The following is a 57,671-nucleotide window of genomic DNA, read 5'->3' on the forward strand; positions in this document are numbered from 1 at the left end:
GACACGCTGGTGGGGGATGCGCGCAACAACTCGCTCAACGGCGGCGGTGGTCAGGACACGATGAAGGGTGGCCTGGGCGACGATACCTACGTGGTCGACCGGCCCAAAGACGTTGTCATCGAGTACGCCAACGAGGGCATCGACACAGTTGAGAGCTGGGCACCGACCTACACGCTCTCGGCTCATGTCGAGAACCTGAAGCTGCTCGGCACAGGTCAGACCGGCATCGGGAACGAGCTCGCCAACGGCATCACCGGCGGAGCGGGCAACGACATCCTCAACGGCAAGGGCGGCAACGACTGGCTCACGGGTGCGGCAGGCGCTGACACCTTCGTGTTCGAGATCGGTTCTGGCCACGATGTGGTGCGAGATTTTGCCACCAGCGGCACGCAGCAGGACGTGGTCAAGCTCTCGGGCTACGACTTCGCCTCCTTCGCCCAGGTCCGGGCGGCGCTAACCCAGGTGGGCGCGGACACGCTGCTCACGCTCTCCGACGAGGGCAGCGTCACCTTCCTCAACCACAAGATCAGCGACTTCACGGCCAGGCATTTTGGCTTTTCCACGTCCGGGCCAAACTCACCAACTTCTCCAGAACAGCCAGTCGCGTACCCGACCCAGCCTGCATCCTCCGGCACTTCTGAGACGTGGACGATGGGAACCAACAGCAATGATACGCTGCTGGGCGATAGCCGCAACAACGTGCTGAAAGGTGGCGGTGGCCAAGACATTATGAAGGGAGGATTAGGCGACGATATCTACGAGGTCGATGATGCAGGTGACAGCGTAGTGGAACTTGCAGGCGAGGGCATCGACACCGTCGAGAGCTGGGTTTCGTATACGCTCTCAGCCAACGTCGAGAACCTGAAGCTGCTGGGCACGAATCTGACCGGCACCGGCAACGGATTGGCCAACCTGCTCGTTGGCGGGAAGGGCAACGACATCCTCAACGGTAAGGCCGGGAACGACTATCTCACCGGCGGGGCAGGGGCAGACACCTTTGTGTTCGAGCGCGGCACTGGTCATGACGTCATCACAGACTTCGTAACCAGCGGAGCCACGCACGATGTGGTCGATCTAACCAGCTTTAGCTATGCGAATTTTAGAGAGGTCCGTGCAGCACTCACGCAGGAAGGGTCTGACACGCTGCTGAGCCTCGCGGACGGCAGTCAGGTCACGTTCCTCAACCACAAGGTCGGCGACTTTCATGCCAATGACTTTTTGATATAGTCACTCGTCACGTGGTCTCAGATAGGATGCCCTGAAAGGATTGTCGCAAGCCGTGCCATAGGCCGCAAGAAAGACCGGAGCTGAACTGTCCCAGTATTTGTGTGTTTACGCAGAGATAGATTGAGCGATTTTGGTCGCGCAGCTACATCGGGCTTGATTATAGTAGTGATGATAGAGTGACCCTAACCCAGCAAACTGGTCCGCGCTGAGCGCAAGTTTTTCGGGCATCCTGAACCCTGAAGGAGGGTGGATGCCATGCCTCGCAAACGCTTCACGAATGAACAAATCGCCTTCGCCCTGCGGCAGGCGGAGAACGGCGCCTCGGTGGACGAAGTTTGCCGGAAGATGGGCGTATCTGAGCCGACCTTCTACCGCTGGAAGAAGCAGTTCGTCGGCATGGGCGTGCCGGAGATCCGACGGCTCAAGCAGCTGGAGGACGAGAATGGTAAGCTCAAGCGGCTGGTCGCTGACCTGACGCTGGACCGCTCGATGCTGCAGGACGTGCTCAAACGAAAGTGGTGAGGCCCGCCGTTCGCCGTGAAGTCGCCGGTCACTTGCAGGTGACCTACGACATCAGTGAGCGTCGGGCCTGCCAGGCCACCGGCTTCGGCCGTTCGTCCCAGCGTTACAGGAAGCGAGCCGACCCGCAAGTCGCTCTGCGGATGCGGTTGAAGGAGCTGGCCGCCGCACGGGTCCGTTACGGCTATCGACGGCTGCACATCTTGCTGCGACGGGAGGGCTGGGAGGTGAACCACAAGCGCACCTACCGGAACAACCCGCGACGAGGGGCTATCGATCCGGTCAAAGCTGCCTAAGCGCAAGCGGGCTTGGCGGTATCGTCAGGGTAGGCCAGGGATCGGTGGGCCCAACGAGGTCTGGGCGATGGACTTCGTATCCGACCGCATCTTCGACGGACGTCCATTCCGGATCTTGACCATCGTCGATTGCCACACGCGAGAGGCGCTCTCGCTCACACCGAGAGCCAACTTCCGCGCCTACCAAGTGACCGAGGCGCTCGACGCCTTGGTCAAGCTGAGGGGACGGCCCAAGAGCTTGCGGGTCGACAATGGGCCGCAGTTCGCCGGTCGCATGCTCGACCAGTGGGCCTACCTGAACGGGGTCGAGATCGACTTCTCCCGACCGGGCAAGCCCACCGACAACGCCTACGTCGAGTCGTTCAACGGCCGCCTACGAGAGGAATGCCTGAACGCCTCTTGGTTCCTGTCTCTGGCTGATGCCCGCGACCGCATCGAGGAATGGAGGTGCCACTACAACGAAGATCGACCCCACACGGCCCTGGGCGGCTTGACGCCCCGAGCCTTCGCCAACCAAGCTGTCACAGCCCGAGAACTTGCATAGGCCGTGGACCACAAACGGGGTCAACTCCAACATGGCTCGAAGCCATACCTCCGGGAGGACCACTTTTCAGGAGGCAGGCCAAAAGACGTATACCATTAATTAATCATAGAAGCGGACTTTGGCATCCCGTGAGAGAGCCGCCATGAGATCTGCACTCGCTGCCTCCGTTCTTATCTTCAGCCTTGCGGGGTATGCATCGGCTCGGCCTCTTGGTGTCCGTATTCAGCCGGGCGCCGCAAGTATCACATCTATGGAGGAGATTAAAACCCATAGTTCATCAAGTGATATGGATGTGATGGCTCTGCGGGATGCAAACAGCGCAAGCCGCGTGCGTCAGGATGAGTTTGACGCAAGATTATCTAATCTTGGAAAACGCGCGCTGTCATCCGTGTGTGACGCTTGTGGAGCGGAAATACTTCCCCCGAAGATGGGGAGAGATCCTGTAACTCGCCCCGTCCTGAGTTTGCGCTTAGCCGATGCTGAGTCGATTTACTCCCGCCGGAGCGGTTTCGACCCTGCTCAAGCACCTGTCGATTAGATACTGAAGCCCATGCGCGTTCCCGTCTGAGCGTGGTTCCACTGACAACCCGCTGAGCGCACCCTTGAAGTCCTGCGATGGCGCCATCCGAGCCGGGGCGGTACTGGCTGAGGCTACGCTCCCGCTCCCCCGCCCCGGCTTCGTGACGAATTCCCTGGATTGATCTCTGCTGGATTGGCCGCCGCCTGACGATTTGTCATTCAATGCATTCCCCGCCTCACACGGGCGGCCCTTCGTCCTGGGTTTCCGGGTGTTCTCAGCGGCTCCGCGCATGGTGGCTAACTCGGCGACCCGATACAGCCACTTAGATTAAGTGCTCTCGCCCTCTTCTTTTTCCGCCAAGGCACGATGTTCGGCCAACAGGCGTCGCATCGTGCGATCAGCATCCGAGCAGTCAGCTGGCTCATCGCTATCCGTGCTGCAGCCTTCGATCGTTTCCGTGGTCTGCTGTTCGACTATCGCGCGATCGGCATCACTCAGGCGGGCAAGCTCTCCAAGACCCAGTTCGAGCGCGACGTGAGTGGCTATCTCCTTCCGCTTAGCGGCGAGAGCGAACACCTTACCCTTCATCGGATCATCGTCGCTTCGCCCGACCTGCTGAGTGAGTGCCCGGCGCCATCCAACGGGAAGCGAAGCGCCGCGAAGGCGCATGCGATCCGTGACGCTGGCCAGCACCATCTGCCAGTGCTCCGGGCTCAGGGCAGACAGATCCTTCGCGAAGCCGAGGTTGTGAGCGGCCTGTTCAGCTGCCTCTCACCACTCGAAGCCTAGCTCCTGCGGCTTTGTCGAGACTGCGATAATCGATGCGTCATGCATGCTGAACCCCTACGAGTGGACTCCTGCGGTACTAACGCCTCATAGTTCGACGTCATCGGCATCGCAGCCCTTCCCTGCCCCGAGGGCTTCCGCGAATAGCGCGCCCATCTGCACGTCGCCGCAATCAGGCAACCGCATGTAGCGGCCCGGCCAGCGGATCATGTCGTACACAAACCAGCGGGTTTCGAACTCCATCGCCAAGCGCGGCCCCTCCTCCGGGTAATCGGAGATGAACTGGAGTGCGAGCCTGCACGGGCTCAAAGAGCTTCACCTTATTTTGTCTGACCGGGCTCACGGCCGGCAACCGCTACTCGGTTTCCCATCAGGGAGAGCAAAGGAGCGCTCCGCGGCAGCACGGCATACGATCACAATGCGACGAGTGCTTCTTTACAACGGGATGGGGGATCTGATCAATGTCTCTTCCCGCCGTGCGCCTTGATGTGATGAAACCGCGGGATCATTCGATGATAAGGATCTGACGTGCTCGATACACCCGAAGAGAACACGCCTAAAGAAACCGGCCTCGACCATGTCGACCTGACGGCTACCATCGTGTCAGCCTACGTCACCAACAATTCCGTCCGGCCTGCGGATCTGAACGAGTTGATCGCAAGCGTGCATCAAACCCTTAAAGGTCTGAGCGGGCCTGCTACGCCAGCCGCGGACCAGATCAAGAAGCCCACGCCGGCTGAGGTCAAGAAGTCGATCACGCCGGAGGCGCTGATCAGCTTCGAGGATGGTAAGCCCTACAAGACCCTGCGGCGGCACCTTACGATGCGAGGTCTCTCCCCAGAGGCTTATCGGGCTAAGTACGGTCTGCCGGCCGACTACCCAATGACTGCGGCCAGCTACTCAGAACACCGCGCCGAGCTGGCGCGTGCTGCTGGGCTTGGGAGCTATCGGAAGGCTGCTTCAAAGGCCGCTGAGCCGGATGAGACAGCATCGGACGCTCCGAAGCGCCGCGGTCGGTCAGCTAAGGCCTCCTGAGGCCAACGAGGCTGGAGCTCGCTCCAGCCTTCGGAGGCGCCCGGCTCGGTACTCAGAGCCGGCCAGTTTCTCTAAGCGCTGCAAGTCTCTGGAGCGCGATGCGTCCAGCTGGCGACATTGGCATTGACTGCATCTCGATAGCATCGAACTGACGACGTGGGTCTGCATCTCGCCACAGGGGCGCCTTAGCTCTGTAAATAACATTTGTCGATTGTCAAGCAGGTTTAGTCTATGCAATCCTACGCCTCAGACTAGATGTTCCATATCCACGCAACTTATTTATGCAAATATTTTCATTATTTATTAACCCGCAAGTTCGGATATTGGTGCGCATTCGATGTAATATTGCAACAGGTTGGAGGTGCACAATGTACGATCGGCGACGCGTTCAGAGACAACAGTGCAGCCTCGAAGCGAGGATCTTCATTCCGCGTTCTAGCAACCCGATTCCTTGCGTGATCACGGATATCTCGTCTCACGGAAGCTTCTTGCGCACGCCGAAGAACATCTCGATCCCCGCGAACTTCGATCTTTCTATTGGTAGGAGCAGCTTACCACGGGCATGTCGCCTTGCTCGCCGAGAAGCTGATGGCTTTGGTGTCGAGTTCCTCGATCCTGTCCGTCACGAAGTCGAGGAGATCCTCATCGAGACCGCGTTCAAGGAGGAGTTGCTGTTTGAGGCTCTCAGCCCAGCCTTAGACGGTGAAGTCACAATGACCCAGGTTCGGCTCCGTCGAGCGGTGAACGCAGTCATGGACCTGATCGAGCGCCGCAACGCCATGGGCTGGGACCACATCGCGCCTTTGTCAGATCCGTTCGAGCAGGCGCACCAGACGCTTCGCGATGCTGGTAAGTCTCTGAGACACGCCTCACTTGCAAGGCTCCCAGCGCCTGCTTCAGGCAACGGACAAGGCCGACGCTCAGCGGCTATGTGACCGCCAAACGACACCTGACGTTTTCCCTTTGTTCCGCATGCCGGCGGCCCCGCATTTAGCGGAGCGCATGAGCCAGATGGAGGGAGCACACCCGCTTCTGGTCCCATCCCATGTTGCTCGCTTCCCGCTCCGTCATCCAGCAACACCGCGAAGTCGCCGCCGTGATGGCCACCTACGGGATGTTCCTCGGCGGCGTCCTGACGCTCGCCTGGGCTATCTCCTGACGCACAAAGCCCCGACCGCTAGGCGGCCGGGGTTTTATGCGTCGCTAACCGCCTGATGCTGGGCAAACTTGTTGCATCCGGACAGCCAACATCATCTGCAGAGACACTCAGTTGTGATGGTACTCTTGTAAGTGCAGGCACCTGGGTTCGGCACTGACTGAGTGTCCGACGTCAGCACCTGTGGGACAGAATGAGGGTCTTCCCGAACGGAGGATGGCTGGTTCATCGTAGCCCCTGAGGAGCGAAGATGAAGCAGACATCCGGACCGGCCAAGAAGCCGGCAGAAGCGGTGATCAAGGACATCCGTCGGGCCACGCGTCGACAGTTCTCGTCCGAGGAGAAGATCCGCGTGGTGCTGGAAGGCTTGCGTGGCGAGGACAGCATCGCCGAGTTGTGCCGACGCGAGGGGATCGCCGCCTCGATGTACTACGGCTGGTCCAAGGAGTTCCTGGAGGCGGGCAAGAAGCGCCTGTCCGGCGACACGGCGCGCGCGGCCACCACGGACGAGGTGCGGGATCTGCGCCGCGAGACGGGGGCACTGAAGGAGGTCGTGGCTGATCTCGTCCTGGAGAATCGTCTGCTTAAAAAAAGCATGAGCGGGGCTGGGGGCGACGAGGCATGAGGTATCCGGCCCCCGAGAAGCTGGAGATCATCCGGCTGGTCGAGCAATCCCACCTGCCGGTGCGCGCGACCCTGCACAAGCTCGGCATCACGCGCTCGACGTTTTACCGCTGGTACGACGCCTACCAGCGCGGCGGCCCCGAGGCGTTGAGGGACCATCCTTCGCAGCCGAGCCGGGTCTGGAACCGTCTACCTGCGGAAATCCGCGAGCAGATCGTTGCCCTGGCTCTGGAGAAGCCTGAACTCAGCCCGCGTGAGCTGGCGGTGCGCTTCACCGACGAGCGGCGTTACTTCGTCTCGGAAGCCACCGTCTACCGGCTGCTCAAGGCTCAGGACCTGATCACCAGCCCGGCCTATATCGTCATCAAGGCCGCCGACGCGTTCCGCGATAAGACCACCGCGCCCAACCAGCTTTGGCAGACGGACTTCACCTACCTGAAGGTCGTTGGTTGGGGCTGGTACTACCTGTCGACGGTACTCGACGACTTCTCACGCTACATCGTGGCGTGGAAGCTTTGCACCACGATGCAGGCCAGTGACGTCACCGCCACGCTCGACCGGGCGCTGGGTGTGGCTGGGCTCGATCAGGCGCGGGTGATGCAGCGGCCCCGCCTGCTCTCCGACAACGGCCCGAGTTATGTCGCCAGCGACCTGGCCGACTGGCTCGGCAGCCGGGGCATGACCCACATCCGCGGTGCGCCTTGTCATCCTCAAACGCAGGGCAAGATCGAGCGTTGGCACCAGACGCTCAAGAACCGCATCCTGCTCGAACACGCCTACTTGCCCGGCGAGCTGGAGACGCGGGTCGAAGCCTTCGTTGAACACTACAACCATGCCCGAGCCCATGAGAGCCTGGGCAACCTCACGCCCGCTGACGTCTACTTCGGACGCGGCGAAGGGATCCTGGCCGAGCGGGAACGCATCAAGCGCCAGACCCTGATGGATCGCCGCTTGCGCCATCACGCGCAGGCTGCCTAACCTCTTACCCCAGATGGACCAGAGCCTCCGCTCCTGAACACCGCTGAATGTCCCAAATCACCTGACGACGGACATTTGGATGTCCTGTCGAAGGCCACTCGGGGGTACAGCTTGCCTTCGCCGGTGCGAACTTCCGCGATGTCGATGTGGAAGAAGCCAATCGGATAAGCCTTGAAGGCTTGCTTGCCGGGCTTGTCGCCGCCGACCTGCGGTAACCGGCTGATCCCGTGGCGCTGTAGACAGCGATGCAGCGACGAGCGGGTCAGGTGCGAGATGGTGGCCTGGAGCGCGTACAGGCAGTCGTCGAGCGGCAACAGGGTGTGCCGGCGGAAGGCAACGATGATCGCCTCCTCTTCAGTCGTGAGCACGGTCGAGCGCGGCGTCTTCGGTCCCATCGCTGCGTCATGCACGAAGGCACGCTTGCGCCACTTCGCGACCGTCTTGAGGTTCAGTCCATGCTGGGCCGCAAGATCTTTGAGCGGAGCTTTCGATCGCTGTAGCGCTGCTCTGACCGCGTGTGTGGCCGTGGCGCAGCCGTGAAGAACCTGTCCCATAACGCCTCCCGGTGTGCGGCAGCCTCAGCGAGACCGATGCCACCACACTGCGGGACTGCACACCTAAGCTAAACTAATGCCACCACACCGCAGGACTGACCACTTAACCACCGTTACAAACCCCGCTCGGAGCTGTTCTGTTAGGATTCTCAATTCGATACTGACCCATTGCTGAAAGGGTTCATAGCTTTACGGCCAAATCTCAGGCATGTTAAGAAACCAATCGCCCAGCTCATGTGCATGACAACAGCGGCTAATCCGCTGCCAGCAGCGCACAGTGATCTTTGCTGCACTCCAATCATAGCACCGAGAGCTAAGCAAGCTACTACGTAGAGAACCGGGACGAGTATAAAATACGGCAGAAACGCTGACATTATCAAGCTAGCCGCACAAATAAGCATAACGATTACGGGCAACAATTGACGAAAGTTAAGTCGCTGCCGATGCTTGCAATAATTCTTAGCACGTCCAGTTCCATATTTAAAATACTGCTTAGCGAGTTGGGTAAAGCTTCCTCTTGGAAAATACTTCAGGCAAGCCTTCGATTCCATCCAAATTTTTCCGCCAGCTCTAAGATGACGTACGTCAAATTCCGCATCCTCGTTGTGGGTGAAACTTTCGTCGTACCCACCTACAGCCACGAAAACTTCCCGCCTGAAGGCTGCGTGATGACCGTGCTCTACCCATAGGGATTTGTGCCCGAGACGATGTAGTGATCCCCCGTTGCCAAGTCGACTGTTCTGAGCTGCAGCGATAGCGATCTGGCGACAGCCGGCCCCAATAGTTGTCATAGGCACGACAACCGACGAAGCGCCGGTTTCCAATAGGGCATCGTAAACCACCTCGACAAAGTTTTTGGGGTACTCGGCATGACAGTCTGCTCGAATAAACACCTCACTACGTGGATTTGCTAGCTTGACGGCAAGGTTAACAGCGGCAGATTGCACCCGCTTTTCGTTATGAATGAGCCTGATGCGTGGATTTCCTTTAGCGATATCGCGAACGATAGCTACCGTGCGATCGCGACTGCCACCATCTACTACCAAGATTTCATAATCGAACCGATTCATATCTGAGGAGAGACATATAAGAGTTCGTGCAACATAACGCTCCTCGTTTAACGTTGGTACAATGATTGTTAAATGTGTCCTGCTGGTCATGCCTTTTCCCATTGCAAGTTGATGAAACCACAGCGCTAAGCAACGCTCCTGGCAGCTTTTTGTTAAACTAACACCGACGAGGTCTCTACCGTATACGTAGTAAAATGAATTATTATAAGTGATTTTTGTATCATTGTCAGTGAAAGCAAATGATATTTCTGATGAGCTAGGTATCTCTGCGCTAAATGTATGCTGAAATACTAGAACGCGGCCCCACAATACATAATTGCATTAAGTGATTTAAGGGTGGCACTACATACAGTATGAATCTGGCCGACATAGTGTTCAAAAGATTATCTTAGTTTTCCGGTCTAAGCAACTCAATTCCCATAACCTCGAGACATTAAGCCGCCTGAGGTCATGTAAGATCATATTTTGTTGTAATAAAATGTACGGTGAATCGCTGAGTACTTATCTCAAAGGCAATTGAAAGAGGGCTTGATATAGCTGTCGTCGGTTAGGTCTCTCGATCGGCCGACGTCGATCTCTACCTGATTCCAGTGGACTTACTGGTCCAGTATGCGCTCGGCAAGATCCGGCACGTTGTCGGAATACAGCTTCCGAAGAAGTGCCTTTGAGAGAACGGAGGTGTTCCGCAAATCTGTCATCCACAAGGCTCAGAAGTTCGCTTTTGGCGTAAGCGAGAAGGCATCCAACTTGTGGCAATCAGGCTATCGGAATCCTTAACGGACGTCCGTCGAACAGGCAGTCAGAACACCCGCCAAGGGCGGCCCAACAGCGCCAACCCGTTTAATAAGGAAAACCGTCAATTCCGATAATGTTGTACTTCTTCACACGGAAACTTCGACTCTGGTATCCTCCAGCTAATTATACAGATCGCCGCGATCGTATGGAGCGCCCTCGTGCGCGCACTCCCCGCAAGAAGAACCGAACGTCGTGGATCCAACGGAACTGGCTGGCAGCTGGCCATCGCATTTGCCCAGAGCATCAAGGAGGCTTGCCACCACTCGGTAGAGGGCTTCGTTTCTAACGGAGATTGCCTGCTCAAGAACATTCCTATATTCGCCCTTTCGGCCTCAAACTTCGGAAAAGAGTTCTTTATCTCTGAACCTCTGATAAGCAAACCTACTTGGAATCGAGCTGAAAATTTTCATACAGCACAATAGCCTCCCCCCATTTGTTCTGAGGAAAAGTTCAAGTTTCTTGTTGCAGCATCAGAACCGAGAATTTTTTAGGAACCGGGTTCACTGATTCATTTCATTTAGTGCTTTCAAGAACAATTGCCCATTTCGATTCCAATCGAACAGGTGGTCGGCAGCGGCAAAGGCGTTCCTCTGCATCGCGCTCAGTGTCGCGTGATCGTCCGATACAGCTACAATCTTCCTAGCAAGATCTTGACTTTCATTGGCAATGATGAAATGGTCTGTTAAAGTCTTAGGTAGTCCGTGCAACGTGCCCTGTAAAGCAGCCACTGGCACACCGTTGAAGATATAGTCCAGCGTCTTCAGCTTGAAACCGCCGCCTATTGCGTCAATGGTTAAGGCGCAAAAAGCCCCGTTTAGTGCGTCCGGAAGGTTCGGGACAAAGCCGAGGAAATTAACATCAGGGAAGCTAGCCGACCACTTTGCTAGGACGTCAGCAGGTATCGAGCCAGCTACGTTGAGAGTGATACCCGCGTGAGAAAGGATCGGGATCGCATCATGCATGAAGGCTTCAAGGTTCAGTTGCTTCGCAATCCAGTGAAACGAGCCCACAATTACTACACGCTTCGTACCGCCAACGGAAAGAAGTTGGCGCTTTGGCGAACGTGGGCCAGCATATCCGGGAGGAAGCGCTAAACTAAGGTGCCGTGCGTCGAGCAGACGAAAAGCCTTCGCATCGTCTTCTGTAAGAGTTACTATGAGGTTCGAAGCACGAGTAAGAGCTTTTTCCGCCGCTTTGGTCTTGAAGTGGTTTAGCCAAAGTGCAAATTTCTTTACCGGATTGCCTTTGTAGCCACTTGCGATCAAGGCAGTTAGTTCGGTCTCGTAGTCGTGCGCAACGTGAATAATTCTAGGGACATTTTTGCCCAAACGCTTCAACTCCGGCAAGGCCCAGACTAATGCGTACTGATCCAGGACCACGGCATCGAACCTGCTTCCAGAGAGGGTCTTGCGTAGAGTACTCCTGTAGGAGGCAGTCGCAAAACGCGCGGCAACCAGCGGCATAAGGCTGAACAGTGCCAAAACCTTCCAGCGCGGTCTTCCAGGTATTCTTATCCACCGAACCCTTGACTCCAACACTCTGACGTCGCCAGGCTCATCATCAGGATTCGATAGACCCAAAAAATCAACGATCGCACCCGAGCGCGCAACAGCCCCGATAAGTTCAGCTGAATAGATTCGGTCGCCACTATTGAGCGGTAGCGGAACGATACGGCCGAGCCAGAGGATTTTCACTGATCGACGCTCCTGGTGTCGGTCTCGCGCTTAGGTAGCGTTCGTTTGAGGTGATCCGCCAGGCGCAGTGTTAACGCCAACGCGGTAAGCGTAGGATTGGCGTGGCTGCAAGTAGGGAAGATCGCACTACCAACCGCATATACATTGTCAACTTCGAAGACTCTGCAATCAGAATCAACTACGCCGGTTCTTTCGTCGCAGCCCATTCGAACTGTACCAATATGGTGCCCGCCTACCGGCCCGCAATTCGACAGTAGCTCCCTTAGGTTACGCTGACCAAAATCGATGCATCCTACACCGGCATGCCGTAAGGCCGCATCAACCTCCAGATAGCTTTCTTCAATCGAGGCAACATCTTGCTCGGTTGCCTTCCATGACACATTCAATTTCAGTTGACCGAAGTGGTCGCGCTGATCGCTTACAGTAACTCGACTATCTGGATTAGGCTCCTGTTCTGCATTGAAGTCGACCGGATAGGCCCCGTTGGCGTCTTGCAGCGCAACGTAGGGAAGGCGGCGATACTTCAAATGGCGTCCTAAAATCCATTTTGGGATGAACGCCGCAAGCGTTGGCATTCCTGTAATAACGTTTAGTACATGGCGGCGCCAGAAGTCGACACCCTTCGGCATCTCTTCCAACGCGACTAGTTCGGTGCTGGTAATTTTACGGCGGTACTCGGGTAAGATAAACTGCTTTGCAAAATACATCAGAGAAAGAACTGCATTCCTATGACTCGGATCCACAGGATTCGCGTGATGAAGCCGAAAAATCGTATTGCGCAAGTTTCGTTCGTTCTGGGCTTTGTCGGAAAGCCGCAAACGACGGCGCGCAAATACGCCATCAATCGTTCGCTCAAAGTTCCATGCAACACGCCGCGACCCTGGCGTTAGACGCAATTTACCCACTGTTCCTTCGATGTGGCACATGTAGAAGCGCCCTAATAAGTCATGGCTGTTGCCTAGCCCAGCGGAATGATCGCGTGTGGAAGCAGCGAACAGTCGAACCGTCTCTAGACCTCCACTCGCCACCACAAAAACTTTAGCCGCCACTGTAAACCGATTTCCGGAGGAGGTCGCAAACTTTCCGACGTCCACATGCCCACCACCGTTTCTGGTCTCTAGCTCAATGCAAGTGGACTCGATGACGATGCGCAGGTTGTGCTGGCTGAGCAAAACTTTGCTGTAACGTCGCGCGAAGTTTGTCGGTGGGCTGTAACGCTCAATTCCCCCTTCCAAGGTAAGGTTTACCCCGCCACTGATTTCAAGGCCTTCGATGAATGGCTCACTCGAACAAAGAGCGTTCTCGCCGAACTTGAAAGCACCAGCTTCACACTCATGCAATGCGTCGTCATAGAACCGGGCAACGTCTCCATATCTTATCGGCCATCCGCTATAAGGAACGTAGTTGCGTACTTCAAAATCGATCGGATCGAACGGGATGCAACGACCGCCCCAAATAGTTGAAGAGCCGCCAAATCGGCGTTCTCGATACATATCAATTGGTGGGTGATTGCTATCTGGATCAATCTCACCTGTATTTAGTTTTTGGGCATCAGCCGTAGCTTTTAGGCCGCCACTTTCCATGAGCAAGACATCGATGCCGTCTGCAGCCAGGATTCTTGCTAGAGTGATACCCACCGGCCCAGCGCCAACAATGCAAACATCGGCGCCTAGACGAGTGTTATTAGGAACACTTCGACCATCAATCATCGTTTGAAGGATTCCATTTTAGGAGGATATTTGATCCCATCGACAACCTCCTGGAGATGACTCAGCTTCGTCGTCCCGAGTAGGACCCACGATATTTCAGGTTTCGCAAGCAAGGATCGCGTCAGCGCAGTTATTTCACCACCTCTACTAGCCTGTGAGACATTCGAATTGGGCGTGATTATTGAATTATTCCGTCTGGCTATTAATATCTTACCTTTTTCTGTTGCCTGCTCAAGAAATGCAACTGTTTCAGGCTCCAAACCGACGGGAAATTGAATGATTTCGATTCTTTCGTCATATAATGCGTCAAAAGCTGTAGTTAATTCCTCACACGATACCCCAATTTTACGAACCTTGCCTGCTACTTTAAGTTCTGCGAGCGTCCCGATCGCTTCGCGTTCACGCAAAATGTCCGAAGAAGGACTATGAAGCAGGTAGGCGTCAAGCGAATCAGTTCTAAGGCGTCTTAAACTGCGTTCAGCGGCTTTAGTAAGATAGGCCGGCGAAAAGTCTTGCGGTAGCATTCCGGAACGGGCATTCCTCAAACCGTTCCGCGTAAAGCTGAGAGAGCGCACGATAGGCGCAAGCGCTTTCTTAAATGGATTGATCGTACGCCACGGCTGCGGAAAAAACTGCCCCCCCTTGGTCACGATCAACACCTCACTGCGGTGTCTTCCTAACTTGTTTCCAAGAATCTGCTCGCTTTCGCCTTGTCCGTATACATCTGCGGTGTCAAACAGACGAACGCCCAGGTCTACCGCCCCACGAATGAGCATCTCCGCCTCTCGAGAGCTCGCACCAAGCAAAGATCCCAGCCGGTTACAACCAAGCCCCAACTGGGCCGGCGTTGGGGAAAATTCTGTCACAATTCCTCCTTCGCTCTTTTTGCATCAATCGATTCGTCTTCGCCTTTTGGGAGTCGTTGCTTTCGTTCACTCTTCACGTCATAGCGCTGGTCGGTGTAGGAAGCAAACGCTCGAAACGGGATCATCGGCCAGGTACCTGCTAACATTCAACATCTTAAGAAAGAAGGTTGCGTTGATGAACTCTGAGCTTAAAATTCTTGTATGTCAGGATAGCTTAATGTTCGGTGGGCATGAAAGAATGTTCCTTTCGCTTGTCCCCGTTTTGCTCGAGCTAGATTGGCTGGATAGTTTGGTGATTTGTGTTCCCTCTGCCAACTTTGCCTTCCTGCAAGCTCTCGATCAGGCCAAATTGCCGCGCTTACGTGTCCGACAACTCCGCTATTCGAAGGTGCGTGGCGAGCCCTACCGCGCGCCGCTGCGTTGGATGTACCGCCGGGAGATGGACACAGTGCTCTCGGAGGAGATGCCCGCGCTTGTCTTGCTCTTGCAGGGACGCATTGAGAATGCCTTGGTTCCCATGCTTGCAGCTCGCAAGGCGCGGATTCCTATATTTTCTTATCTACCTATGGCGCACGGAACGTCCGAACTAGGGTACCGTAATTTTACGCCGGCTATCACTCGGACGCTCGACTGGATTCGGAGCTACTATTATCGTTTACCTGATGGCTACGCGGTGCCGTCATCGGCCGTTGAGCGCCAGTTGCGCTCCCGCGGTGTCACAGCGCGTATCGACGTGGTACCCAATGTCGTCCCGCTAATTCCCGCCTCATCATCCCGCGCGGATGTCCGCGTGAAGCTCGGTATCGCACTTGACGAAAGGCTGGCACTTTTTATTGGTCGCATCGATCGGCATCAGAAGGGGCTTGACCTCCTTATAGAAGTAATCGCCAGGTCCGTTCCAGTTGACCAGAGGTGGCGGTTCGCCTTTGTCGGCGATGGACCTGATGCATCTTGGCTGGATGACGCATTAGAGACAGCGGGCCTTCTTCCCCAATGCCGGCGGATTAATTGGACTGATAACCCCAGCGATTGGTATACGGCTTCCGACGCGATTGTGATGCCCTCGCGCTTTGAAGGAGTGCCGCTAACCATGATCGAGGCGCTCCTCCACGACCGACCTGTCCTCGCCTCCGAAATTGACGTGTTCCTCGACTACTTACCGCGCGAAGGACTTGTGCGATTTGATGAAACTTTGAATATCTTCGACGCCCTTAATTTTATCTGCAGCGCTTCACTTAAGGAAAAATACGCTATCGCCACGACGAAGATACGCGCTGAGTGTGATCTGGATCTTTCTCGACGGCTCTTCGCAGAAGCAGTTAATCAAGTACTGAAGTTCTAAACTCATAGCCCTCTCACTCGGGGCTTCAGGCTCAAGGGACTTAGGGCCGATGTTTCCTGATCCCGATGAGTCACTTGCGCAGGTCACGCTCCTATCTTCGCGTTCAGCGCTGAGCCGGTGCATAATAGGCTCGACGCATGTTGAGTGAGCGTGTGACATAATCGGAAGTTCGAGAGAAGCCGATTGAAATGCTATTTTAGATCTGCTCGGAGGGGTTGCCTCAAAGCCACATCTGACAAAGCGACAAGCGGGATAGGTGCGGGTTGCCGGTGGCCCACAGACGAATGCGGTCAAACGCGGTCATAGGTGTTCTGCTAGATTTTTTGTCCCGCTGTGTGGTTTTACGACTGATGCCGCATGCAGGGACGCGCTATGGGACAGGTTCTCCACGGCAGCGCCGCGACGACTGCGACGGTCCGTCGAGCAATGCAAGCTCGTCAGGTAAGCGTGAGGGCTGCGGCCAAGCGCTATGGTATTAGCCCCACGACGGTGCAGAAGTGGCGCTCGCGCCAGACCAGCTCGGATGCGCGGAATGGGCTGAAGGAGCCCCGCTCCAGCGTGCTCAGCCTGGAGGACGAGGCGGTCATCGTCGCCTTCCAGCGGCACACCCTGCTGCCGCGCGACGACTGCCTTTAAGCGCTGCAGCCGAGCCTGCCGCATCTGACCCGCTTGTCGCTGCGTCTCTGCGTGCAGCGTCACGGCATCAGCTGCCTGCCGGATGTCAACGGCGACAAGCCCAAGCGCTCGCGCTTCAAGGCCTACCTGTTCGGACACCTCGAAGAACCGTGCAATGGCGGGGTTTGACCGTCTGATTGACCCCGCCCGGAGCTTCGGCGTCCTCGGACTGGCGTTCTGGCAGTCTGGCAGTGGTGGTGAGGGGGCATAGGGTCCGCCCCGACCATCCCTCGGGCCGCCACCGGCCGGGCTTCGAGCCAGAGGAAGCGCTTGAGGTTGTAGGCGAGGTTGGTGAGCCCAATCTTGGTCCGGGCTCGAGCCAGGCCGATGGTGCGCACGAACAGGCCAAAGCGGTGCTTGTGGCCGGCAAATACCGTCTCGACCGCCGAGCGGACCTTGGAGCGGGCGCGGTTGGCCTCGCGCTGCGCCGGCGTCAGGTCGTGGCCGGGCTGTCGCCGGAAGTGGATCTTCGAGCGCCGGCCATGCTTGGCCAGCTGAGCCTCGTTGGTCTTCGAGCGGTAGGCGGTATCGGCGAGAGACCTCGCTCGCCGTGCTGGCCGCGTCGAGGACGTTGGCCAGTTGCGTCCCGTCGTGAGCGGCCGCGCTGGTGACGGTGAAGCGGCGGACAAACCCGTGCTTGCGGTCGATCGAGACATGCGTCTTGTACCCGAACACCGGGATCGCGATCTCAACCTTGGCCTTGGTGCCGTCCGCCTTTGCGGGCCGCGCCTTGGCCCGCTTTAGGGTCCAGCGGGCATCGCGGTCCTTCTGCGCGAGCTTCTTCGGTTTGGCCGCCCACGCGTCAGGGATCCTGCCCTCCCTGAGAGCCGCCTTCTCCGCATCGGTGTTGTGCTGACGTGGGCGCGATGGTCGCGATGGTCGTGTCCCAGGCGGTGGTGTAGCTGACGGGTGGTCATCGGCGATTGCCGGGTAGGGTCGGGTTGCGACGACCAACCCCGAACCCGAGAGACCCCCGATGACCGACGAGATGATGACCCTGCGCGGCCTCATGGAGAAGAGCGCCGATGCGGATTTGCTGCGCGAGATGATCGGCTTTGCGGCCGAGCGCCTGATGGAGCTGGAGGTGGGCGGCCTGACCGGGGCGGCCCAGGGCGAGAAGAGCGTCGAGCGCCTGGTCCAGCGTAACGGGTATCGCGACCGGGACTGGCAGACGCGCGCCGGCACGGTGGAGTTACGTATCCCCAAGCTGCGCAAGGGCTCGTACTTCCCTGGCTTCCTTGGAGCCACGACGCATGGCCGAGAAGGCGCTCACGGCGGTGATCCAGGAGGCCTACATCCAGGGGATCTCGACCCGCTCGGTCGACGATCTCGTCCAGGCCATGGGTGGTACCGGCGTGTCGAAGAGCCAGGTGTCGCGCCTGTGCCAGGAGATCGACGAGCGTGTGGGCGCGTTCCTCGACCGCTCCATCGAGGGCGAGTGGCCGTATCTTTGGATCGAGCGACCTACGTGAAGGTTCGCCAGGACGGGCGCATCGTCTCGGTGGCGGTGATCGTGGCGGTCGGCGTGAACACCGACGGCCGCCGCGAAGTCCTCGGCATGGACGTCGGCCCGTCGGAGGCCGAGACGTTCTGGACGGCGTTCCTCCGGAAGCTGGCGCGCCGGGGCTTGCGTGGTGTGAAACTGGTAATCTCGGACGCTCACGAGGGCATCAAGGCCTCGGTCGCCAAGGTGATGAACGCCACCTGGCAACGGTGCCGCGTCCACTTCATGAGGAACGTGCTCGCCCATGCCGGCCGCTCGGGCCGCCGCGTCGTCTCAGCCTTCATCGCCACCGCGTTCGCTCAGGATGACGCGGAGGCGGCCCGTCAGCAATGGCGGCGGGTCGCCGATCAACTCCGCCCCAAGGTGCCCAAGCTCGCGACCCTGATGGACACGGCCGAGCCCGACGTGCTCGCCTACATGGGCTTCCCGGCCGCTCATCGGGTTAAGCTCCACAGCACGAACCCCCTCGAACGACTGAACGGCGAGATCAAGCGCCGGACCGAGGTCGTGGGTATCTTCCCCAACGAGGCTGCCATCAAACGTCTCGTCGGCGCAATCCTGCTCGAACAGAACGACGAATGGGCCGTCCAGCGCGGCCGCTACATGACGCTGGAAAGCATCGCCCCGATCGGCGATGATCCTCTCGTCAGGGAGCAGCTATCCTATCCTTCTCAGACTTGGGAGCCCAAAGAGAGAATCAGACTTTGACGGCTGCGCCACCCCACATCAGTCACGCTCAAAGAGGTCTGGTATGACCGCCGCAATTCTCCAAGCCGCGCTCCATCCAGTTGGCGCTAGTGGTGCTCACTACATCTCTATAGCATTGCGCCGACGCCGTAAGTTTGTATCGCCTCTGAGGAGGTCCTCAGTACTGCAGATAACGGTTGGCACTGATAGACCGGGCTGCAACCACGTCGTTCTACCCCTCAGAGTAAATGTTCCACATCCATGCAAAATTATTTATACGAACATTTTAATTTTTAATTTACCCGCCCGTTCGGATATTGGTAGGCAGACGATGCAATATGGCAACAGTTTAGAGGTGCACAATGTACGATCGGCGACGCGTTCAAAGACAACAGTGCAGCCTCGAAGCAAGGATCTTCATTCCGCGTTCCAGCAGCCCGATTCCTTGCGTGATCACGGACATCTCGTCTCACGGAAGCTTCTTGCGTACGCCGAAGAACATCTCGATCCCCGCGAACTTCGATCTTTCTATTGGTAGGAGCAGCTTACCACGGGCATGTCGCCTTGCTCGCCGAGAAGCTGATGGCTTTGGTGTCGAGTTCCTCGATCCTGTCCGTCACGAAGTCGAGGAGATCCTCATCGAGACTGCGTTCAAGGAGGAGTTGCTGTTTGAGGCTCTCAGCCCAGCCTTAGACGGTGAAGTCACAATGACCCAGGTTCGGCTCCGTCGAGCGGTGAACGCAGTCATGGACCTGATCGAGCGCCGCAGCGCCCTGGGCTGGGACCACATCGCGCATCTGTCAGACCCGTTGGAGCGGAGGCACCAGACGCTTCGCGATGCTGGTAAGGCTCTGGGACACGCCTCACCCGCAAGGCTTCCCGCACCCGTTTCGGGTGAGGGCAAGGGTCGCCATTAAGCGGCTATGTGACCGCGGCGCCACGACCGATGGTTCTTGTTTGTTCAACAGGCTAAAGGCCTCTCGTCTTGAAAATTGATGGGTCAGATAGAGGGTGCAAACCCGCCTCTGGTACCGTCCCATGCTGATCGCCTCCCGCTCCGTCAACCTCCAATATCTCGAGGTTGCCGCTGTGCTAGGTTGGGGACTCATTCAGGTCCATGCGACGACACAGGAAACGAGCGCGACGGCGGCCATATAGTTGCAGGACAATCGGTCATAGCGAGTGGCGACGCGGCGCCAATTCTTGAGGTGGCCGAACAGGCGCTCGATCCGATTGCGCCGCCGGTAGGCGATCCGGCTGTGCTTGTAGGGGACCGTCCGAGTGGACGTCGACGGGATGGTGGCAGTCACCTTGCGGCTCTTCAGCCAATCTCTCAGGCTCTGCGCATCATAGGCCTTGTCGGCGATCAGGCGTTTGGGCGGCACAACGGCCTGCAGCAGCGGCAGCGCCATCGTGATGTCGGCCACGTTGCCGGGCGTCAGGGCGAACGCAACCGGTCGGCCACGACCATCGGCCAAGCAATGGATTTTACTCGTGAAGCCGCCGCGCGAGCGGCCGATGGCCTGGCTCCAGGCCCCCCCTTTATGGATGGCCCGCCCCTCACTGGGCTTCACTGCTAGGTTTGCAGTGTGGCTCACACGAGGGATGGAGCGGACCGATGGCCATTGCGATACTCGGGATCGATCTGGGCAAGAACAGCTGCAGTGTGGTCGGGCAGGATGCGACCGGTCGGGTCGTCCTGCGACGCCGGATGCGACGCGAGACGGTGATGACCTTTGGCGCGACGCTTCCACCTTGCATCATCGCCATGGAGGCGTGCTGTGGCGCGCATCACATGGGCCGGGCGCTCGCCGCTCAAGGCCACACCATCCGGCTGATGTCGCCGGAATACGTGCGCCCCTACGTCAAGGCCCAGAAGAACGACGACCGTGACGCTGAACCGCCCCGGGATTTTCGGAGGCTCCAACACTTGAGAGACTGGAGCCATGACGAAGCATATCCCACCCTTCTCCCCTGAGGTCCGCGAGCGGGCGGTCAGGATGGTCCAGGAGCATCAGGGCGAGTACGGCTCGCCCTGGGCCGCGATGCAATCGATCGCTGCCAAGATCGGCTGCTCGGGCGAGACGCTGAGGAACTGGGTTCGGCAAGCCGAGCGGGACCAAGGTCAGCGGGCTGGCCCGACGACGGACGAGCGCGAGCGGATCAAGGCGCTGGAGCGGGAGGTTCGCGAACTCCGGCAGGCGAACGAGATCCTGAGGAAGGCGAGCGCGTATTTTGCGATGGCGGAGCTCGACCGCCCGTTCAAACGATGAAGGCGTTCATCGACGAGTACCGCGATGCCTACGGGGTCGAGCCGATCTGCAAGGTGCTGCCGATCGCCCCGTCGACATACCATGCTCATGCCGCACGGCGCGCCGATCCCAGCAGGCTCCCGGCACGGGCCCGGAGCGACGCGGCGCTGATGGTCGAGATCCAGCGCGTGTTCGAGGCGAACTTCCACGTCTACGGCGTACGCAAGGTCTGGCGGCAACTCGGCCGGGATGGGATCAGGGTGGCCCGGTGCACCGTCGCCCGACTGATGCGGGCGATGGGCCTGAAGGGTGTCGTGCGGGGCAAGACGGTGCGGACGACGATCCCCGATCCGGCAGCGAAGTGCCCGCTCGACCGGGTCAACCGCCAATTCAAGGCCCCGCGCCCGAACGCCCTGTGGGTCGCGGATTTTACCTACGTCGCGACCTGGTCCGGCTTCGTCTATGTGGCCTTCGTGATCGACGTCTTCGCCCGCCGCATCGTCGGCTGGCGGGTCTCTCGAACCGCCCGCGCCGCCTTCGTGCTCGATGCCCTGGAGCAGGCCCTGCACGAGCGTCGCCCCCTCCAGGGCGGCGGGCTCGTGCATCATAGCGACAGGGGCTCGCAGTACCTGGCGCTGCGCTACACCGAGCGGCTCGTCGAGGCTGGGGTCGAGCCCTCCGTCGGCAGCGTCGGCGACTCCTACGACAATGCCCTTGCCGAGACGATCAACGGCCTATTCAAAGCCGAAGTCATCCTTCGGTGCGGCCCATGGCGGAGCTTCGAGGCCGTCGAGTACGCCACCCTCGAATGGGTCGACTGGTTCAATCACCGCCGGCTGCTCGAACCCATCGGGAATATCCCTCCCGCCGAAGCCGAAGCGCACTACTATGCCCAGACCGAGGTGCAAGCCTTGGCCGCTTGATCCAAACCAGACAGCCTCCGGGAAACCCGGGGCGGTTCACGCCGAGGCGATCGCAGAGGCTGCGACGCGTCCGACTATGCGGTTCGTCGCGCTGAAGTCGGAAGCGCAGCTCGACATGCAGACTCTGCACCGGGTGCGCGACCAGCTCGTGGGCGAACGCACGGCCTTGATGAACCAGATCCGGGCTATCCTGCTGGAGCGTGGCCACATCGTCCCGCAAGAACGTGCCAAGCTTGCCGCCAGGCTGAACACCCTGCTCGATCCCGACACCGCCGCGGACATCACGCCACGAATGCGCAGCCTCGTGGCCGACGTGCGGGAACGTTGGCAGTCCCTCGACGAACGCATCGCAACGCTCGATGGCGAGTTCGCCGAACAGGCCCGGACCGACGAGAGTGCTCGCCGGCTCACCACCATCCCGGGCATCGGTGCACTCAACGCCACAGCGCTGATTGCGGCGATCGGTGACGTGGCCACCTTCGCCCGCGGGCGTGATCTGGCGGCCTGGCTCGGCCTCGTGCCGCGGCAAGTCACGACTGGCGGACGACCCAAACTCGTCGGCATCACCAAGCGCGGCAGCAAGTACCTGCGCAAGATGCTGATCCAGGGTGCACGGGCGGCGATGCCGACCCTTCGCAAAAGCGATACGCGGATCGGCCAATGGCTCCGGGGCCTGCTGGCGCGGGCGCACGCCAACACCGCCGTCGTTGCGCTAGCAGCCAAGATGGCTCGGACCGTCTGGGCGCTGCTGCGCCACAAACGCGTCTATGAGCCGGCGGCGGTGGCTGCCTGAACCGAGCTTGGTCGGCGAAGCCTTCGTCGGCCTCACCATGTCTGCGAGCGGCGAGAGGAAGATGGCCTGACAGTCGATCGGTGTTCTGGAAGCCTCTGGCGTAAAATGGCGCTCGACGCCGCCCCCTTTATGAGGACCAGGACGCGCGGATCTCCATCTTGGCCAACGGCATCGCCGAAAGGCCGGATACGTTTATGCAGACTGCTCAGACCAGCGGATCATCAGCCACTTGCGGACGGGGCGGGCCATACGTTACCGCCATGCGCCGAGCGGTGCGACTTGACGTAGGTACTGTCGATGGCGGCCGCCTCGCCACCCCATCCGCCCTTGGCCAGCGCGGTCAGCATCGCCCGCCAAAAGTCACGGCGGGACCAGCGATTGAAGCGGTTGTAGACGGTCGTGCGCGGACCATACGCTGCCGGGCAGTCGCGCCAGCGGCAGCCCGAGGTCAGCACGTGCAGGATGCCGGAAATGACCTGCCGATCGTCGTTCCGTTCCGGCCCAGGCTGGTTCTTGGGCATGAACGGTTCCATCACCGCCCACTGCTCATCCGAGGGCCAGAACAGGTCCGCCATCGCCGCCTCCGTGCTGCAAACGGCGGCTCTGAATCACAAAACCAGAACTCTCGCAACGTCTTGGTTCGCTTCACACCCCAGTGCAGTGACGCGGACGGAGGATTCACGCGGACGATGAGACGTGTGAGTCTGGGCAATGGCTCAGACGGTATGCGTGCTCCTCGATACGACCGGCGCGGTACGGCTGGCTGCGATTGCCAGCGACCGCTCCCGCCCGCTCAAACACACCCAGCGCGCCCGCATCGTCCTGCGCTCGGCCGAGCGCTTGAGTGTCCAAGACGTCGCTCGGCGGGCGGGCGTCAGCCGCCCGGCCGTATGGCGCTGGCAGCGGCGCTACGCCGAGGCGGGCGTCGAAGGTCTGCTGCGCGACAAGACGCGTCCGCCCGGGACACCACCCCATTCGACCGAGACGGTGGCCGAGGTGCTGGCGCTGACCTGCTCGGAGCCGCCGGGCGAGGTCACGCACTGGACCGGCCGTGCCGTGGCCCGCGCTGTCGGGAACTCGTTGCGCGCCGTGCAACGGATCTGGGACGCTCACCGCCTCCAGCCGCATCGACTGCGCACGTTCAAGCGCTCGCGCGACCCGGCCTTCGCCGCCAAGGTCGAGGATGTCGTCGGCCTCTACATGGCTCCACCCGCCCACGCGGTGGTGCTGTCCCTCGATGAGAAGAGCCAGATCCAGGCACTGGAGCGGACCCGCCCTGACCGTCCGCTCGCCACAGGCCATCCCGTCGCCCAGACCCACGACTATACCCGTCACGGCACCACGACGCTGTTTGCCGCCCTCGACGTCCTGGCGGGCACCGTGCTCGGCCGCTGCATGCAGCGCCACCGGAACGGTGAGTTCATCCGGTTGCCGGGACGCCGTCGAGGCTGCCGTCCCGCCCGGCAAGGCGCTCCACGCGATCCTCGACAACGTCGCCACCCACGAGCATCCGAAGGTACGCGCCTGGCTCGCCCGGCACCCGCGGCTTCACCTTCCACTTCACTCCGACCTCGGCCTCGTGGCTCAACGCCGTCGAGGGCTTCTTCTCAGCGCTGACCCGTCGTCGGCTGCGACGCGGCTCCTTCACCGGCGTCGTCGACCTGTAGGCAGCGATCAAACGCTACATCGCCGAGCACAACCGGAACGCCAAACCCTTCGTCTGGACCAAGCCAGCCACCCACATCCTCGCCGCAGTCAGCCGATCCCCTGAACCATCCGTCTGAGTCAGTGCACTAGGATATTCGGAAGCGCAGCCCAAATTCTGCTCTATGGGTTAGTCTGAATATTTACGACAGATTTCGCTGTATTACGCGGATGGCGTGACCGATTGCCTTGTGAGGTTGAAGCAGCGCTGCCGACATGAGGCGAAAAAGTGCGCTGAAACGACGACCAGCGGCTCTATCGAATTTGGAGGCCTGCTGAAATGTTCGCGCTTTGATTTTCAATCGATAGGCTATTTGTTGAGTGTAGGGCATTGCGCCAATCAAGACCTTAAGATTACGGGGATCATGCTCCGCCTCACCCTGGCGCCGGCGATAGAAATTCGTTCGGACAAGCTCAGACATTTCGATTTGCCGAATTAATTTCTGATTTGAGATACTCCCTCTATGGACCCTGTATTTCATCAATACCTCAGGTATAACCAGGCCCGGTGCGCCGCTGGTGATAAAACGACCAAAAAATTCCGTGTCCTCGCATGGCTCGTAATCAGCTTTATATCCTCCTATAGCTCGAGCGGAGTCAGTACGAAACGTTACAGTTGGATGAGTGTATGTGACGATTTCTTGACGCTTAAGCATCATATTTAGCGCGTTATGTGTTCTCGGCTCTGGATGATACTCCCCATATACAATGTCATTCTCGTCAATGAATTTCATAAAGCTGGCGCAGAAACCAAGTTCGGGATTTTCCTGAAGAAAGCGTACTTGCGCTTCGATTCGATGAGGTAGCATTAGATCATCTGCATCCATGCGTGCAACAAACTGCCCGGAAGCTGCTACGATTCCTCTATTTAGCGCCGCAGAAATACCACCGTTTTTTTGTGAAATCAGTAATATTCTATCATCATATGTCTTTATTTCGTTTAATATTTTCCAACTGCTATCAGTAGAGCCATCGTTAATAATTAATATTTCGATATTGCGGTAAGTCTGATCTTGAACACTTTTTATTGCCGCGCGAAGGTAGCGCTCTGCATTGTATACAGGGATGATAACGCTAACTAGAGGGTGTATCATTTTAGTGACCTTGTTGTAGGATGTTGTTTTTGGGGAAAATACACCCGGCGATACGCTTATGGGCTTGCTCGATCTTTACTGGTATCCACCTTGTATGTCCTTTGAAGTAAGAGCATAAAGTCATTGACCATATGTTCCTCAAGGCCTGCTGAGGTAGCTACCGAATCGTCGCAAAAAGGGATAGCGAAAACAGAAAATCGGATTATGTGCCGGTCGCCAAACGCATGTCTGTCCGGACTTGGTAGCGCGATACTAATACCGATCGGCGCTGACGCGGACTCACGGGGTTTCGCGTTTGCGTTGGATCTGATTCGATGGGGCGAGTCGGCTGGTTTGCCATGTCTGCCGCCATCCCCCTGCGAGACGATTTTACCGCTTCCGAGCTTCGGAAGTTGGCGAAGGCCAGCTGGGATGCCGGTCAGAGCGGGCGTCTGCTGGCCCTGCCGGAGGTCTACGATGGCGGGAGCCGCACGGACGCTGCCCGGATCGGGGCGGTGGGCCTTCAGACGGTGCGCGATTGGGTCCTGGCCTTCAATGCACGCGGGCCGGACGGGTTGATCGACGACAAGGCGCCGGGCCAGGTGCTCAAACTGACCACCGAGCAGCGCCGAGCGCTCGCCGCCATCGTGGAGCGCGGCCCCGATCCGGACCGGGACAACGTGGTGCGCTGGCGACTGAAGGATCTGGCCGCCTGGATCCAGACCAGCTTCGGGGTGAGCCTGGACGAGAGTTCGGTCGGTCGCGTGGTCAAGGCGCTCGGCTTCCGCAAGCTCTCGGCGCGTCCCCGGCACTATGCCCAGGACCCGGCCGCGCTGGCCGCGTTTAAAAAAACCTGCCCGCCGAACTGAGCGCGATCCGGGCGCGACTGCCGCCGGGCACGCCCATCGAACTCTGGTGGCAGGACGAGGCCCGAGTCGGCCAGAAGAATACCCTGCCGCGCCGCTGGGCGCGCCGCGGGACACGGCCCACAGCCCCCAAGGATCAGCGTACGGAATATGCCTGAATCTTCGGGGCGATCTGCCCTGAGAAGGGCAAGCGCGCCAGCCTCGTCCTGCCCCGCTGCAATGCGCAAGTGATGAACGCGCACTTGGTCAAGATCAGCCTCGCCGTCGATCCCGGCGCCCATGCCGTGCTGATGCTCGACGGCGCCGGCTGGCACGTCGCCGGCGACCTCGTCGTGCCCGACAACATCAAACTGTTGCAGCTCCCAGCCGTAATTACCCAGGCCTGTGACGGCTGGGATCAGGCACCGACAGTCTTGAGGATGGTGCCGAATGGGCTGTGGCCTGCGAGGCGTGCTGTATCGACGACGGTGCGGATGGCGGCCTCGCCCTCGGCGGCCCACATCGCGCGGTAGCCGTTGGTCACCTTCCGCTGGACGACCGCTGGGCGCAGCAGTCGCTCTGAGCCGTTGTTGGTCGGTTCGACCGCGCCGGGATGGGCGAGGAAGACAAGGAGCTGATCACGCGCCCGTCCGATCTTGGCCTGCAGGTCGCGGGTCAGGTCGCAGCGGCTCGACGTGGCGAGGATGGCGCCGAGCTGTCGATCCAAGGTCCGGCGCTTGGCGGCGCGCGTCGAGGCGGCCAGGTCGGTGACGCGCTCGGCCAGCGCGAATACCGTCTGCAACCAGAGCTGCAATCGCCAGGGCACGGGATCGTCGCTGACCTCGACGATCGTTGCCGACGTCGCGGGCGAGATGGGCGAGGCAGGTCTGGTGCGCGGCGGCATGACCCTGCTGGGCGGTGTAGCGGTCCGAGATCCACACCGCGGGCCGGTGGCCGTCCATCATCTCCCGTATCACGATGGCGCCCCACGTCGGCGAGGCCGTGTGCACCACGGCGTCGGCCGCGTGGAACACCCAGTGATAAGCGTTGCTGCCCTCGATCCGGACGCCGGTCTCGTCCGAGGCGATCACAGCGGCCCGGCGTAGCGTCGAGACGGCCTCCTCGCGACCGGAGCGGAAGTGCCTCTGCGCGCGCTGGAGCAGGTTCATCAGCCCGCCCTGGCTGAGCGTCAGACCGAACAGGTCCGACAAGGCTGCCTGCAGTCGCTCGTAGGACAGCGCGAGGACACGTCTTGAGATACGTCGCCACCGCATGCAGCCGTGGGCCGAACGGCGTGCCCCGCGCTGACTCCGGCACCGGCGCGACGACCCGCACCCCGCAGGTCGGGCAGTGCACGGCCAACCGTCGATGCTGCGTCACGACTGAACCGCCCCGGGTTTCCCGGAGGCTGTCTGGTTTGGATCAAGCGGCCAAGGCTTGCACCTCGGTCTGGGCATAGTAGTGCGCTTCGGCTTCGGCGGGAGGGATATTCCCGATGGGTTCGAGCAGCCGGCGGTGATTGAACCAGTCGACCCATTCGAGGGTGGCGTACTCGACGGCCTCGAAGCTCCGCCATGGGCCGCACCGAAGGATGACTTCGGCTTTGAATAGGCCGTTGATCGTCTCGGCAAGGGCATTGTCGTAGGAGTCGCCGACGCTGCCGACGGAGGGCTCGACCCCAGCCTCGACGAGCCGCTCGGTGTAGCGCAGCGCCAGGTACTGCGAGCCCCTGTCGCTATGATGCACGAGCCCGCCGCCCTGGAGGGGGCGACGCTCGTGCAGGGCCTGCTCCAGGGCATCGAGCACGAAGGCGGCGCGGGCGGTTCGAGAGACCCGCCAGCCGACGATGCGGCGGGCGAAGACGTCGATCACGAAGGCCACATAGACGAAGCCGGACCAGGTCGCGACGTAGGTAAAATCCGCGACCCACAGGGCGTTCGGGCGCGGGGCCTTGAATTGGCGGTTGACCCGGTCGAGCGGGCACTTCGCTGCCGGATCGGGGATCGTCGTCCGCACCGTCTTGCCCCGCACGACACCCTTCAGGCCCATCGCCCGCATCAGTCGGGCGACGGTGCACCGGGCCACCCTGATCCCATCCCGGCCGAGTTGCCGCCAGACCTTGCGTACGCCGTAGACGTGGAAGTTCGCCTCGAACACGCGCTGGATCTCGACCATCAGCGCCGCGTCGCTCCGGGCCCGTGCCGGGAGCCTGCTGGGATCGGCGCGCCGTGCGGCATGAGCATGGTATGTCGACGGGGCGATCGGCAGCACCTTGCAGATCGGCTCGACCCCGTAGGCATCGCGGTACTCGTCGATGAACGCCTTCATCGTTTGAACGGGCGGTCGAGCTCCGCCATCGCAAAATACGCGCTCGCCTTCCTCAGGATCTCGTTCGCCTGCCGGAGTTCGCGAACCTCCCGCTCCAGCGCCTTGATCCGCTCGCGCTCGTCCGTCGTCGGGCCAGCCCGCTGACCTTGGTCCCGCTCGGCTTGCCGAACCCAGTTCCTCAGCGTCTCGCCCGAGCAGCCGATCTTGGCAGCGATCGATTGCATCGCGGCCCAGGGCGAGCCGTACTCGCCCTGATGCTCCTGGACCATCCTGACCGCCCGCTCGCGGACCTCAGGGGAGAAGGGTGGGATATGCTTCGTCATGGCTCCAGTCTCTCAAGTGTTGGAGCCTCCGAAAATCCCGGGGCGGTTCAGGATTGCTCGCGCCGCTCTTTGCGGTCTGTGGCGGGCGGCTTCGAGGACGTGCGCGAGGTCTTGTCCGGACGCTGCAGACGCAGCACCAGCTCGATCAGTTCCTCGCGGCTCAACCGCTCAAGATCGCTGCGCCCCATCCTACGAAGGAATCAGCGAAACCCGACCCGCGCAAGGGCCTGGGTAATTACTCCCAGCCCGTGCTCCGAAACTCAACCCGGTCGAGAACGTCTGGCAATTTCTGCGCGACAACTGACTCGGCGACCGGATCTTCACGTCCTACGAGGACATCGTCGACCGATGCTGCGACGCCTGGAACAGGCTGACTGCCCAGCCTTGGAAGATCATGTCCCTCGGACTGCGCGACTGGGCATATCGGTTATGATCAGCGCCGATTGGTATTAGCTCGACTTTGGCCATTTCGACATGTCGCGGAACGCGCTGGGTGACGAAGCGGGCGTGATGGATAGGCTGATGGTGTCCCTCGCCAGAGACGCCTCATGCCGCACCTGCCTGCCTGCTTCGCCGGGATCATCCTGTCCTTCGCTCCGCTGTTCGTCCACCGTTCGTGGCGACACGCTCAGGAGCTGCTGATCGGTGCGATCCTCTGTCCGGGCCGGCGCACGGTAGCGAGCGTGCTGCGGATCACGGGCCGGGCACGCGACCGCCATTTCGTGAACACCCACCGGGTGCTCAGCCGCGCCGCATGGTCTCCCCATGCTGGAGCCCACATGCTGCTTCGGCTGCTCGTCGAGGCCTTCGTCCCACACGGCCCCGTAGTGCTGGCGCTCGACGACACGATCGAGCGGCGCTGCGACCGCCGCATCCAAGCCCGCGGGATCTACCGTGATCCGGTGCGCTCGTCCGGTGCCCATTTCGTCAAGACGATCGGCCTGCGCTGGATGAGCCTGATGCTGCTCGCACCCATCCCCTGGGCCGGTCGGGTCTGGGCGTTGCCGTTCCTGACTGCCCTCGTTCCGTCCGAGCGCGCCTGCCGGGAACAAGGCCGTCGGCACAAGACCCTGCTCGATGTCGGACGGCAGATGGCCTTGCAGGTAAGGCGCTGGCTGCCGGGGCGCGATCTCGTGCTGGTCGGCGATAGCGCCTTCTCGGCCTTGCTGTTTCTCGATGCTCTGCGCCGCGGCGGTATCACCGCCATCACCCGCCTGCGCCTGGATGCGGCTCTCTACGATCCAGCGCCTCCAAGGCTTCCTGGTACAATCGGGCGCCCGCGCAAGAAGGGTGTGCGGCGGCCAACCCTGTCCAAGATCCTGACCGACTCGGGTACCATCTGGCAGCAGGTGAGCGTGCCGGGCTGGTACGGCACAGGTGAACGCAGGATCGAGATCGCCTCGGCCACCGCCGTCTGGCATCATTCCGGTCTACCAGCAGTGCCGATCCGCTGGGTTCTGATCCGCGATCCCGAGAACCGCTTCGAGCCGCAAGGGCTGCTCTGCACCGACACCGCACGAGACCCGACCCAGATCGTGACGTGGTTCGTGCGCCGCTGGCAGGTCGAGGTTACCTTCCAAGAGGCACGGACCCATCTCGGCGTCGAGACGAGAGCGCCAGTGGTCCGACAAGGCCATTGCCCGCACGACGCCCTGCCTGCTCGCCACCCGGCTGACAGCACGTGAGAGGCGGCAGATCGCGACGACAGCGTGGTACCCCAAGCCGCAGCCTACATTCTCGGACGCCCTCGCAGTCGTCCGCTATACGATCTGGCGCGAAGAGGGTTTATCGACGTCACGTCGCAAACGCGACCGCAGGAAACCTCGGTTCCGCCTGCCGCCACCCTGGGCCTACGCCCTCTGCCAAGCAGCTTGATTGGCCAAAGTCGAGCTAAGCTGCGCTTCGAGTAACGAGGCGTTTCAGCGGTAGCGAATGAATGCCATGATGAAAAACGCCTGGAGCCGCATCCGATCAGGGTGGGTCAAAAGCATCGTAGCCTGCGGCCACGAGGTAGTTGCGGCATTCGTCCGGTGTGAAGCACGTGAAGGCCTGTTTGAGCGTGTTGCAAAGGTCCGCGACCGTGCGGGCGGCCTGGGCACGCAAGCGAGCTTTGAGCTTGGGCAAAGGCCAGTTCGATCGGGTTCAAGTCTGGCGAGTACGCCGGCAGGTAGAGCAGCTGGGCGCCAGCCGCCTCGATGCCCCAGGGGCCGGAGCCCCACTGCTGCCATGATCATCGCGCCGCACAATGTGACAACCAGCAATCGCTCAACTCCGCTTTATCGTAAGTTGATACATATAAATCATGGAGCGGGCTATCAATCAGAGAATATGAAGTATCTTTCTATTTATGAAAGATTGTCACAAACTGTGATGATGATTTCTACTTATGTCACGTACGGGAGGCGCACCTAGAGACTCACGATTGATGACGTCCACGCTTGTGCGATGGCGAAGACATCGTTATAGGTTTCGCATTAACGGTGACTTAACCATGTAAATCCGTTCCTCGCGAGGAGATCGCTGATGCTGCGTGAAGCCGGACATCCTATTGCCTCTGTGGAGATTGCGTCGCAGCATCTCGCAGAGGTTGTAACTCGCGGGGTGCTCCCATCGAAGCAGGCACAGGGTCTGGGGCGCATTGGTAAGCGCAGCCTCGACATTGGCGTTGCGGGAACAGCATTGTTCCTCCTCCTTCCGCTGCTTCTGCTGATTGGTCTGCTTGTCTGGGCGGGTGATCGCAAGGCACCCATCTTCCGGCACATGCGGATTGGACGCGATGGCCGCCGCTTCGGCTGCCTTAAGTTCCGATCCATGGTCACCGATGGTGATGCCGTACTGCGTGCGCATCTAGCAGCCAACCCAGCCGCTCAGCGCGAATGGGAAGAGACGCATAAGCTCACCAACGATCCGCGTGTGACGCCTCTGGGGTCGGTCCTGCGTAAGACCAGTCTGGACGAATTGCCCCAACTTGTGAACGTCATGCGCGGCGAAATGAGTTTGGTCGGCCCTCGCCCGATCGTCGCGGCCGAGATCGAGCGCTACGGCGCGGCCTTTCCCACCTGCTTCTCAGTCACACCTGGGGTTACTGGTCTGTGGCAGGTGTCGGGGCGCAGTGATTGCTCATATGCCGAACGGGTAGCGCTGGACCTTGACTACGCTACACGCTGGAGCTTCTCGCGCGATATTGCCATCATGCTGCGTACTATTCCTGCCGTGCTGGCCCAGCGCGGCAGCCGCTGACGCCTGTCATATTGTTACGGCTATCCCAAGCAGGATAGGACGCTGGCCCGCCGTAACGGTTGCCGGAGGCGCGGTGATGAAGGCCCTGCTACTGAATACGTTACTGGGCCTCGGTTTAGGTCGCTTTGGTTCAATCTGGCTGGCTACGGTGTTCGTGCCGATCGTTGCCGCTGAGGTGTCCTACGGCGTGTACGTCTATCAGCTCAGCCTCGGCGCGTGCCTCAGACGCGGCGTGACGCTGTTGCTCTGCGTCGAGCTCGCCTTCCTTCTCGGCGCACTCATGCGCCCAATGCGTGACGAAACCTGAAGGCTCTCAGCTCGACTTTGGCCATTTCGACATGTCGCGGAACGCGCTGGGTGACGAAGCGGGCGTGATGGATAGGCTGATGGTGTCCCTCGCCAGAGACGCCTCATGCCGCACCTGCCTGCCTGCTTCGCCGGGATCATCCTGTCCTTCGCTCCGCTGTTCGTCCACCGTTCGTGGCGACACGCTCAGGAGCTGCTGATCGGTGCGATCCTCTGTCCGGGCCGGCGCACGGTAGCGAGCGTGCTGCGGATCACGGGCCGGGCACGCGACCGCCATTTCGTGAACACCCACCGGGTGCTCAGCCGCGCCGCATGGTCTCCCCATGCTGGAGCCCACATGCTGCTTCGGCTGCTCGTCGAGGCCTTCGTCCCACACGGCCCCGTAGTGCTGGCGCTCGACGACACGATCGAGCGGCGCTGCGACCGCCGCATCCAAGCCCGCGGGATCTACCGTGATCCGGTGCGCTCGTCCGGTGCCCATTTCGTCAAGACGATCGGCCTGCGCTGGATGAGCCTGATGCTGCTCGCACCCATCCCCTGGGCCGGTCGGGTCTGGGCGTTGCCGTTCCTGACTGCCCTCGTTCCGTCCGAGCGCGCCTGCCGGGAACAAGGCCGTCGGCACAAGACCCTGCTCGATGTCGGACGGCAGATGGCCTTGCAGGTAAGGCGCTGGCTGCCGGGGCGCGATCTCGTGCTGGTCGGCGATAGCGCCTTCTCGGCCTTGCTGTTTCTCGATGCTCTGCGCCGCGGCGGTATCACCGCCATCACCCGCCTGCGCCTGGATGCGGCTCTCTACGATCCAGCGCCTCCAAGGCTTCCTGGTACAATCGGGCGCCCGCGCAAGAAGGGTGTGCGGCGGCCAACCCTGTCCAAGATCCTGACCGACTCGGGTACCATCTGGCAGCAGGTGAGCGTGCCGGGCTGGTACGGCACAGGTGAACGCAGGATCGAGATCGCCTCGGCCACCGCCGTCTGGCATCATTCCGGTCTACCAGCAGTGCCGATCCGCTGGGTTCTGATCCGCGATCCCGAGAACCGCTTCGAGCCGCAAGGGCTGCTCTGCACCGACACCGCACGAGACCCGACCCAGATCGTGACGTGGTTCGTGCGCCGCTGGCAGGTCGAGGTTACCTTCCAAGAGGCACGGACCCATCTCGGCGTCGAGACGAGAGCGCCAGTGGTCCGACAAGGCCATTGCCCGCACGACGCCCTGCCTGCTCGCCCTGTTCTCCATCGTCACCCTGCTCGCCACCCGGCTGACAGCACGTGAGAGGCGGCAGATCGCGACGACAGCGTGGTACCCCAAGCCGCAGCCTACATTCTCGGACGCCCTCGCAGTCGTCCGCTATACGATCTGGCGCGAAGAGGGTTTATCGACGTCACGTCGCAAACGCGACCGCAGGAAACCTCGGTTCCGCCTGCCGCCACCCTGGGCCTACGCCCTCTGCCAAGCAGCTTGATTGGCCAAAGTCGAGCTCAGACTCCGTGTTCAAACGGGCTGAACAGCTTAGCTGTTGGGTGAGCGGCGGGCATCGTGGGTGTTGAGAGAGTGTCTGACGTTCACCCAGGAACCCCGATGTGGACGCCCACCGCTCGCGCCGAGCTTGCGCGCGAGAGCCTGCCTTACGTAACCAATTCCAGCGATGCCGAGTGGGCGGTGCTTGCGCCGCTTCTCCCTACGCCTCCCAGCACAAGGGCGTCCGTGGCGCCGGTCGCTGCGTGCCGCCTTCTATGGCATCTTGTACGTGCTACGAACAGGATGCGCCTGGCAGCATCTGTCGTTGGACTTCCCGCCGTGGGGCATGGTGCATCGTTCAGGCAGAGGCGGCGGGCTGATCCACTGATCGCTCTTGAGGAGGAGGAATGGATAGGGCGCCCCTAAACCCAGGATCACCTTGAGCGGGTGATAGAAGATGCTGCAACGACCTTGCGCGGGCAGCCGGCCGCGTGGTTCGTAGTCGGTGCCCCCCCGTTGATCCGCTGAAGGACGCGCTCAAGATTTCCGGGACCGTGCCCGCCGGTAAGCAACGCTGAGCGCGCCGCTCGAAGATCGTTCCGCGCCAGGCGTTCTTGCACAGCCTCAACGACGAGAAGGACAAACCGGAGAACTGTGCCGTGCCAATCTATTCCAATTAGGCGACCCGTGCTATAATCTGTTTCTATATAACTGGCTCTAAGTAATAATATCAATAATTCTTCTATTTCCAGATATTTACAAAAAAACAACCATTTGGCGATTTATCGAAGATTCAATTACACATTGATTGTGGAGCAAAGCGCGTAGCAATAGATAACCATAGGCTCAAATACAATTCACTTATATATTATGACTAATAGAAAATTTTCCCGGAAGTGATAACGCTTCTATGACTGTTCAATGTCGAGCATGACGCGAACATCTGCTAATTTTTGAAAAGTTTAGACCAGACATCCATGCAACGAGTTGACATTGCAAATTTGAAGGTTGAAAAGTGGCAACCGGATTACGGACGTAGCGGTTTGCTGGATTTTCGTTTATAGTAGATATTTATTCTCGAACAGTAGAGGTGAAGGTGGATTTTCAGAGTTTAATAAAGTTGATATGGCGACACAGGCTTCTCTTCGCCTCAGTATTTATATTAATTAACTTGGCGGTAATCGCACTGAATGGCTATGCACCTAAGATTTACGAAAGTTCCGCATTAATCTTGGCGGATTCAGGGCGATCCCTGCAGCAGCAATCAGGTGACTCGTATTCTGGTGGCCTGCGCCAAGATCGTTTCATCAAATCGCAAGTTCTATTGGCGCGAAGTGACGACGTCATTGCTGACGCGGTCAAGCAAGTTCAAGCGCGTCACCCTGTTGTCCTAGAAACTGATGAGTCTGATAGATCATTTGTTACATCTCTCATAACGAAATTACTTAAATCATCCTCCGGCGAGAATGAAAGTACTTCACGGGTTCAAGCTTCATCACGTGCAGAAGTGGAGCCGAACACTGATCTAATCCGCATATCCTTTCGCCACGTAGATCCAGACAGAGCAGCGCTTTATGCCAATCAGATTGCTGGAAGTTTAGTCGAGAGGCAGACAAAACTATATTCCAACCCTTTGGCCGCTCAGTTTTTTAAAGAACGTGAGGAAAGTCACCGCGAAAAACTTACTAGGGATGAGCGTGCTCTCGAAGCTTATTCCGTAGCGAATCAGATTTATTCTGCTGAAGAGCAGCAGAGATTGGTGCTAACCCGGCGCGATCAGATATTAACAAATCTTGCAACAACTCAGAGTTCGCTTGGCAGAGTTGGAGGCGAATTAGATTCACTGCGCACGCAGCTCTCTAGCCTTCGAGCAAAAATTAATTTGCCGACAGAAATTTTTGGCGAAGTTCCTGCGAGTTCGCGCTTCGGCCGTTCTACCGCTGGTTCCAGCTCTTCTAGTTCTAACATGTCTGATGATCCGCCACTCTTGCACGTCCGCCTCTACCAGGAGAGCGCACAGAAAATAGTCAACTTGAACGCTGAAATTGCTGGCTTGAAAACTGCTGAGTCTTCGTCCAATTATGAATTAAAGAAGATTGATAATGAACTCAAGGTACTAGCAACGCGGCAAGCTGAGTTCGACCGCCTCAAGCGGGAAATTGAGCTCGATAATACTAATATTGAGCTATATGCCAAAAAGTCTTCCGAAGCTCAGATTGAAAATGCTTGGAAATCTAACGAGCGCCTTTCCAACATGCAGGTGGTGCAGGCAGCAGCTGTGCCTGCCGAGCCTATGTTTCCTCGTGCGTCCATTTTGGTGCCGATTGGCCTGCTTCTTGGTGCTCTCTTCGGATGTGGCGCCTGTATGATTCGGGGTATATTGGCGCACGATCATCAGTTAGTTAAGCCCGATACACTAAACATCAAAGCGTCCTTGACAGATTCAAACGACAGACGAATTCGCTTGGCAGAGAGGTAGTTTCCTCGGCGCTAGTGCAATGACGCATTCAGAGGATTTACTGATGGGCGGCGATGTGCGAGTGTGGGCGGATGGCTCAGACTGTCTGCGTACGCCTCGATGAGGCCGCCACGGCGCGGCTGACGGCCCTCGCCACCGACCGCTCTTGTCCACTCAAGCACATTCTACGCGCCCGGATCGTGCTGCTGTCGGGCGAACGCCTGACGGTGCAGGAGATCGCGCGGCAGGCCGGCGTGAGCCGACCGGCCGTCTGGCGCTGGCAGCAGCGTTACGCCGAAGAGGGCGTCGAGGGCCTCTTGCGCGACAAGACCCGCCCGCCCGGCAAGGAGCCGCTGCCCGCCGGCACGGTCGCGCAGTTGCTGGCCCTGACCTGCTCAGAGCCGCCCGGCGAGGTCACCCACTGGACCGGGCGTGCCGTGGCCGAAGCGACCGGTATCGCGCTGCGCTCCGTGCAGCGGATCTTGGCAGGCCAACCGGCTTCAGCCGCACCGGATCCGCACCTTCAAGCGCTCACACGACCCTGCCTTTGCCGAGAAGGTGGAGGACTTGGTGGGGCTCTACATGGATCCGCCGGCCCATGCCGTGGTGCTCTCGCTCGATGAGAAAAGCCAGATCCAGGCTTTGAAGCGCACGCGTCCCGATCTGCCGGTCGCCCCCGGGCACCCGGCCGCCCAGACCCACGACTACACCCGGCACGGCACCACGACGCTGTTTGCCGCCTTCGACGTCCTCCACGGCACCGTGATCGGCCGCTGCATGCAGCGCCAACGCCACGGCGAGTTCATCCGCTTCCTCAACGCCGTCGAAGCCGCCGTGCCGACTGGCAAGGTCATCCACGCGATCCTCGACAACTACGCCACACACAAGCACCCGAAGGTGCGCGCTTGGCTCGCACGCCATCCGCGTTGGACCTTCCACTTCACGCCGACCTCGGCGTCCTGGCTCAACGCAATCGAGGGCTTCTTCTCCGCCCTGACCCGTCGCCGCCTACGACGCGGCACCTTCACGGGCGTGGTCGATCTCCAAGCCGCCATCAAGCGCTACATTGCCGAGCACAACAGCCACGCTCGGCCCTTCACCTGGACCAAACCAGCCGCACAAATCGTCAGCGCTGTCGCCAGACTCCCATGAACCATCCGAATGCGTCATTGCACTAGTCGTGGGCCGACATCCCAGCCAGTTATGAAACCTATACGACTTGCGGCAACTGCTTCCGGCGCTAGCGCAAGTGCGGCAACGAGTGCATTGACGCGGTGATAGGGTTCACGGATCGGGTGATGCATGCGAGTCTGAGTCATGGCTCAGACCGTCTGCGTGCTCCTTGACGATGCCACCCAGTCAGCGCTTGCCGCGGTCGCCGGCGACCGATCTCGACCCCTCAAGCACATCCTGCGGGCGCGCATCGTCCTGCTTTCAGCCGGGCGCTTGCCTGTGCAGGAGGTGGCTCGGCAGGCCGGCGTCAGTCGGCCCGCCGTCTGGCGCTGGCAGCAACGCTTTGCCGAGGATGGCGTCGAGGGTCTGCTGCGCGACAAGACCCGCCCGCCTGGCACGCCACCACATTCCACGCAGACGGTGGCGAAGGTGCTGGCACTGACCTGCTCGGAGCCACCCGACGAGGTCACACACTGGACCGGCCGAGCCGTCGCCGCGCGGGTCGGGATCTCACTGCGCTCCGTGCAACGGATCTGGCAGGAGCATCGCCTGCAACCGCATCGGATTCGGACGTTCAAACGCTCGCACGACCCAGCGTTTGCCCAGAAGGTCGAGGATGTCGTGGGCCTTTACATGAAGCCGCCCGCCCACGCCGTGGTGCTGTCCATCGACGAGAAGTCCCAGATCCAGGCTCTGGAGCGCACCCGCCCCAACCAGCCTCTCGGTTCAGGGCACCCAACTGCTCAGACCCACGACTATACCCGACACGGCACCACGACCCTGTTCGCGGCTCTCAATGTCCTGGACGGCACCGTGCTCGGCCGCTGCATGCAGCGCCATCGCCATGGCGAGTCCATCCGCTTTCTCAACGCCGTCGAGGCTGCCGTTCCGGCCGGCAAGCTCGTCCACGTGATCCTGGACAACTACGGTAGCCACAAGCACCCGAAGGTGCGCGCCTGGCTCACCCGCCATCCGCGCTGGACCTTCCACTTCACCCCAACATCGGCCTCATGGCTCAATGCGGTCGAGGGCTTCTTCTCCACGCTCACGCGCCGCCGCCTGCAGCGAGGCACCTTCACCGGCATCGTCGACCTCCAAGCGGCCATCAATCGCTACTTCGCCGAGCACAACCGAAGCCCAAGGCCCTTCATCTGGACCAAAACCCGCAGCCGCGATCTTCGACGCCCTCAATCGTGCCCCTGAACCATCCGTCCGCGTCACTGCACTAGCATTACAGTTGCGTTTTCGACGGGGTTCTGACTCTGTGCAGCACCATGAAACGCACATCATGGACGACCGGGACCTCTATCGAGGCGGCGCTGGAGTTGTGGGCCTCGTCGCTGCGAGAAGTGAAGGGGCGCATGCGGCCCTTGTTCAGCCAGGAGCGGGTCGCCGCCTCGGCGGGAGCGTTCCTGGACGGACTGTTCGGCGCGGAGCGGCGTAAGACCGGTTGGATGCGGGCGGAAGCCGCGGGCGATCCTGGGCCCTGGCGTCAGCAGGCGCTGCTCGGTCGCGGACGCTGGGATGCCGACACCCTGCGCGACGTGGTGCGGGATTATGCCCTGGAGACGCTGGCCGACCCGGACGCGGTTCTGGTCCTCGACGAGACCGGCTTCCTCAAGCAGGGCAAGGCTTCGTGCGGGGTGCATCGCCAGTACACCGGCTCGGCCGGCAAGATCACGAACTGCCAGATCGGTGTGTTCGCAGCTTATGCCTCGCGGCACGGTCATGCCTTCATCGATCGGGCCTTGTACCTGCCCAAGACCTGGACCTCGGATCCGGCCCGGCGGGCCGCCGCCCACGTGCCGGAGGGGACAAGCTTCGCGACCAAGCCGGGGCTGGCTTTGGCGATGATCGAGCGGGCGATAGCTGCGGGCGTGCCGTTCTCTTGGGTGGCGGCCGACACCGTCTACGGGGTCGGCGACATCGAGATGGCGCTACGCCGGGCGGGCAAGGGCTACGTGCTCGGGGTCAAAACCGATCACGCATTCAATTCCTGGGTCGGCAAGCCGGAGATCGCTGGCACCGCCGAGACGATCGCGAACGGCCTCGCTCCCTCGGCCTGGATGCGCCTGTCGGCGGGAGACGGAACGAAGGGCGCGCGGCTGTATGACTGGGCCTATTGTGAGTTGGCTCACCTCGATGGTGCCGACGACCAGACCGGCCTGTGGACGCGGGGGCTGCTGATCCGCCGCAGCCTGGCTGACGGCGAGCGGGCCTACTTCACGACCTGGTGCCCGGCCGGCACGCCGCTCGCGACCCTGGTCGACGTCGAGGGACGACATTGGAGCATCGAGGATGCGTTCGAGACGGCCAAGACCGAACTCGGGCTCGCTCACAACGAGACCCGCTCCTGGCACGGCTGGCACCGACACGTCAGCCTGGTGATGCTGGCCTTCGCCCTGCTGGCGGTGATCCGCCATCACGCCAACGCGCCGCCCCCAAAAAGCCAAGCCCGGCCGAGACAGCGCGCCCCCTGATCCGCTGGTCGGTGCAGGAGATCCGCCGCATCGCCGTGCGGCTGGCGCAGCGGCACATCCAGCCCGCTCACGTCATCGCATGGTCGCTCTGGCGACGGGCGCATCAGGCCGCCGCCCGCCAAGCCCATCTCAAACGCCGTGCTGTAAACCAGAAGATGCGCCGACGACGCAAAGGCCGGCCGTCCACGCCGAACAAGGAACCCACTCGCAACAAAACGCAACTGTAATGCTAGGGTGTGAACCGAACCAAGACGTTGCGAGAGTTCTGGTTTTGTGATTCAGAGCCGCCGTTTGCAGCACGGAGGCGGCGATGGCGGACCTGTTCTGGCCCTCGGATGAGCAGTGGGCGGTGATGGAACCGTTCATGCCCAAGAACCAGCCTGGGCTGGAACGGAACGACGATCGGCAGGTCATTTCCGGCATCCTGCACGTGCTGACCTCGGGCTGCCGCTGGCGCGACTGCCCGGCAGCGTATGGTCCGCGCACGACCGTCTACAACCGCTTCAATCGCTGGTCCCGCCGTGACTTTTGGCGGGCGATGCTGACCGCGCTGGCCAAGGGCGGATGGGGTGGCGAGGCGGCCGCCATCGACAGTACCTACGTCAAGTCGCACCGCTCGGCGCATGGCGGTAACGTATGGCCCGCCCCGTCCGCAAGTGGCTGATGATCCGCTGGTCTGAGCAGTCTGCATAAACGTATCCGGCCTTTCGGCGATGCCGTTGGCCAAGATGGAGATCCGCGCGTCCTGGTCCTCATAAAGGGGGCGGCGTCGAGCGCCATTTTACGCCAGAGGCTTCCAGAACACCGATCGACTGTCAGGCCATCTTCCTCTCGCCGCTCGCAGACATGGTGAGGCCGACGAAGGCTTCGCCGACCAAGCTCGGTTCAGGCAGCCACCGCCGCCGGCTCATAGACGCGTTTGTGGCGCAGCAGCGCCCAGACGGTCCGAGCCATCTTGGCTGCTAGCGCAACGACGGCGGTGTTGGCGTGCGCCCGCGCCAGCAGGCCCCGGAGCCATTGGCCGATCCGCGTATCGCTTTTGCGAAGGGTCGGCATCGCCGCCCGTGCACCCTGGATCAGCATCTTGCGCAGGTACTTGCTGCCGCGCTTGGTGATGCCGACGAGTTTGGGTCGTCCGCCAGTCGTGACTTGCCGCGGCACGAGGCCGAGCCAGGCCGCCAGATCACGCCCGCGGGCGAAGGTGGCCACGTCACCGATCGCCGCAATCAGCGCTGTGGCGTTGAGTGCACCGATGCCCGGGATGGTGGTGAGCCGGCGAGCACTCTCGTCGGTCCGGGCCTGTTCGGCGAACTCGCCATCGAGCGTTGCGATGCGTTCGTCGAGGGACTGCCAACGTTCCCGCACGTCGGCCACGAGGCTGCGCATTCGTGGCGTGATGTCCGCGGCGGTGTCGGGATCGAGCAGGGTGTTCAGCCTGGCGGCAAGCTTGGCACGTTCTTGCGGGACGATGTGGCCACGCTCCAGCAGGATGGCCCGGATCTGGTTCATCAAGGCCGTGCGTTCGCCCACGAGCTGGTCGCGCACCCGGTGCAGAGTCTGCATGTCGAGCTGCGCTTCCGACTTCAGCGCGACGAACCGCATAGTCGGACGCGTCGCAGCCTCTGCGATCGCCTCGGCGTCACGGTCGTCGTTCTTCTGGGCCTTGACGTAGGGGCGCACGTATTCCGGCGACATCAGCCGGATGGTGTGGCCTTGAGCGGCGAGCGCCCGGCCCATGTGATGCGCGCCACAGCACGCCTCCATGGCGATGATGCAAGGTGGAAGCGTCGCGCCAAAGGTCATCACCGTCTCGCGTCGCATCCGGCGTCGCAGGACGACCCGACCGGTCGCATCCTGCCCGACCACACTGCAGCTGTTCTTGCCCAGATCGATCCCGAGTATCGCAATGGCCATCGGTCCGCTCCATCCCTCGTGTGAGCCACACTGCAAACCTAGCAGTGAAGCCCAGTGAGGGGCGGGCCATCCATAAAGGGGGGCCTGGAGCCAGGCCATCGGCCGCTCGCGCGGCGGCCAGACGACCAAGATCCACGCGCTCACCGATGTCCTCGGCCGCCCCGGCGTCCTTCTGCTGACGCCTGGCAACGCCAGCGACGTCACCACCGCCCCAGCCGTAGTCGCCGAGGCTCCCGGTCGGGTCCGTCGCCTAGCTGCCGACAAGGGCTACGACGCCGACTGGCTCCGGACCGACCTGCGGGAAAAAGGCATCACGCCGATCATCCCAGGCAAGCGCGGCCGCAAGCGGAAGATCCGCCACGACAAGCGCCGCTACCGCGAACGCTGGCGCATCGAGGCGACCCTAATCGCTCCAGGGACTTCCGTCGCATCGCCACCCGCTACGACAAGCTGGCCCGCAACTACGCCTCCGCCGTTGCGCTCGCCGCCGTCATCGCCTTCCGGTGCTGATCAAGTTCAGACCCTAGGAAATGCACTCGTTACTGAAATCAATCAAAGCGGCAGCGCCGCTGTATCAGACCCTGCCTTGTCAAGCCGCAATCGAAGTTTTGCCTCAGCAAAGCTGCCGGAGCTCAGTGTAACAGCTCGTCAGAAAGAGACTCCATGGGATCCACGTATCTGCATTCGATGCGGGGATAGTCAAAAAATCCGAGTTCCTACATCCCGTTGATCCACGATCCATCGGCATCGTTCCATAGCCACGACGTACTAAATAAAAATCGGCCTAGTACACAACTATTCAAATATTTGTCTGAGTTTGCCCAGTTCGATTTTATTATCTACTGTAGTTGCCCTGTTTGCTGCCTGCGCTCTGCGGCGATATAGGAGGGCTGCGTAGCGACGCGAGCGGGTAAGCTTCGCGTAGCGTTTGCGTGCGAGCAATTGAGCGTAGCTCCGCGAAGGGCGGCGACGGACTGATGCGAGCGTTCGGTCGACGATTTGCGCCGGCACCATGGTCGTCGCTGATGCATCGCCAGCCAAGAACTTGGCCGTCGCGCGAGACGAGCTCTCTAGCACAGCAAGTGGATTCACGAAAGCTGCGTACTGCTTGGGCGCTTGCCTCGTGAGCACCGGTCTCGATCCACAACCCTCGCAGATCGATCCGCTTAGCTTATGCCACTTTAGTTGCTCAGCCTGCCACCGCTCCCGCATAGTCAGAGCAGTCGCACATTCGATCGAGAGCGACAGCGCCACGATGGCGAGCGCCGCCCTGGCCGCATGCGTATGAACGGTCATTGGAACTTTCGAGGGCTATGATTCGCTGTCGGATGACAGTGCACAGAGCGCGCCATGTCAAATTGGCACAGCCCCTCCACACGGACAGAGAGGTGCAAACTACCTACTTCGCTTTCCTGTGCTCTAGCTTATGTATCTTATTCCTGGGATGGTACCTGCAAGAGCCTCACCCGCAGGGTCGGTCACGTGGCACGCTCAGCAAGTGGATCCCAGATGTTGACAGGCTGCGCTTCTCTGGTTTGGCACGAGGGATGTAGGATACCTTCGCGGTCCACGCGTTGTGCAATTTTGGCACTTCAGCGGCCAGCTGATTGCATCTTTCGATAGAACTGATGAGGCATAGCAGGGTGTTGAAAAAGTCCAGACGGACAGTGCTTGCCCCCACATCTGGTGCTGCAACAGGCGGATGGCACCAGCATGCAGTAGGTCAACTCAATCTGCTGAGGTGTTTTTCGACTTTTTCAACACCCTGATAGGGATCAGAGTTGGTTTGGCGCAAGGCCCTGACCCACGCAGCTCAATGATCATCTAAGTGTCGATCTCCCATGCGTCGTCTCAAGGTATCTCTATCTGCCCACCAGCCCGAGCGCTTTGGCTTGGGATGGTGCGGATCCGCATCAAGCGTCTGCAAAGGCATGGTGATACTCTCATCAATACCGTAGTGGCACCCTCAAACGACCACTGGCTCTGGCTTGGCGCTGGCCTTCTCGCGCTTACCTTACACGGGGGCAGCATCGCGCTAGCTGTCCGAGTGGCCTTGCCGATTGAAGCCGCCGACCGTGGAATGGCCATTCTAGAGGTCCGCTTAGAATTGGCCGGACTCAACCGCAACGCTGCGGAGTTGCCTCCTGACCCGGTGGCCACCAGCGTAGTCGCTGTTGAAAAGGCCAGCGATGATCCAACCAAGCCGCTCAAGGCCGAGCGAACCGAGACAACAGATCCCAATCTGACCATATCTCGGGAGGCGATGCACATACCACACAAGGACGGGACCAGGGATGAGGCAAACAACGAGGTATTATCTCGGGAAGCCGTAGCCCCCAACGTTTCATACGCGCCGAGATCAGACACGAAAGAGGCCTCTCACCCAGCGGCGCCTATGCTCGAAATGGGAGACAGAGCCCGGCGTGTTCGATCGAAATGGGAAAAGCAGCTGCTGGCTCACTTAGCTCGTCACAAGCGTTATCCGAAGAAAGCTGCCCAACCGTCTGGAGAGGTCATTTTGGCCTTCGTTCTGGACCGGGCAGGGCACATCGTCAGGTCAACGGTGCTGAAGGGCTCGGGCGACACTGCATTTGACCAAGCCGCTCTGGCCATGATGCAGCGCTCCAATCCTGTGCCTCCGCCGCCACCCCTCATAGCCGACGGTGGCCTAAGCTTCACCATGCCGGTGTTCTTCCTCTCGAAACAGACAAAGAGGTAGGAGGATATTCAACTTATTCGCGCTCTCGATACTGCCGTTCGCGCAGACAAAGAGCACCGAACGTTCACATAAACGAAACCTCTCTTTGGAGCTTACGCAGACACGTCGACGGCAACCGAGGACACAGCATTGCAATACAATATCTCAGAAGAACGACCGTAAACCTGACTCTCAAACCTCCCAGGAAAGTCTGCTTGGAATTCCCAGAAGCAGGATTTTGATTGCAGCGCGCCCGATCCGGTGCGGAGCTGTTCGCATAAGCCGCTGTATAGATCGTGCTGTAGGCCTAGCATTACAGTTGCGTTTTCGATGGGGTTCTGACTCTGTGCAGCACCATGACGCGCACATTATGGACGACCGGGACCTCTATCGAGGCGACGCTGGAGTTGTGGGCCTCGTCTCTGCGAGAGGTGAAGGGGCGCATGCGGCCCCTGTTCAGCCAGGAGCGGGTCGCCGCCTCGGCGGGAGCGTTCCTGGACGGACTGCTCGGCGCGGAGCGGCGTAAGACCGGTTGGATGCGGGCGGAAGCCGCGGGCGATCCTGGGCCTTGGCGTCAGCAGGCGCTGCTCGGTCGCGGACGCTGGGATGCCGACACCCTGCGCGACGTGGTGCGGGATTATGCCCTGGAGACGCTGGCCGACCCGGACGCGGTTCTGGTCCTCGACGAGACCGGCTTCCTCAAGCAGGGCAAGGCTTCGTGCGGGGTGCATCGCCAGTACACCGGCTCGGCCGGCAAGATCACGAACTGCCAGATCGGTGTGTTCGCAGCTTATGCCTCGCGGCACGGTCATGCCTTCATCGATCGGGCCTTGTACCTGCCCAAGACCTGGACCTCGGATCCGACCCGGCTGGCCGCCGCCCACGTGCCGGAGGGGACAAGCTTCGCGACCAAGCCGGGGCTGGCTCTGGCGATGATCGAGCGGGCGATAGCTGCGGGCGTGCCGTTCTCTTGGGTGGCGGCCGACACCGTCTACGGGGTCGGCGACATCGAGATGGCGCTACGCCGGGCGGGCAAGGGCTACGTGCTCGGGGTCAAGACCGATCACGCATTCAACTCCTGGGTCGGCAAGCCGGAGATCGCCGGCACTGCCGAGACGATCGCGAACGGCCTCGCTCCCTCGGCCTGGATGCGCCTGTCGGCGGGAGACGGAACGAAGGGCGCGCGGCTGTATGACTGGGCCTATTGTGAGTTGGCTGACCTCGATGGTGCCGACGACCAGACCGGCCTGTGGACGCGGGGGCTGCTGATCCGCCGCAGCCTGGCTGACGGCGAGCAAGCCTACTTCACGACCTGGTGCCTGGCCGGCACGCCGCTCGCGACCCTGGTGGCGGTCGAGGGACGGCGCTGGAGCATCGAGGACGCGTTCGAGACCGCCAAGACCGAACTCGGGCTCGCCCACAACGAGACCCGCTCCTGGCATGGATGGCATCGGCACGTCAGCCTGGTGATGCTGGCCTTCGCCCTGCTGGCGGTGATCCGCCATCACGCCAACGCGCCGCCCCCAAAAAGCCGAGCCCGGCCGAGACAGCGCGCCCCCTGATCCGCTGGTCGGTGCAGGAGATCCGCCGCATCGCCGTGCGGCTGGCGCAGCGGCGCATCCAGCCCGCTCACGTCATCGCATGGTCGCTCTGGCGACGGGCGCATCAGGCCGCGGCCCATCAAGCGCATCTGAAACGCCGTGCTGTAAACCAGAAGATGCGCCGACGACGCAAAGGCCGGCCGTCCACGCCGAACAAGGAACCCATTCGCAACAAAACGCAACTGTAATGCTAGGGTCTGTCATCGCTTGAGCCAATCGAGGGCCGCGGCAAGACAGAGGACGCCCATGAAGCTGACGGTCGTCTTCTCGTAGCGTGTGGCGATGGCGCGCCACTCCTTGAGCCTGGCCCAGAGGCGCTCCACCTGGTTGCGGTTGTTGCAGATCCAGTCCGGGCAGGCGACGGGTGCTTCGTGGCGCTGAGGCGGGATCGCGGGCCGCGCGCCCATGTCCCAGATGTGCTCACGAAAGGCGTGGCTGGTGTAGCCCCGGTCCCCGACGACCCATGAACCGCGCCGGGTTTCCCGGAGGCCATTTGGTTTGATTCAGGCTGCCAAGGTTTGCACCTCGGCCTGGGCATAGTAGCGCGCTTCAGCCTCGGCGGGAGGGATATTCCCGATCGGTTCGAGCAGACGACGGGTGTTGAACCAGTCGACCCATTCGAGGGTGGCGAACTCGACGGCCTCGAACGACCGCCATGGTCCACGCCGATGGATCAGTTCGGCTTTGAACAGCCCGTTGATCGTCTCGGCGAGGGCATTGTCGTAGCTGTCGCCGACGCTGCCGACGGAAGGCTCGACACCGGCCTGGGCGAGCCGCTCGGTGTAGCGGATCGACAGGTATTGCGAGCCCCTATCGCTATGGTGCACGAGCCCACCACCCTGGTGGGGACGGCGCTCGTGCAGGGCCTGCTCCAAAGCGTCGAGCACGAAGGCGGCATGGGCGGTTCGGGAGACCCGCCAGCCGACGATGCGGCGGGCGAAGACGTCGATGACGAAGGCCACATAGACGAAGCCAGACCAGGTCGCGACGTAGGTGAAATCGCTGACCCACAGGGCGTTGGGCCGCGGTGCCTTGAACTGTCGGTTGACCCGGTCGAGCGGGTACACCGCGGCCGGATCGGGGATCGTCGTCCGGACTGTCTTGCCCCGCACGACACCCTTCAGTCCCATCGCCCGCATCAGCCGCGCCACGGTGCACCGAGCCACCACGATCCCGTCCCGGCCGAGCTGCCGCCAGACCTTGCGCACGCCGTAGACGCGGAAGTTCGCCTCGAACACGCGCCGGATCTCGACCATCAGCGCCGCATCGCTCCTGGCCCGTGCAGGCAGCTTGCCGGGATCGGCACGCCGCGCGGCATGGGCATGGTACGTCGACGGGGCGATCGGCAGCACCCTGCAGATCGGCTCGACCCCATAGACGGCCCGATGGTCGTCGATGAACGCGATCATGTCCGCGACCGGCGGTCGAGCTCCGCCATGGCAAAATACGCCGACGCCTTCCTCAGGATCTCGTTGGCTTGGCGCAGTTCACGGTTCTCGCGCTCCAGCGCTTTGATCCGCTCGCGCTCGTCCGTGCTCGGGCCGCCCCGCTGTCCCGTGTCCCGCTCGGACTGCCGGATCCAGTTCCGGAGCGTCTCGCCCGAACAGCCGATCTTGGCCGCGATCGAATTGATCGCCGCCCATTGCGAGGCATGCTCGCCCTGATGATCAAGGACCATCCGCACCGCGCGGGCACGGACCTCGGGGGAATAGGGTGGGGTTCGCTTCGTCATGGCTCCATCCTCTCAAGAGTTGGAGCCTCCGGGAAACCCGGCGCGGTTCAGTTATGAACCGGCTGCGAGTTGGGCGGCCTGTTTGAGCATGAGGCAGACGAAGGCGACGATGTGGAGGTCTGCCAGCGTGCTGGGATAGCGCTCGTAATCTTTGACGAGACGACGGAAGCGGGTCGCCCAGGCGAAGGAGCGCTCCACCACCCAGCGGCGTGGCAGCAGGACGAAGCCGCGCTTGGCTTCCGGCAGTTTGACGACCTTGAGTTCGATGCCGTGCGTGCGAGCCGCCTTGGCCGGCTTTTCGCCCGTATAGCCCTGGTCGACATAGGCGAGATCGACGCTGTCCCCGGTGGCAGCCTGCACGGCTTGCGCCAGGCGCCCGACCTGGGCGCGCTCGTCGGCATCGGCGGGGGTGACGTGCAGGGCCAGGAGGTGGCCGAAGGTGTCCACGGCCAGGAGGGCCTTCGAGCCCTTCTTGCGCTTGGCACCGTCGTAGCCAGCCCGCTCGCCGCTCTCGGGTGAGGAGCGCAGGGTTCGGCTGTCGAGGATGGCCGCGCACGGCTCGGGCGAACGTCCGGAGGCCAGACGCAGCAATGCCCGCAGATCGTCGGCCAGTTGCTCGAAGCAGCCCGCCGCCAGCCAGCGCTGAGCCTGCTGGTAGACGGCTTCCCAGGGTGGCAGGTCGTTGGGCATCCAGCGCCACGGCGCGCCTGTCTTCACCACGTAGCGCAGCCCGTTGAATAACTCGCACAAGCTGTGCTCGCGCTGTCCCGCATCCTCACAAAGCAGCGTCAGATAGGGGGCAACCAGCGCCCATTCTTCATCGGAGACGTCGGACGGGTAGGCTTTGCGTAAAGAAATCATGCCCCTTCATCTGGAATCCAGCCGTCACAGGTCCATAACAGCCTCTAAGTGCACAATATTGCGTCGTTGATGATCCGAGCGGTGAACCACTGAGCGGAATAGGAGGACCACGTTTCAACTACGTACTCTGGTAGGTAGACCGAGCTTAAAAAGATTGGTAAACGGATTCTGAATTTTTTTCATGTTGAATGACGCACCATGGATTCGCTCTGCCTTTACGGTGAGACTGTGAATAAAAGTATGATAAAAACGCTCGTAGGACCTATCATAGATTACATGATTAGCCCTATTCAGGGAAGTGTACATGTCGCTGTAGGTATTTGTATTTGTAGTGCGAATATAAGCTGCTTACAGGCCGGACAAGGGTGGCATTTCGTGATTGATGATTTAAATATTTCTGCCTTAAAAAGGCGGTAATCTGACATCAGAATAATCGAAATTTACAAAATTTGTGTAAAGATACTGGAGAGTGATTTGTCCGAGCTTGCCATCTACGCTGGAAATACGCCGGCGGAAGTCACTGCTTTTGAGCAATGGCTCGGGCGACCTGTTGACCGGGCTTCTCTGTTCCTCGATCGGACCAACTGGAAGGCGTTCGACGGCTCGATCGACTACATCGCTTCACAATGGGCAGACCATGATAGGGCGATGTTGATCTCGATTCCATTGTTGACGATCGGCTCAAATCTAGCTGCGGCTGCCAACGGGGACTACAACGACCATTGGCTGAAGGCGGCGCAGTCGTTCAACAATCTCCGGCCTGACGGTGAGCTGATCTACGTTCGCCTCGGCTGGGAGATGAACGGCAACTGGTTTCCGTGGAGCGCCCAAGGCCAGCCCGGGAACTACATCGCAGCTTGGAAGGAGGTCGTCGACATTTTCCGCTCGATCTCCGATCGCTTCCGCTTCGAGTGGGCGCCGAACGTTGGCGAACAGGGTATGAATCCAGTCGATGCCTACCCGGGCGACGACTATGTCGATGTTGTCGGTGTGACCGTCTACAAAGGCACCACGGGCGGCACCGGAGACGCCCTCGCGGCGTGGGATCACGACGTAAATATGAATTACGGTCTGCAGTGGCAAGCTGATTTTGCTGCAGTCCACAACAAGCCGATTTCCTTCACGGAATGGGGGGTCTCCACCGACGATTCTGGACCGTACATTCAGAAAATGGCGGATTGGGTTTCCAGCCATAACACAGCCTATCAGTCCTATTGGGACACGAACACAGGCTACCGAGCGGAACTAAGCAACGGGCAGCATCCAACCGTTGGGGAAGCCTACCGCGATGCCTTCGGAAGTGGGTACCCAACCATTACTGGCACAGTAGGCGATGATGTCCTGCAAGGCACCGATGGCAGTGACCTCATCGATGGCGGCCTCGGCTCGAATGCTATGTATGGCGGTAAGGGCGACGACGGCTACGTCGTCGACAATGTTGGTGACACCATCGTCGAGTTGCCGGGAGAGGGATACGACTGGGTCACATCGACGCTCGCGACCTACACGCTCCCGGACAACGTTGAAGGGCTGACCATCCGCCGGGACAGCGGCGCAACGGCAATCGGCAACTCCCTAAACAATCGCCTGATTGGTGGGATCGGCAATGATGTTCTCGAGGGTCGTGGCGGCAATGATATCCTGATCGGAGGTGGTGGCAAAGACATCTTTGTTTTCTATCCCGAGTCCGGATCAAGTGCAGATAGCATCATGGATTTCAGGCCTGGTATAGGCGGAGACGTGGTGCGTTTGATTGATTTGGGCTTTATGTCTTTTGCTAGTATTCAGGCGGGATTGCGTGATTACTCGGAAGGCGCCGTACTCACTCTCCCTTCAGGTGATACCATTCTCTTTCGCGGGGTGCTCTCCGAGAAGCTGACGGCCGAGAACTTTGAGTTTAGTGGCGCGCTCGCTTCGCGCCCCATCTGGAACCCTTATGAGCCGCCCGTTGGGCCAAATCTGAAGACAGCTTACTTCGGCGGTACGCCCGGTAACGACGTACTAGTCGGCACGGATCGCGACGATACGCTTGAAGGCAATGGCGGCGCCGACAAGATGAGCGGGGGCAAGGGCAACGATACCTACGTCGTCGACTCAAACTCCGCCAGTGTTACCGAAAAGACTGGAGAGGGCATCGACACTATCGTCAGCTACGTTAACAGCTACATCCTGCCAAGCAATGTAGAAAATCTCGTGCTTAAGAAAGCTGACGGTCAGATCGGGCAGGGGAACGAGCTCAACAACCGGATCACGGGTGGCAACGGTGCAGATACGCTGATCGGCGCGGGCGGGAACGACTTCCTGACAGGCGGCGGAGGTAGCGACACCTTCTTCTTTAGTGCGGGGAGCGGTCACGATGTGATTGCTGATTTCCAGGCAGGTCCGGGCCTTGGGGATTTGGTTCAGCTACAGAACTATGGCTTCACGTCTTTCAACCACATCAAATCCTACATGACGCAGTACGACGAAGGCGTCGTACTGCGGATGCCGGGGCATGATGATACAATCCTGTTCCGTGGGCTGAAGATCTCGTCGTTCGTTGCAGACGACTTTAAGTTCTCTGGCAATGCTGCGGCGATCTATTCGGTGTCTGCGCCGACCGTCGTTCAGGAAGGCGGGGTTGTGCAATTTACCCTCTCGCGCAACAACGATGTGTCTCAGATTGAAAGAGTTAGCTTTAGTATCAGCGGGAGCATGACGCCGGGCGTCGACTATACCCCCATCGACAACTTTGTTTGGTTCAAGGATTGGGAAAGATCCAAGATTATCTCGATCTCGACATTGAGCGACAATCTTGTCGAGGGAAATGAAAGCCTGACACTGACGCTCGCCAGCACCAATGGTGCTGGTTTGATCGCTGTAGATCCTAGCAAGAACTCCGCAACGACCATTGTAGCGGACGCGACGCCGGTTCCTGTCTACTCGATTTCGGGGGCGCCTTCCATCGAGGAAGGTGGCGTAATGGCGTTTACAGTCACGCGTACAAGCGATGATGGCGCCCAGACGGTCAACTATGGTCTCACAGGCACCGCGACTTCTGGTGCCGATTACACAACGCCAAGCGGCTCGATCATGTTCGCGGCAGGTGAGCTTTCCAAGCAAATCATTCTACAAACAAAAGTCGATCCTGTTGTAGAGGGGGATGAAAACATTGTGGTCACCCTGACCTCCACCACCGGAACAGGGTACGTTGGACCTCAGAGTGCAGCGACCGGGATCATCATAGACAATGTACTCCCGGAGCCTCCTCTCTCTGCGAAACCCACAAGCTACATCTATGGCACCAGTGGCAACGATACGCTTTTGGGTGACAAGTCCAACAACTACCTGACGGGGGGCGCTGGTCAGGACAAGGCGTACGGTGGTGCAGGCGATGACACCTACGATGTGGAGGGCATGGGCGACACGGTCGTCGAGCTCGCGGGTGAGGGGATCGACACCATCGAAAGCTGGGGCCATTACACCCTCTCGGCCAATGTCGAGAACCTGGTCCTGAAGGGCACAAACCTGATCGGTACGGGCAATGAACTGGCCAATCGCATCACTGGTGGCAGCGGCAGGGATACGATCAACGGCAAGGCCGGAAACGACTGGCTGACTGGCGGAGCTGGCGCTGATACCTTCGTGTTCGAGAAGGGCACTGGTCACGACGTGATCACCGACTTCGTCACGGACGGCGCAGCGCGCGACGTGGTCCAGCTGACAGGCTTTAATTACACAAGCTTCAGTCAGATCCAGTCAAACATGATGCAGTTCGGCGCCGATACGCAGCTGGCCCTGTCTGATGGAAGTCACATCACTTTCTTGAGCCATTCTATCAGTGACTTTGTTGCGGAGAATTTCGGTTACAAAACAAGCGTGCTGAACCCAAGGTATACGGTTTCAGGCTCGCCGGTCGCCAAGGAGGGCGGTGACCTGGTCTTCACGATTAGCCGCACCGATGACTCCGGAGCACAAACTGTTGGCTTTGCTTGGGGAGGTTCAGCGACTGCTGGATCAGATTACGCCAGTCCGAATGGAGTGGTCACTTTCGCAGCAGGCGAGCTGTCCAAACAGGTCGTTCTGACTACTTACGCCGATGCGATTGCGGAAGGTAGCGAGAGCGTTGTGTTGAGCCTGACTGAGATCACCGGTCCAGGTACGTTCAGCTCCTCTGATAGTGCGACTGGTATGATCGTCGATTTGAGCGGCCAACCTGTCCCGACGCAGCCGCTTATGTCCGGAAAGGCTGGCAGCTACATCTATGGCACCAGCGCTAATGATACGCTTTTGGGTGACAAGTCCAACAACTACCTGACGGGAGGCGCTGGTCAGGACAAGGCGTACGGTGGTGCAGGCGATGACACCTACGATGTGGAGGGCATGGGCGACACGGTCGTCGAGCTCGCGGGTGAGGGGATCGACACCATCGAAAGCTGGGGCCATTACACCCTCTCGGCCAATGTCGAGAACCTGGTCCTGAAGGGCACAAACCTGATCGGTACGGGCAATGAACTGGCCAATCGCATCACTGGTGGCAGCGGCAGGGATACGATCAACGGCAAGGCCGGAAACGACTGGCTGACTGGCGGAGCTGGCGCTGATACCTTCGTGTTCGAGAAGGGCACTGGTCACGACGTGATCACCGACTTCGTCACGGACGGCGCAGCGCGCGACGTGGTCCAGCTGACAGGCTTTAATTACACAAGCTTCAGTCAGATCCAGTCAAACATGATGCAGTTCGGCGCCGATACGCAGCTGGCCCTGTCTGATGGAAGTCACATCACTTTCTTGAACAAGACCATTGGACAGTTTAGCTCAGATGCTTTTATATTGTAGACAGCAAGCTACTGCTCCTCAAATTTAGGGTAAAGAATCGTTTTGCAGCCTACCTACAATTAGAGTAGAATATATCTATGGTAGAGTAGGCTGCAAAACAATAGGATTTCAGGAGGTCAATACGGTTTGAAGATAGCGCAGATCAAGCTTGTTTTGCGACTTATACTAGACTTCGACGAGCCTGACTCATCGAGGTCTGCCCGCGCGACGGCGCGGCGGCTTTCGTCCGCCGGACCTCAGTGAGACCGACTTATGGGTCAGGCTCACTGAGACTTGGTATTACATCGCGGTTCGCGACGGACCCCGTTTGCGATAGAGTTAGCAGAAGCGCGATACAAGGCGGGGTGCAGTGGGCGGCCTGAGGTCCGTATCTAGAGCATGAAGTCGCCGGCGTGGAAGTCAGCCACCTTGTGGTTGAGGAAAGTGACGCTGCTGTCGTCGGAGAGCTTGAGCAGTGTGTCCGCGCCCACCTGGATCAGCCCCGCTCGCACCTGGGCGAAAGAGGCGAAGTCGAAGCCCACGAGCTTGACCAAATCCTGCCCGGCGCCCGTGGTGACAAAGTCGGTGATCACATCGTGGCCCGTGGCGCGCTCGAACACGAAGGTGTCGGTGCCCGTGCCGCCCGTGAGCCAATCGTTGCCAGCTTTGCCATTGAGCGTGTCATTGCCCCTGCCGCCTTCGATGCGATTGGCTAGCTCGTTCCCCGTGCCGGTCAGGTTTAGGCCCAGGAGCTTCAGGTTCTCGACATTGGCTGAAAGCGTGTAGTGGCCCCAGCTCTCGACCGTGTCGATGCCCTCATTCGCCAGCTCGATGACCTTGTCGTTCATGCTCTCGACGTTGTAGGTGTCGTCACCTTTGCCGCCCTTCGCCGTGTCCTGACCAGCCTCGCCGATCAGGTAGTTATTGAACTTGTCGCCGTTCAGGGTGTCGTTGCCGGAGGTGCCGTAGATCCAGCTGGCAGCCTTGCCCGACTCCGACGGAGGCGTGGGCCGCGGATCGAGGATGCTGCCGGTAGCCGTGCTCTCCGCACCGAGCGTCCCGGTTCCGGTGACGCCGCTTAGAGTCACCATCACGCTCTCGCTGCCCTCGACCAGGTCATCGACCTTTGTGGCCAGGGCGAGTTGCTTGGTTAGTTCGCCAGCCGCGAACGTCACCGCGCCGCTCGGAGCCGCGTAGTCGAGACCCGAAGTCGCAGTGCCGCTTAGCTTATAGTTCAGCGTCTTCACTCCATCATCACTGTTGCGGCTGAGCGTGAATACCAGGTTGCCACCCTCCTCCGCAGAGGGCGAGCCTGTGATTGTGTAGATTGGACTTGGCACAGCAATTACCGCGATAGGTTTTGCGGCCATACTCGAAGAGTCGGTGATGCCGGGACCGACGGCCTCGATCATCCCGAAATGTGTGGCCGTGAAGTCGCTGACTTTGTGGTTGAGGAAGGTGACGCTGCCTTCGTCGGAAAGCTTGAGCACCGTGTCCGCGCCCACCTGAGTCAGCGCCGCTTGAACCTGGGCGAAGGAGGCGAAGTCGTAGCCCGAGAGCTTGACCACGTCCTGCTGCGTGCCGCTGGTGGTGAAGTCAGTGACGACATCGTGGCCGCTGCCGATCTCGAACACGAAGGTGTCGGCGCCTGCCCCGCCGGTGAGCCAGTCGTTGCCGCCCTTGCCGTTGAGGATGTCGGCGCCCTTGCTGCCGATAATCAGGTTGGCGAGATCGTTGCCGATGCCGGTCTGACCTGTGCCGAGCAGCTTCAGGTTCTCGACATGGGCCGAGAGCGTGTAGGTCGGCGCCCAGCTCTCAACCGTGTCGATGCCCTCGTTGGCGTACTCGACGACAACGTCGTTGGCCTGATCGACCACGTAGGTGTCGTCGCCCACGCCACCCTTCATCGTATCCTGACCGGCAGCGCCGTTGAGCGAGTTGTTGCGGGCATCCCCCACCAGCGTGTCGCTGCCGTTCGTGCCCACCACCCAGTTTACTGGCGAGGCCGACTCTCGCGGCTGCGGCATCGCCGTTGTGGTCGCATCGACAAGGGTTCCCGTAGCGCTTGCCGTGCTGATTGTGCCGGCTCCAGTGACGCCACTGAGCGTGACCACCACGCTCTCGTTGCCCTCGAGCAGGGCATCGGCCTTGGTGGTCACGACGATCTGCTTGGTCAGCTCGCCGGGCGCGAAGGTCACGCTGCCACTCGGGGCGTCGTAGTCGAGGCCCGAGGTCGCCGTGCCGCCCAGGCGATAGCTCAAGGTCTGAGCCCCGTTGTCGTCGCTGCGGCTGACGGTGAAGACCAGATCGGCACCCTCCGCCACCTTGGGCTGGCCCGTGATCGTGTAGGTCGGGTTTGGCAGCTTGAAGTGGCTTGCCGCGAAGTCGCTGACCTTGTGGTTGAGGAAGGTGACGCTGCTGTCGTCCGAGAGCTTGAGCAGCGTGTCCGCGCCCACCTGGGTCAGCGCCGCCCGGATCTGGGCGAAGGAAGCGAAGTCGTAGCCTGAGAGCTTGACCACGTCCTGCTGCGTGCCGCTGGTGGCAAAATCTCGAACCACATCGTGGCCAGAACCGATCTCGAACACGAAGGTGTCAGCGCCTGCCCCGCCGGTGAGCCAGTCGTTGCCGCCCTTGCCGTTGAGGATGTCGTTGCCCGCCCCGCCGGTGATCCCGTTGGCGAGCTCGTTGCCGATGCCGGTCTGACCTGTGCCGAGCAGCTTCAGGTTCTCGACATGAGCCGAGAGCGTGTAGGTCGGCGCCCAGCTCTCAACCGTGTCGATGCCCTCGTTGGCGTACTCGACGACAACGTCGTTGGCCTGATCGACCACGTAGGTGTCGTCGCCCACGCCACCCTTCATCGTATCCTGACCGGCAGCGCCGTTGAGCGAGTTGTTGCGGGCATCCCCCACCAGCGTGTCGCTGCCGTTCGTGCCCACCACCCAGTTTACTGGCGAGGCCGACTCTCGCGGCTGCGGCATCGCCGTTGTGGTCGCATCGACAAGGGTTCCCGTAGCGCTTGCCGTGCTGATTGTGCCGGCTCCAGTGACGCCACTGAGCGTGACCACCACGCTCTCGTTGCCCTCGAGCAGGGCATCGGCCTTGGTGGTCACGACGATCTGCTTGGTCAGCTCGCCGGGCGCGAAGGTCACGCTGCCACTCGGGGCGTCGTAGTCGAGGCCCGAGGTCGCCGTGCCGCCCAGGCGATAGCTCAAGGTCTGAGCCCCGTTGTCGTCGCTGCGGCTGACGGTGAAGACCAGATCGGCACCCTCCGCCACCTTGGGCTGGCCCGTGATCGTGTAGGTCGGGTTTGGCAGCTTGAAGTGGCTTGCCGCGAAGTCGCTGACCTTGTGGTTGAGGAAGGTGACGCTGCTGTCGTCCGAGAGCTTGAGCAGCGTGTCCGCGCCCACCTGGGTCAGCGCCGCCCGGATCTGGGCGAAGGAAGCGAAGTCGTAGCCTGAGAGCTTGACCACGTCCTGCTGCGTGCCGCTGGTGGCAAAATCTCGAACCACATCGTGGCCAGAACCGATCTCGAACACGAAGGTGTCAGCGCCTGCCCCGCCGGTGAGCCAGTCGTTGCCGCCCTTGCCGTTGAGGATGTCGTTGCCCGCCCCGCCGGTGATCCCGTTGGCGAGCTCGTTGCCGATGCCGGTCTGACCTGTGCCGAGCAGCTTCAGGTTCTCGACATGAGCCGAGAGCGTGTAGGTCGGCGCCCAGCTCTCAACCGTGTCGATGCCCTCGTTGGCGTACTCGACGACAACGTCGTTGGCCTGATCGACCACGTAGGTGTCGTCGCCCACGCCACCCTTCATCGTATCCTGACCGGCAGCGCCGTTGAGCGAGTTGTTGCGGGCATCCCCCACCAGCGTGTCGCTGCCGTTCGTGCCCACGATCCAGTTCACAGGCGCAGCCGAGGCCGGCGCATCGTGGCTCTCGGTGACCGTCAGCGACACCTTGGTCAGATTGCCGGCGCTCGACGGATCTCGGGGCGCGTAGGTGAAGCTGTCGGCGCCACTATAGTTTAAGTCCGGCACGTAGGTGAACGAGCCGTCGGCATTGAGCGTGAGTTTGCCATGCGCAGGTCCGTCCACCAGCATGGCCAGCAGGGCGTCGCTGTTGGCGTCGGTGTCGTTACC

31 protein-coding genes, 22 pseudogenes and 3 other annotated features (2 of these 56 running past the window's edge) are annotated in these 57,671 nt (G+C 60.4%); of the genes and pseudogenes, 34 read left to right on the top strand and 19 right to left on the bottom strand.

What is annotated here, in order from left to right:
* From OF380_RS14305 to OF380_RS14315, 3 genes and pseudogenes are all read left to right on the top strand, one after another.
* On the top strand, positions 1 to 1,227 hold the 3' portion of the coding sequence (locus tag OF380_RS14305) for an Ig-like domain-containing protein (RefSeq protein WP_264045114.1). The gene continues 1,191 nt to the left of window position 1, outside the view; 1,227 of the gene's 2,418 nt are visible here — the last part of the coding sequence; the start codon falls outside the window, past its left edge; it ends in the stop codon at positions 1,225 to 1,227.
* Positions 1,228 to 1,482: 255 nt separating this feature from the next.
* Positions 1,483 to 2,586: pseudogene (locus OF380_RS14310) on the top strand (IS3 family transposase).
* Between the two features lie 886 nt (positions 2,587 to 3,472).
* Positions 3,473 to 3,895, top strand: coding sequence for a hypothetical protein (locus tag OF380_RS14315; protein WP_264045115.1), 423 nt, complete (start codon positions 3,473 to 3,475; stop codon positions 3,893 to 3,895).
* 84 nt (positions 3,896 to 3,979) lie between these two features.
* Here OF380_RS14315 and OF380_RS14320 read toward each other — a convergent pair whose 3' ends face one another.
* Positions 3,980 to 4,141 (bottom strand): hypothetical protein, encoded by a 162-nt coding sequence (locus tag OF380_RS14320; RefSeq protein ID WP_264045117.1) that lies wholly within the window; start codon positions 4,139 to 4,141, stop codon positions 3,980 to 3,982.
* Positions 4,142 to 4,420: 279 nt separating this feature from the next.
* Here OF380_RS14320 and OF380_RS14325 point away from each other — a divergent pair, with 279 nt between their 5' ends.
* The 3 genes from OF380_RS14325 (at position 4,421) to OF380_RS14335 (ending at position 7,685) form a co-directional block, all read left to right on the top strand.
* Positions 4,421 to 4,927: a MucR family transcriptional regulator gene (locus tag OF380_RS14325; RefSeq protein ID WP_264045119.1), complete on the top strand. Its 507-nt coding sequence runs from the start codon at positions 4,421 to 4,423 to the stop codon at positions 4,925 to 4,927.
* Positions 4,928 to 5,295: 368 nt separating this feature from the next.
* Positions 5,296 to 5,862: a PilZ domain-containing protein gene (locus OF380_RS14330; RefSeq protein ID WP_264045121.1), complete on the top strand. Its 567-nt coding sequence runs from the start codon at positions 5,296 to 5,298 to the stop codon at positions 5,860 to 5,862.
* 471 nt (positions 5,863 to 6,333) lie between these two features.
* A protein-coding gene (locus OF380_RS14335; RefSeq protein ID WP_264045123.1) for an IS3 family transposase occupies positions 6,334 to 7,685 on the top strand; the annotation gives its coding sequence in 2 pieces (ribosomal slippage) (positions 6,334 to 6,670 and positions 6,670 to 7,685; 1,353 coding nt in all).
* 74 nt (positions 7,686 to 7,759) lie between these two features.
* Here OF380_RS14335 and OF380_RS14340 read toward each other — a convergent pair.
* Together OF380_RS14340 and OF380_RS14345 are read right to left on the bottom strand one after the other, a co-directional pair.
* Positions 7,760 to 8,239: pseudogene (locus OF380_RS14340) on the bottom strand (IS481 family transposase); the annotation flags it as partial.
* Positions 8,240 to 8,388: 149 nt separating this feature from the next.
* Positions 8,389 to 9,399: a glycosyltransferase family 2 protein gene (locus OF380_RS14345; protein ID WP_264045125.1), complete on the bottom strand. Its 1,011-nt coding sequence runs from the start codon at positions 9,397 to 9,399 to the stop codon at positions 8,389 to 8,391.
* Between the two features lie 863 nt (positions 9,400 to 10,262).
* On the opposite strand from OF380_RS14345, the gene OF380_RS14350 reads away from it, so the two are divergent.
* A complete protein-coding gene (locus OF380_RS14350) occupies positions 10,263 to 10,526 on the top strand; it encodes a hypothetical protein (RefSeq protein ID WP_264045127.1) in 264 nt (87 codons plus the stop codon).
* A 78-nt stretch (positions 10,527 to 10,604) separates the two neighbouring features.
* Here the strand turns inward: OF380_RS14350 and OF380_RS14355 are convergent, their stop codons facing one another.
* Genes OF380_RS14355 through OF380_RS14365 form a run of 3 tightly spaced genes read right to left on the bottom strand, consistent with a single transcriptional unit; the run spans position 10,605 to position 14,373 of the window.
* Positions 10,605 to 11,798 carry a glycosyltransferase gene (locus OF380_RS14355; RefSeq protein WP_264045128.1) on the bottom strand — a complete coding sequence of 398 codons (1,194 nt, stop codon included), beginning with the start codon at positions 11,796 to 11,798 and terminating at the stop codon, positions 10,605 to 10,607.
* Positions 11,795 to 13,507: an FAD-dependent oxidoreductase gene (locus tag OF380_RS14360; protein WP_264045129.1), complete on the bottom strand. Its 1,713-nt coding sequence runs from the start codon at positions 13,505 to 13,507 to the stop codon at positions 11,795 to 11,797. The genes OF380_RS14355 and OF380_RS14360 overlap by 4 nt, the downstream gene beginning before the upstream one ends.
* Positions 13,504 to 14,373: an aldo/keto reductase gene (locus OF380_RS14365; protein WP_264045130.1), complete on the bottom strand. Its 870-nt coding sequence runs from the start codon at positions 14,371 to 14,373 to the stop codon at positions 13,504 to 13,506. The genes OF380_RS14360 and OF380_RS14365 overlap by 4 nt, the downstream gene beginning before the upstream one ends.
* 175 nt (positions 14,374 to 14,548) lie before the next feature.
* On the opposite strand from OF380_RS14365, the gene OF380_RS14370 reads away from it, so the two are divergent.
* Together OF380_RS14370 and OF380_RS14375 are read left to right on the top strand one after the other, a co-directional pair.
* On the top strand, positions 14,549 to 15,715 hold the full coding sequence (locus tag OF380_RS14370) for a glycosyltransferase (protein WP_264045131.1): 1,167 nt from the start codon (positions 14,549 to 14,551) through the stop codon (positions 15,713 to 15,715).
* Between the two features lie 372 nt (positions 15,716 to 16,087).
* Positions 16,088 to 16,489, top strand: a pseudogene (locus tag OF380_RS14375) (helix-turn-helix domain-containing protein); the annotation flags it as partial.
* A 167-nt stretch (positions 16,490 to 16,656) separates the two neighbouring features.
* Here the strand turns inward: OF380_RS14375 and OF380_RS14380 are convergent.
* A pseudogene (locus tag OF380_RS14380) lies at positions 16,657 to 17,251 on the bottom strand (transposase); the annotation flags it as partial.
* A 184-nt stretch (positions 17,252 to 17,435) separates the two neighbouring features.
* On the opposite strand from OF380_RS14380, the pseudogene OF380_RS14385 reads away from it, so the two are divergent.
* The 3 genes and pseudogenes from OF380_RS14385 to OF380_RS14395 all read left to right on the top strand — a co-directional run.
* Positions 17,436 to 17,567, top strand: a pseudogene (locus tag OF380_RS14385) (IS256 family transposase); the annotation flags it as partial.
* 76 nt (positions 17,568 to 17,643) lie between these two features.
* Positions 17,644 to 18,602 (top strand): annotated as a pseudogene (locus OF380_RS14390) (IS256 family transposase).
* A 341-nt stretch (positions 18,603 to 18,943) separates the two neighbouring features.
* Positions 18,944 to 19,498 (top strand): PilZ domain-containing protein, encoded by a 555-nt coding sequence (locus OF380_RS14395; protein WP_264045135.1) that lies wholly within the window; start codon positions 18,944 to 18,946, stop codon positions 19,496 to 19,498.
* Between the two features lie 192 nt (positions 19,499 to 19,690).
* On the opposite strand, the pseudogene OF380_RS14400 reads toward OF380_RS14395, so the two are convergent.
* A pseudogene (locus tag OF380_RS14400) lies at positions 19,691 to 20,128 on the bottom strand (IS5 family transposase); the annotation flags it as partial.
* 71 nt (positions 20,129 to 20,199) lie between these two features.
* Here OF380_RS14400 and OF380_RS14405 point away from each other — a divergent pair.
* From OF380_RS14405 to OF380_RS14415, 3 genes and pseudogenes are all read left to right on the top strand, one after another.
* Positions 20,200 to 20,481 (top strand): annotated as a pseudogene (locus tag OF380_RS14405) (IS110 family transposase); the annotation flags it as partial.
* Positions 20,482 to 20,527: 46 nt separating this feature from the next.
* Positions 20,528 to 21,756, top strand: a protein-coding gene (locus tag OF380_RS14410; RefSeq protein ID WP_264045137.1) for an IS3 family transposase whose coding sequence is annotated in 2 segments (ribosomal slippage) — positions 20,528 to 20,816 and positions 20,816 to 21,756 — 1,230 coding nt in all. Because the reading frame shifts where the segments join, the coding sequence is not laid out codon by codon here.
* Positions 20,809 to 20,925 (top strand) — a sequence feature (AL1L pseudoknot). (Overlaps the previous gene by 117 nt.)
* A 40-nt stretch (positions 21,757 to 21,796) precedes the next feature.
* A pseudogene (locus tag OF380_RS14415) lies at positions 21,797 to 22,549 on the top strand (IS110 family transposase); the annotation flags it as partial.
* A gap of 254 nt (positions 22,550 to 22,803) precedes the next feature.
* On the opposite strand, the pseudogene OF380_RS14420 reads toward OF380_RS14415, so the two are convergent.
* A pseudogene (locus tag OF380_RS14420) lies at positions 22,804 to 23,124 on the bottom strand (IS5 family transposase); the annotation flags it as partial.
* Positions 23,125 to 23,260: 136 nt separating this feature from the next.
* On the opposite strand from OF380_RS14420, the pseudogene OF380_RS14425 reads away from it, so the two are divergent.
* Positions 23,261 to 24,333: pseudogene (locus tag OF380_RS14425) on the top strand (IS630 family transposase).
* A gap of 63 nt (positions 24,334 to 24,396) precedes the next feature.
* Here the strand turns inward: OF380_RS14425 and OF380_RS14430 are convergent.
* On the bottom strand, positions 24,397 to 25,347 hold the full coding sequence (locus tag OF380_RS14430) for a glycosyltransferase family 2 protein (protein WP_264045138.1): 951 nt from the start codon (positions 25,345 to 25,347) through the stop codon (positions 24,397 to 24,399).
* A gap of 338 nt (positions 25,348 to 25,685) precedes the next feature.
* On the opposite strand from OF380_RS14430, the pseudogene OF380_RS14435 reads away from it, so the two are divergent.
* Positions 25,686 to 26,704 (top strand): annotated as a pseudogene (locus OF380_RS14435) (IS630 family transposase).
* Here the strand turns inward: OF380_RS14435 and tnpC are convergent.
* The 3 genes and pseudogenes from tnpC to OF380_RS14450 all read right to left on the bottom strand — a co-directional run.
* Positions 26,590 to 27,554: pseudogene (tnpC, locus tag OF380_RS14440) on the bottom strand (IS66 family transposase); the annotation flags it as partial. The pseudogenes OF380_RS14435 and tnpC overlap by 115 nt on opposite strands.
* 39 nt (positions 27,555 to 27,593) lie before the next feature.
* Positions 27,594 to 28,822 (bottom strand): IS3 family transposase gene (locus tag OF380_RS14445; RefSeq protein WP_264045137.1). Its coding sequence is split into 2 segments (ribosomal slippage): positions 27,594 to 28,534 and positions 28,534 to 28,822, totalling 1,230 coding nucleotides; the frame shifts between segments, so codons are not numbered across the junction.
* Positions 28,425 to 28,541 (bottom strand) — a sequence feature (AL1L pseudoknot). It overlaps the preceding gene by 117 nt.
* A 50-nt stretch (positions 28,823 to 28,872) precedes the next feature.
* A pseudogene (locus OF380_RS14450) lies at positions 28,873 to 29,010 on the bottom strand (IS66 family transposase); the annotation flags it as partial.
* A gap of 50 nt (positions 29,011 to 29,060) precedes the next feature.
* On the opposite strand from OF380_RS14450, the pseudogene OF380_RS14455 reads away from it, so the two are divergent.
* Positions 29,061 to 29,255 (top strand): annotated as a pseudogene (locus OF380_RS14455) (IS630 family transposase); the annotation flags it as partial.
* 115 nt (positions 29,256 to 29,370) lie between these two features.
* Positions 29,371 to 30,507: an IS701 family transposase gene (locus OF380_RS14460; protein WP_264045141.1), complete on the top strand. Its 1,137-nt coding sequence runs from the start codon at positions 29,371 to 29,373 to the stop codon at positions 30,505 to 30,507.
* A gap of 286 nt (positions 30,508 to 30,793) precedes the next feature.
* Here the strand turns inward: OF380_RS14460 and OF380_RS14465 are convergent.
* Positions 30,794 to 31,019: pseudogene (locus OF380_RS14465) on the bottom strand (transposase); the annotation flags it as partial.
* A 326-nt stretch (positions 31,020 to 31,345) separates the two neighbouring features.
* Here OF380_RS14465 and OF380_RS14470 point away from each other — a divergent pair.
* The 10 genes and pseudogenes from OF380_RS14470 to OF380_RS14515 all read left to right on the top strand — a co-directional run.
* Positions 31,346 to 32,062: a sugar transferase gene (locus OF380_RS14470; RefSeq protein WP_264045144.1), complete on the top strand. Its 717-nt coding sequence runs from the start codon at positions 31,346 to 31,348 to the stop codon at positions 32,060 to 32,062.
* A 76-nt stretch (positions 32,063 to 32,138) separates the two neighbouring features.
* Positions 32,139 to 32,369 (top strand): hypothetical protein, encoded by a 231-nt coding sequence (locus tag OF380_RS14475; RefSeq protein WP_264045146.1) that lies wholly within the window; start codon positions 32,139 to 32,141, stop codon positions 32,367 to 32,369.
* Positions 32,370 to 32,474: 105 nt separating this feature from the next.
* Complete coding sequence (locus OF380_RS14480; RefSeq protein ID WP_264045148.1) at positions 32,475 to 33,638, top strand: IS701 family transposase; 1,164 nt, start codon at positions 32,475 to 32,477, stop codon at positions 33,636 to 33,638.
* Positions 33,639 to 33,944: 306 nt separating this feature from the next.
* Positions 33,945 to 34,182, top strand: a pseudogene (locus tag OF380_RS14485) (transposase); the annotation flags it as partial.
* A 738-nt stretch (positions 34,183 to 34,920) separates the two neighbouring features.
* On the top strand, positions 34,921 to 36,303 hold the full coding sequence (locus OF380_RS14490; protein WP_264045150.1) for a GumC family protein: 1,383 nt from the start codon (positions 34,921 to 34,923) through the stop codon (positions 36,301 to 36,303).
* A gap of 71 nt (positions 36,304 to 36,374) precedes the next feature.
* A pseudogene (locus OF380_RS14495) lies at positions 36,375 to 37,434 on the top strand (IS630 family transposase).
* A gap of 165 nt (positions 37,435 to 37,599) precedes the next feature.
* Positions 37,600 to 38,613, top strand: a pseudogene (locus tag OF380_RS14500) (IS630 family transposase); the annotation flags it as partial.
* 116 nt (positions 38,614 to 38,729) lie between these two features.
* Entirely contained in the window at positions 38,730 to 39,935 is a 1,206-nt protein-coding gene (locus OF380_RS14505) for an IS701 family transposase (RefSeq protein ID WP_404810461.1), read from the top strand.
* An 11-nt stretch (positions 39,936 to 39,946) separates the two neighbouring features.
* Positions 39,947 to 40,162 (top strand): hypothetical protein, encoded by a 216-nt coding sequence (locus tag OF380_RS14510; RefSeq protein ID WP_264045152.1) that lies wholly within the window; start codon positions 39,947 to 39,949, stop codon positions 40,160 to 40,162.
* A gap of 83 nt (positions 40,163 to 40,245) precedes the next feature.
* A pseudogene (locus tag OF380_RS14515) lies at positions 40,246 to 40,566 on the top strand (transposase); the annotation flags it as partial.
* Between the two features lie 254 nt (positions 40,567 to 40,820).
* Here OF380_RS14515 and OF380_RS14520 read toward each other — a convergent pair.
* A complete protein-coding gene (locus tag OF380_RS14520; protein ID WP_264045170.1) occupies positions 40,821 to 41,849 on the bottom strand; it encodes an IS110 family RNA-guided transposase in 1,029 nt (342 codons plus the stop codon).
* A 79-nt stretch (positions 41,850 to 41,928) separates the two neighbouring features.
* Here OF380_RS14520 and OF380_RS14525 point away from each other — a divergent pair.
* The 4 genes and pseudogenes from OF380_RS14525 to OF380_RS14540 all read left to right on the top strand — a co-directional run.
* Positions 41,929 to 42,359, top strand: a pseudogene (locus OF380_RS14525) (IS5 family transposase); the annotation flags it as partial.
* A gap of 1,543 nt (positions 42,360 to 43,902) precedes the next feature.
* Positions 43,903 to 44,568 (top strand): TonB family protein, encoded by a 666-nt coding sequence (locus OF380_RS14530; RefSeq protein ID WP_264045154.1) that lies wholly within the window; start codon positions 43,903 to 43,905, stop codon positions 44,566 to 44,568.
* 335 nt (positions 44,569 to 44,903) lie between these two features.
* Positions 44,904 to 46,109 carry an IS701 family transposase gene (locus OF380_RS14535; protein ID WP_404810462.1) on the top strand — a complete coding sequence of 402 codons (1,206 nt, stop codon included), beginning with the start codon at positions 44,904 to 44,906 and terminating at the stop codon, positions 46,107 to 46,109.
* Between the two features lie 11 nt (positions 46,110 to 46,120).
* The gene (locus OF380_RS14540; protein ID WP_264045155.1) at positions 46,121 to 46,336 is read left to right on the top strand and encodes a hypothetical protein; all 216 of its coding nucleotides are present in this window, start codon (positions 46,121 to 46,123) and stop codon (positions 46,334 to 46,336) included.
* 12 nt (positions 46,337 to 46,348) lie between these two features.
* On the opposite strand, the pseudogene OF380_RS14545 reads toward OF380_RS14540, so the two are convergent.
* The 3 genes and pseudogenes from OF380_RS14545 to OF380_RS14555 form a co-directional block, all read right to left on the bottom strand.
* A pseudogene (locus OF380_RS14545) lies at positions 46,349 to 46,612 on the bottom strand (transposase); the annotation flags it as partial.
* A 39-nt stretch (positions 46,613 to 46,651) separates the two neighbouring features.
* A protein-coding gene (locus tag OF380_RS14550; protein ID WP_264045157.1) for an IS3 family transposase occupies positions 46,652 to 47,880 on the bottom strand; the annotation gives its coding sequence in 2 pieces (ribosomal slippage) (positions 46,652 to 47,592 and positions 47,592 to 47,880; 1,230 coding nt in all).
* Positions 47,483 to 47,599, bottom strand: a sequence feature (AL1L pseudoknot). It overlaps the preceding gene by 117 nt.
* Before the next feature lie 51 nt (positions 47,881 to 47,931).
* Complete coding sequence (locus tag OF380_RS14555) at positions 47,932 to 48,741, bottom strand: IS5 family transposase (protein WP_264045159.1); 810 nt, start codon at positions 48,739 to 48,741, stop codon at positions 47,932 to 47,934.
* A 474-nt stretch (positions 48,742 to 49,215) separates the two neighbouring features.
* On the opposite strand from OF380_RS14555, the gene OF380_RS14560 reads away from it, so the two are divergent.
* Positions 49,216 to 53,559 (top strand): Calx-beta domain-containing protein, encoded by a 4,344-nt coding sequence (locus tag OF380_RS14560; RefSeq protein WP_264045160.1) that lies wholly within the window; start codon positions 49,216 to 49,218, stop codon positions 53,557 to 53,559.
* 371 nt (positions 53,560 to 53,930) lie between these two features.
* Here the strand turns inward: OF380_RS14560 and OF380_RS14565 are convergent, their stop codons facing one another.
* Positions 53,931 to 57,671, bottom strand: partial view of a Calx-beta domain-containing protein gene (locus OF380_RS14565; protein WP_264045162.1) — the 3' portion only. It continues 936 nt past the right edge of the window; 3,741 of the gene's 4,677 nt are visible here — the last part of the coding sequence; the start codon falls outside the window, past its right edge; its stop codon occupies positions 53,931 to 53,933.

Source organism: Methylobacterium sp. FF17 (assembly GCF_025813715.1).
Taxonomy (GTDB): Bacteria; Pseudomonadota; Alphaproteobacteria; order Rhizobiales; family Beijerinckiaceae; genus Methylobacterium; species Methylobacterium flocculans.

Bases quoted from the DNA above. Each gene is read 5' to 3' on its own strand.
- OF380_RS14315 (WP_264045115.1), top strand. From the start codon at position 3,473: ATGTTCGGCCAACAGGCGTCGCATCGTGCGATCAGCATCCGAGCAGTC.
- OF380_RS14330 (WP_264045121.1), top strand. From the start codon at position 5,296: ATGTACGATCGGCGACGCGTTCAGAGACAACAGTGCAGCCTCGAAGCG.
- OF380_RS14345 (WP_264045125.1), bottom strand. From the start codon at position 9,399: ATGACCAGCAGGACACATTTAACAATCATTGTACCAACGTTAAACGAG.
- OF380_RS14360 (WP_264045129.1), bottom strand. From the start codon at position 13,507: ATGATTGATGGTCGAAGTGTTCCTAATAACACTCGTCTAGGCGCCGAT.
- OF380_RS14370 (WP_264045131.1), top strand. From the start codon at position 14,549: ATGAACTCTGAGCTTAAAATTCTTGTATGTCAGGATAGCTTAATGTTC.
- OF380_RS14395 (WP_264045135.1), top strand. From the start codon at position 18,944: ATGTACGATCGGCGACGCGTTCAAAGACAACAGTGCAGCCTCGAAGCA.
- OF380_RS14430 (WP_264045138.1), bottom strand. From the start codon at position 25,347: ATGATACACCCTCTAGTTAGCGTTATCATCCCTGTATACAATGCAGAG.
- OF380_RS14460 (WP_264045141.1), top strand. From the start codon at position 29,371: ATGCCGCACCTGCCTGCCTGCTTCGCCGGGATCATCCTGTCCTTCGCT.
- OF380_RS14470 (WP_264045144.1), top strand. From the start codon at position 31,346: ATGCTGCGTGAAGCCGGACATCCTATTGCCTCTGTGGAGATTGCGTCG.
- OF380_RS14475 (WP_264045146.1), top strand. From the start codon at position 32,139: ATGAAGGCCCTGCTACTGAATACGTTACTGGGCCTCGGTTTAGGTCGC.
- OF380_RS14480 (WP_264045148.1), top strand. From the start codon at position 32,475: ATGCCGCACCTGCCTGCCTGCTTCGCCGGGATCATCCTGTCCTTCGCT.
- OF380_RS14505 (WP_404810461.1), top strand. From the start codon at position 38,730: ATGAAACGCACATCATGGACGACCGGGACCTCTATCGAGGCGGCGCTG.
- OF380_RS14520 (WP_264045170.1), bottom strand. From the start codon at position 41,849: ATGGCCATTGCGATACTCGGGATCGATCTGGGCAAGAACAGCTGCAGT.
- OF380_RS14535 (WP_404810462.1), top strand. From the start codon at position 44,904: ATGACGCGCACATTATGGACGACCGGGACCTCTATCGAGGCGACGCTG.
- OF380_RS14555 (WP_264045159.1), bottom strand. From the start codon at position 48,741: ATGATTTCTTTACGCAAAGCCTACCCGTCCGACGTCTCCGATGAAGAA.